Source organism: Streptomyces sp. BE20 (assembly GCF_036322525.1).
In the GTDB taxonomy this organism is placed as follows: Bacteria; Actinomycetota; Actinomycetes; order Streptomycetales; family Streptomycetaceae; genus Kitasatospora.
In genome coordinates, this window is the sequence record NZ_JAQYWW010000862.1 from 1 (window position 1) to 57,045 (window position 57,045).

The 57,045-nt window shown below is 74.8% G+C and carries 48 protein-coding genes and 1 pseudogene (1 of these 49 only partly in view); 22 read left to right on the plus strand and 27 right to left on the minus strand.

Annotation, left to right across the window (positions count from 1 at the left end):
• The 3 genes from PUR61_RS18575 to PUR61_RS18585 all read right to left on the minus strand — a co-directional run.
• On the minus strand, positions 1-144 hold a 144-nt coding region (locus tag PUR61_RS18575; protein WP_329880120.1), incomplete at its 3' end, for a transposase.
• Positions 145-197: 53 nt separating this feature from the next.
• The gene (locus tag PUR61_RS18580) at positions 198-365 is read right to left on the minus strand and encodes a hypothetical protein (protein ID WP_329880026.1); all 168 of its coding nucleotides are present in this window, start codon (positions 363-365) and stop codon (positions 198-200) included.
• 227 nt (positions 366-592) lie between these two features.
• Entirely contained in the window at positions 593-745 is a 153-nt protein-coding gene (locus PUR61_RS18585; protein ID WP_329880027.1) for a hypothetical protein, read from the minus strand.
• Between the two features lie 355 nt (positions 746-1,100).
• Between PUR61_RS18585 and PUR61_RS18590 the strand changes: the two genes are divergently transcribed.
• Positions 1,101-1,490: an STAS domain-containing protein gene (locus tag PUR61_RS18590; RefSeq protein ID WP_329880029.1), complete on the plus strand. Its 390-nt coding sequence runs from the start codon at positions 1,101-1,103 to the stop codon at positions 1,488-1,490.
• A gap of 128 nt (positions 1,491-1,618) precedes the next feature.
• Here PUR61_RS18590 and PUR61_RS18595 read toward each other — a convergent pair whose 3' ends face one another.
• The 3 genes from PUR61_RS18595 to PUR61_RS18605 all read right to left on the minus strand — a co-directional run bounded on the left by PUR61_RS18595 (position 1,619) and on the right by PUR61_RS18605 (position 4,248).
• A complete protein-coding gene (locus tag PUR61_RS18595) occupies positions 1,619-1,996 on the minus strand; it encodes a CBS domain-containing protein (protein ID WP_329880030.1) in 378 nt (125 codons plus the stop codon).
• A 134-nt stretch (positions 1,997-2,130) separates the two neighbouring features.
• Positions 2,131-3,678, minus strand: a complete 1,548-nt coding sequence (locus tag PUR61_RS18600) for a DEAD/DEAH box helicase (protein ID WP_329880031.1) — start codon at positions 3,676-3,678, stop codon at positions 2,131-2,133.
• A 366-nt stretch (positions 3,679-4,044) separates the two neighbouring features.
• Entirely contained in the window at positions 4,045-4,248 is a 204-nt protein-coding gene (locus PUR61_RS18605) for a cold-shock protein (RefSeq protein WP_030918248.1), read from the minus strand.
• A gap of 280 nt (positions 4,249-4,528) precedes the next feature.
• On the opposite strand from PUR61_RS18605, the gene PUR61_RS18610 reads away from it, so the two are divergent.
• The 5 genes and pseudogenes from PUR61_RS18610 to PUR61_RS18630 all read left to right on the plus strand — a co-directional run bounded on the left by PUR61_RS18610 (position 4,529) and on the right by PUR61_RS18630 (position 7,273).
• Entirely contained in the window at positions 4,529-4,756 is a 228-nt protein-coding gene (locus PUR61_RS18610; protein WP_329880038.1) for a hypothetical protein, read from the plus strand.
• A 173-nt stretch (positions 4,757-4,929) separates the two neighbouring features.
• Entirely contained in the window at positions 4,930-5,109 is a 180-nt protein-coding gene (locus tag PUR61_RS18615) for a hypothetical protein (protein ID WP_329880039.1), read from the plus strand.
• 78 nt (positions 5,110-5,187) lie between these two features.
• Positions 5,188-5,550, plus strand: a complete 363-nt coding sequence (locus PUR61_RS18620) for a hypothetical protein (RefSeq protein WP_329880041.1) — start codon at positions 5,188-5,190, stop codon at positions 5,548-5,550.
• Positions 5,551-5,887: 337 nt separating this feature from the next.
• Positions 5,888-6,205, plus strand: a pseudogene (locus tag PUR61_RS18625) (hypothetical protein); the annotation flags it as partial.
• A 93-nt stretch (positions 6,206-6,298) separates the two neighbouring features.
• The gene (locus PUR61_RS18630) at positions 6,299-7,273 is read left to right on the plus strand and encodes a cytochrome c oxidase assembly protein (RefSeq protein ID WP_329880121.1); all 975 of its coding nucleotides are present in this window, start codon (positions 6,299-6,301) and stop codon (positions 7,271-7,273) included.
• Positions 7,274-7,399: 126 nt separating this feature from the next.
• Here PUR61_RS18630 and PUR61_RS18635 read toward each other — a convergent pair whose 3' ends face one another.
• Positions 7,400-8,107 (minus strand): TetR/AcrR family transcriptional regulator, encoded by a 708-nt coding sequence (locus tag PUR61_RS18635; RefSeq protein ID WP_329880043.1) that lies wholly within the window; start codon positions 8,105-8,107, stop codon positions 7,400-7,402.
• Positions 8,108-8,247: 140 nt separating this feature from the next.
• Between PUR61_RS18635 and PUR61_RS18640 the strand changes: the two genes are divergently transcribed.
• On the plus strand, positions 8,248-9,720 hold the full coding sequence (locus tag PUR61_RS18640; RefSeq protein ID WP_329880045.1) for an MFS transporter: 1,473 nt from the start codon (positions 8,248-8,250) through the stop codon (positions 9,718-9,720).
• Positions 9,721-9,844: 124 nt separating this feature from the next.
• Here PUR61_RS18640 and PUR61_RS18645 read toward each other — a convergent pair whose 3' ends face one another.
• From PUR61_RS18645 to PUR61_RS18655, 3 genes are all read right to left on the minus strand, one after another.
• On the minus strand, positions 9,845-12,064 hold the full coding sequence (locus PUR61_RS18645) for an NADP-dependent isocitrate dehydrogenase (RefSeq protein WP_329880047.1): 2,220 nt from the start codon (positions 12,062-12,064) through the stop codon (positions 9,845-9,847).
• Between the two features lie 187 nt (positions 12,065-12,251).
• A complete protein-coding gene (locus tag PUR61_RS18650) occupies positions 12,252-12,632 on the minus strand; it encodes a DUF4180 domain-containing protein (RefSeq protein ID WP_329880049.1) in 381 nt (126 codons plus the stop codon).
• Positions 12,625-13,062: a helix-turn-helix domain-containing protein gene (locus PUR61_RS18655; protein WP_329880051.1), complete on the minus strand. Its 438-nt coding sequence runs from the start codon at positions 13,060-13,062 to the stop codon at positions 12,625-12,627. The genes PUR61_RS18650 and PUR61_RS18655 overlap by 8 nt, the downstream gene beginning before the upstream one ends.
• Positions 13,063-13,295: 233 nt before the next feature.
• Here PUR61_RS18655 and PUR61_RS18660 point away from each other — a divergent pair, with 233 nt between their 5' ends.
• The gene (locus tag PUR61_RS18660; protein WP_329880052.1) at positions 13,296-13,883 is read left to right on the plus strand and encodes an SAV_915 family protein; all 588 of its coding nucleotides are present in this window, start codon (positions 13,296-13,298) and stop codon (positions 13,881-13,883) included.
• 58 nt (positions 13,884-13,941) lie between these two features.
• Here the strand turns inward: PUR61_RS18660 and PUR61_RS18665 are convergent, their stop codons facing one another.
• Together PUR61_RS18665 and PUR61_RS18670 are read right to left on the minus strand one after the other, a co-directional pair.
• Positions 13,942-14,826, minus strand: a complete 885-nt coding sequence (locus PUR61_RS18665) for a DMT family transporter (RefSeq protein WP_329880053.1) — start codon at positions 14,824-14,826, stop codon at positions 13,942-13,944.
• Positions 14,827-15,236: 410 nt separating this feature from the next.
• Positions 15,237-16,862, minus strand: a complete 1,626-nt coding sequence (locus tag PUR61_RS18670; protein WP_329880054.1) for an FAD-dependent oxidoreductase — start codon at positions 16,860-16,862, stop codon at positions 15,237-15,239.
• Positions 16,863-17,179: 317 nt separating this feature from the next.
• Between PUR61_RS18670 and PUR61_RS18675 the strand changes: the two genes are divergently transcribed.
• The 7 genes from PUR61_RS18675 to PUR61_RS18705 all read left to right on the plus strand — a co-directional run bounded on the left by PUR61_RS18675 (position 17,180) and on the right by PUR61_RS18705 (position 22,551).
• Positions 17,180-18,346: a SchA/CurD-like domain-containing protein gene (locus PUR61_RS18675; protein ID WP_329880055.1), complete on the plus strand. Its 1,167-nt coding sequence runs from the start codon at positions 17,180-17,182 to the stop codon at positions 18,344-18,346.
• A gap of 63 nt (positions 18,347-18,409) precedes the next feature.
• Entirely contained in the window at positions 18,410-18,844 is a 435-nt protein-coding gene (locus tag PUR61_RS18680; protein WP_329880056.1) for a cupin domain-containing protein, read from the plus strand.
• Positions 18,841-20,100: a beta-ketoacyl-[acyl-carrier-protein] synthase family protein gene (locus PUR61_RS18685; RefSeq protein WP_329880057.1), complete on the plus strand. Its 1,260-nt coding sequence runs from the start codon at positions 18,841-18,843 to the stop codon at positions 20,098-20,100. The genes PUR61_RS18680 and PUR61_RS18685 overlap by 4 nt, the downstream gene beginning before the upstream one ends.
• A gap of 5 nt (positions 20,101-20,105) precedes the next feature.
• The gene (locus PUR61_RS18690; RefSeq protein WP_329880059.1) at positions 20,106-21,350 is read left to right on the plus strand and encodes a beta-ketoacyl synthase N-terminal-like domain-containing protein; all 1,245 of its coding nucleotides are present in this window, start codon (positions 20,106-20,108) and stop codon (positions 21,348-21,350) included.
• A gap of 130 nt (positions 21,351-21,480) precedes the next feature.
• A complete protein-coding gene (locus PUR61_RS18695) occupies positions 21,481-21,741 on the plus strand; it encodes an acyl carrier protein (protein ID WP_329880060.1) in 261 nt (86 codons plus the stop codon).
• 1 nt (position 21,742) lies between these two features.
• Positions 21,743-22,198 (plus strand): SRPBCC family protein, encoded by a 456-nt coding sequence (locus PUR61_RS18700; protein ID WP_329880061.1) that lies wholly within the window; start codon positions 21,743-21,745, stop codon positions 22,196-22,198.
• The gene (locus PUR61_RS18705; RefSeq protein WP_329880062.1) at positions 22,195-22,551 is read left to right on the plus strand and encodes a TcmI family type II polyketide cyclase; all 357 of its coding nucleotides are present in this window, start codon (positions 22,195-22,197) and stop codon (positions 22,549-22,551) included. The genes PUR61_RS18700 and PUR61_RS18705 overlap by 4 nt, the downstream gene beginning before the upstream one ends.
• 69 nt (positions 22,552-22,620) lie before the next feature.
• Here PUR61_RS18705 and PUR61_RS18710 read toward each other — a convergent pair whose 3' ends face one another.
• The 9 genes from PUR61_RS18710 to PUR61_RS18750 form a co-directional block, all read right to left on the minus strand.
• Positions 22,621-25,671, minus strand: a complete 3,051-nt coding sequence (locus tag PUR61_RS18710) for a condensation domain-containing protein (protein WP_329880063.1) — start codon at positions 25,669-25,671, stop codon at positions 22,621-22,623.
• A complete protein-coding gene (locus PUR61_RS18715; protein ID WP_329880064.1) occupies positions 25,668-27,605 on the minus strand; it encodes a non-ribosomal peptide synthetase in 1,938 nt (645 codons plus the stop codon). The genes PUR61_RS18710 and PUR61_RS18715 overlap by 4 nt, the downstream gene beginning before the upstream one ends.
• A 76-nt stretch (positions 27,606-27,681) precedes the next feature.
• Positions 27,682-29,550, minus strand: coding sequence for a non-ribosomal peptide synthetase (locus tag PUR61_RS18720; RefSeq protein WP_329880066.1), 1,869 nt, complete (start codon positions 29,548-29,550; stop codon positions 27,682-27,684).
• 41 nt (positions 29,551-29,591) lie between these two features.
• Positions 29,592-30,773 (minus strand): acyl-CoA dehydrogenase family protein, encoded by a 1,182-nt coding sequence (locus PUR61_RS18725; RefSeq protein ID WP_329880067.1) that lies wholly within the window; start codon positions 30,771-30,773, stop codon positions 29,592-29,594.
• A complete protein-coding gene (locus tag PUR61_RS18730; RefSeq protein ID WP_329880069.1) occupies positions 30,770-33,991 on the minus strand; it encodes a non-ribosomal peptide synthetase in 3,222 nt (1,073 codons plus the stop codon). The genes PUR61_RS18725 and PUR61_RS18730 overlap by 4 nt, the downstream gene beginning before the upstream one ends.
• A gap of 198 nt (positions 33,992-34,189) precedes the next feature.
• Positions 34,190-35,530, minus strand: coding sequence for a condensation domain-containing protein (locus PUR61_RS18735; protein ID WP_329880070.1), 1,341 nt, complete (start codon positions 35,528-35,530; stop codon positions 34,190-34,192).
• A 187-nt stretch (positions 35,531-35,717) separates the two neighbouring features.
• Positions 35,718-37,085, minus strand: a complete 1,368-nt coding sequence (locus PUR61_RS18740; protein WP_329880072.1) for an MFS transporter — start codon at positions 37,083-37,085, stop codon at positions 35,718-35,720.
• 393 nt (positions 37,086-37,478) lie between these two features.
• On the minus strand, positions 37,479-38,420 hold the full coding sequence (locus PUR61_RS18745) for a hypothetical protein (protein ID WP_329880074.1): 942 nt from the start codon (positions 38,418-38,420) through the stop codon (positions 37,479-37,481).
• Positions 38,421-38,596: 176 nt separating this feature from the next.
• Positions 38,597-39,055 (minus strand): PPOX class F420-dependent oxidoreductase, encoded by a 459-nt coding sequence (locus PUR61_RS18750; protein ID WP_329880076.1) that lies wholly within the window; start codon positions 39,053-39,055, stop codon positions 38,597-38,599.
• Positions 39,056-39,412: 357 nt separating this feature from the next.
• On the opposite strand from PUR61_RS18750, the gene PUR61_RS18755 reads away from it, so the two are divergent.
• Together PUR61_RS18755 and PUR61_RS18760 are read left to right on the plus strand one after the other, a co-directional pair.
• On the plus strand, positions 39,413-39,805 hold the full coding sequence (locus PUR61_RS18755; RefSeq protein ID WP_329880077.1) for a hypothetical protein: 393 nt from the start codon (positions 39,413-39,415) through the stop codon (positions 39,803-39,805).
• 129 nt (positions 39,806-39,934) lie between these two features.
• Positions 39,935-40,654 carry a class F sortase gene (locus PUR61_RS18760; RefSeq protein WP_329880078.1) on the plus strand — a complete coding sequence of 240 codons (720 nt, stop codon included), beginning with the start codon at positions 39,935-39,937 and terminating at the stop codon, positions 40,652-40,654.
• 113 nt (positions 40,655-40,767) lie between these two features.
• Here the strand turns inward: PUR61_RS18760 and PUR61_RS18765 are convergent, their stop codons facing one another.
• From PUR61_RS18765 to PUR61_RS18775, 3 genes are all read right to left on the minus strand, one after another.
• Positions 40,768-41,799, minus strand: a complete 1,032-nt coding sequence (locus PUR61_RS18765) for a methyltransferase (RefSeq protein ID WP_329880079.1) — start codon at positions 41,797-41,799, stop codon at positions 40,768-40,770.
• 199 nt (positions 41,800-41,998) lie between these two features.
• On the minus strand, positions 41,999-43,096 hold the full coding sequence (locus tag PUR61_RS18770) for a right-handed parallel beta-helix repeat-containing protein (protein WP_329880080.1): 1,098 nt from the start codon (positions 43,094-43,096) through the stop codon (positions 41,999-42,001).
• A 420-nt stretch (positions 43,097-43,516) separates the two neighbouring features.
• Entirely contained in the window at positions 43,517-44,824 is a 1,308-nt protein-coding gene (locus tag PUR61_RS18775; protein ID WP_329880081.1) for a cytochrome P450 family protein, read from the minus strand.
• A 189-nt stretch (positions 44,825-45,013) separates the two neighbouring features.
• On the opposite strand from PUR61_RS18775, the gene PUR61_RS18780 reads away from it, so the two are divergent.
• The 4 genes from PUR61_RS18780 to sph all read left to right on the plus strand — a co-directional run bounded on the left by PUR61_RS18780 (position 45,014) and on the right by sph (position 50,546).
• Complete coding sequence (locus tag PUR61_RS18780; protein WP_329880082.1) at positions 45,014-45,997, plus strand: deoxyribonuclease IV; 984 nt, start codon at positions 45,014-45,016, stop codon at positions 45,995-45,997.
• A gap of 79 nt (positions 45,998-46,076) precedes the next feature.
• The gene (locus PUR61_RS18785; protein ID WP_329880083.1) at positions 46,077-47,243 is read left to right on the plus strand and encodes an outer membrane protein assembly factor BamB family protein; all 1,167 of its coding nucleotides are present in this window, start codon (positions 46,077-46,079) and stop codon (positions 47,241-47,243) included.
• Between the two features lie 93 nt (positions 47,244-47,336).
• A complete protein-coding gene (locus PUR61_RS18790) occupies positions 47,337-49,433 on the plus strand; it encodes an MMPL family transporter (RefSeq protein WP_329880084.1) in 2,097 nt (698 codons plus the stop codon).
• 72 nt (positions 49,434-49,505) lie between these two features.
• On the plus strand, positions 49,506-50,546 hold the full coding sequence (gene sph, locus PUR61_RS18795; RefSeq protein ID WP_329880085.1) for a sphingomyelin phosphodiesterase: 1,041 nt from the start codon (positions 49,506-49,508) through the stop codon (positions 50,544-50,546).
• Between the two features lie 79 nt (positions 50,547-50,625).
• Here sph and PUR61_RS18800 read toward each other — a convergent pair whose 3' ends face one another.
• Together PUR61_RS18800 and PUR61_RS18805 are read right to left on the minus strand one after the other, a co-directional pair.
• Positions 50,626-50,865, minus strand: coding sequence for a hypothetical protein (locus PUR61_RS18800; protein WP_329880087.1), 240 nt, complete (start codon positions 50,863-50,865; stop codon positions 50,626-50,628).
• Positions 50,866-50,874: 9 nt separating this feature from the next.
• Positions 50,875-54,021 carry a DEAD/DEAH box helicase gene (locus tag PUR61_RS18805; protein WP_329880088.1) on the minus strand — a complete coding sequence of 1,049 codons (3,147 nt, stop codon included), beginning with the start codon at positions 54,019-54,021 and terminating at the stop codon, positions 50,875-50,877.
• Positions 54,022-54,416: 395 nt separating this feature from the next.
• Between PUR61_RS18805 and PUR61_RS18810 the strand changes: the two genes are divergently transcribed.
• Positions 54,417-55,511 carry a DUF5677 domain-containing protein gene (locus tag PUR61_RS18810; RefSeq protein ID WP_329880089.1) on the plus strand — a complete coding sequence of 365 codons (1,095 nt, stop codon included), beginning with the start codon at positions 54,417-54,419 and terminating at the stop codon, positions 55,509-55,511.
• A 95-nt stretch (positions 55,512-55,606) separates the two neighbouring features.
• On the opposite strand, the gene PUR61_RS18815 is transcribed toward PUR61_RS18810, so the two are convergent.
• Positions 55,607-57,045, minus strand: partial view of an ABC transporter ATP-binding protein gene (locus PUR61_RS18815; RefSeq protein ID WP_329880090.1) — the 3' portion only. Its footprint extends 637 nt past the window's final position; 1,439 of the gene's 2,076 nt are visible here — the last part of the coding sequence; its start codon lies beyond the right edge, outside the window; it ends in the stop codon at positions 55,607-55,609.

Here is a 57,045-nt window from a genome sequence, read left to right on the forward strand (position 1 = left end):
CCGGTGCACACCGGTCCGCACCCGGTGCAGGATCCCGTCGATCACCTGCCGATGGTCCCGCCACCGACCACAACGCCTGTTGCCGACCGGCAGGAACGGCCGCAGCCGTTCCCACTCGGCATCCGTCAGATCACCCCGCCCCATGCCCCGACCAACGAGCACGGTGGGCGATAGTCACATGATCGACCGGACAAGCCCTAGACGATCAGCGGGACCTGCGCCGTCGTGGTGTCCCGGGCGCGGACCTGGGTGCAATCCGTGCCGGCGTGGAGCTTGGCGCTCTTGCTCCGGGCGGAGTGCACGGTGATGGTCGCGCCGAGGAAGTCACCGCGCGGGACATCGGCGGCGAGCGGGCTTTCGAGCACGTAACTCCCCTATCGGTCTGGGCTTGTGAGCCTAGACCGGCCCTCTGACAACGGCCGCGACCGAGCTCCGACGATGGGTGTCCGCAGCTGCGGTGACCGCCTCGCCGTTCTGGATTGCGCCCAGCCGCTCAGCAGGCCGGCCGAGCTGAGACTCATGGACGGGTCGACGCCCTGCCCGATCCGGTCCTGCGGGACCGGTCGCTTCGCGAGGCCGCGCGAACGGGTAGTCAGTCGGGACGTTCCTCCCTGTGGCTGTGCTCAGGGGACTCCCCGGCCTCGGCGACCTCGTCGCCCTTGTTCCGCCGCAGCAGAGAGATAGGGCTGCGTTCGGTCAGGGCGTCCGCCCCGTCGAGGTCGGCAGGTGGGTCCGCGAGCCACATGACCGTCCTGTCGGCCGGGCTCGGCCCACGCTCGCACCCTCCAGGTCGGCACCGACGACGGCTACCGGGCGGCCACGCGCGCCGGGTACGAGGCGGCCGGGGACGGAGCACTGACGGCACTCCCGCGGGCCTCGCCGGCCCGGCACCGGCCCGTCGGGCCCGGACCGCTCGGACAGCGCATAACTGCTCTGACCGTGCTTGTGCCTGATTGGCCGGCCGGCCAATCAGGCAGCGGTCTGCCTGCGCTGAGCAGGTGGTTCGCGGCGTCCCTCGGCAGCTACGGTGGGGTTGCGCCCCCGCACGCGGGCCGTCAGGTCAGTCGCCCGCTTCGCGGGCGAACCCGTAAGGAGTACTGGTGGCCGTTCCCGCGGAGTTTGATCCCCCTGCCCTCGACGTCCGTCTGCGGGCGGGAGCGGGCGACCTGGTGCTCGACGCGGTGGGCGAGCTCGACCAGGACACCGGCCCGCTGCTGAACGCCGCCGTCAACAGCGCCCTCGACACGACTTCCGGCCTACGGGAGCTGGTGGTCGACATGTCCCGGGTCGCGTTCTGCGACTCCAGCGGTCTCAACGCCCTCATCCGGGCCTACCAGAAGGCCCGTGAAGCGGGCATGGAACTCCGCTTGCTGAGCCCGACCGCACCGGTCGCGGCCCTCCTGCGCCGCACCGGAGTCGACCGGGTGCTGCGCGTGAGCACCGACCCAGCGGCGACCGCTTCCGCGCAAGGGGACTACAGGATCGTGTGACACCCCGCCGCCTCGGCGCATCCACCGACCGGAGGCCGACGGAGGTGAGGGCACCGGCCGAAAACGCGGCGAAGCTCGCTGCGGACGGATACAGCGACTGTCAGTGTGCCTGCGCCGACAGGCCGGTTCTAGACACTGAGCAGGCCGATGGCGTGGCCGTCGTGGTCGACGACCGGCCACACGGCCAGGCCCCGGGCGCGCATGGCGGCCGCCGCAGTGGCCGCAGGCATGGCGGCGGTGGCGAACGGGGCCCGGTCGAGGACGATGTCGCGTACCGGGGTTCGTGCGGTGGTCCGGGAGTGGGCCTGGAACGGGGCAAGGTGCCGCCGGGTCAGGAGGCCCGCGCAGCGGCCGTCGTCGTCGCGGACCAGGAGGTGGTCGGCGCCGGAGCCGTGGAGGATGTGGATCGCCACGTCGAGCATGACGTCGTCGCTGATCTGGAGCTCGGGGTGGGTCATCAGGTCGCGGACCGTGGCGGCGGCGGGGCGGTCGAGGGTGAGGGTCATGGGCGGACTCCTTGGGGGTCGCTTCCGCCGAGGCCGGCGGTGGTCGTGGCACTGACGACGGTGGAACGGCCGGCGGGGTCCGCCGGGGCGGGCCCGGACCGCGGTGGCGGTCCGGGCCCACACGACGTCTGCTGCTAAGCGGCGAGGGCGACGCGTCGGGGTGCCCGGCGGCGGCCGGAGGAGCCCTGGCCGGCCCGGCTCGTGGTGGCAGCTGCGGTGTCGCTGCCGGCGCGGGTGGGGCGGCTGCGGCGGCTGCGGCTCGTGGAGGTACTGCGGCGGGGGCGTTCGACGACGGGGGCGGCGATCACGGTGGGGATGCCGGTGGGCGTGCGGGCCCCGGTGATGCGGGCGAGGTCCTCGTCGCCGGCGCTGACACGGGTGGTGACGGGGGTGATGGCGGCCGTGTTCATCATGCGGGCCATCTCGCGGCGCTGGTTCGGCAGCACGAGGGTGACGACGGTACCGGACTCGCCGGCCCGGGCGGTGCGTCCGCCCCGGTGGAGGTAGTCCTTGTGGTCGGCCGGCGGGTCCAGGTTGACGACGAGGTCGAGCCCGTCGACGTGGATGCCGCGGGCGGCGACGTTGGTCGCGATGAGCGCGGTGACCTGGCCGGTGCGGAACTGCTCCAGGGTGCGGGTGCGCTGAGGCTGGGACTTGCCGCCGTGCAGGGCCGCGGCCTTCACGCCGTTCGCGAGGAGGTCCTCCACCAGGCGGTCCGCACCGTGCTTGGTGTCGGTGAACATGATCACGCCGCCGTCACGGGAGGCGATGTGGGCGATCGTGGCGTTCTTGTCGAAGTTCTGCACGTGCAGCACGTGGTGCTCCATGGTGCTGACCGCCCCGGCGGACGGGTCCACCGAGTGGGTGACCGGATCCTTGAGGAAGCGGCGCACCAGGCGGTCGACGTTGCGGTCCAGGGTGGCGGAGAACAGCATCGTCTGGCAGCCCTCGGCGACCTGGTCGAGCAGTTCGGTGACCTGCGGCAGGAAGCCCATGTCGGCCATCTGATCGGCCTCGTCGAGGACCGTGATGCCGACCCCGTCGAGCTGGCAGTCGCCGCGCTGGATCAGGTCCTTGAGCCGGCCGGGGGTGGCGACCACGACCTCGGCCCCGTGGTTCAGGGCGTGGGCCTGGCGGCCGATCGACATCCCGCCGACCACGGTCGCCATGCGCAGTCGCACCGCGTGGGCGTACGGGGTGAGGGCGTCGGTGACCTGCTGGGCGAGTTCGCGGGTGGGGACCAGTACCAGGGCCAGCGGGCGGCGGGGTTCGGCCTTCTGGCCGGCGGTGCGGGCGAGCACGGCCAGACCGAACGCGATGGTCTTGCCGGAGCCGGTGCGGCCTCGTCCGAGGACGTCGCGGCCGGCGAGCGAGTTCGGGAGCGTGGCGGCCTGGATCGGGAACGGCGTGGTGACGCCCTGGCGGGTCAGCACCGACAGCAGCGCCTTCGGCATGTCCAGCTCGTCGAACGCTTCGACGGCGGGCAGCGCCGGGGTGGTGCTGACCGGCATCGCGAACTCACCCTGGGAAGAGGATCCCTGACGGGAGCTCCGGCCGCCGGCGGGCCGGTCGCCGTAGAAGGAGCCGCCGCCGGAGCGGGATCCGTAGGAGCTGCCGGAACGGGCGGAGGCCGAGGAGCGGGAGTTGGTGTTCTGGTACGGGGAGCGACTGGAGCGGTTCATGCGAAACCTTCCTGGGACGGCACGTCGCGAGGCGACTCCGCAGCGCGGGGCGCCGGCAGGAGATCGCCAGGGAACGGGCCGAAAGTATGGGGAGCGGGGCGTGGACGGTGAAACCGTGCGGCACGTCACCTGCGGTCGGCGCTCACCGACAGTGCGGGAGCGAAGATCCTCGAACCGTGGGATGTCACGGCAGGGCGGCGATCCGGACGCGGCGCTGTGCGTCTCGCGTGGGGACGGCCGCCGGTGGCGGAGCCAGGGGGCCTGAACGGGCCGGGGAATGCGCGTGGCGCAATGCCGAGGGGCCCGCACCGGGCATCATGTACGCGGTGCGGGCCCCTCGCTACCAGGCGGGTGCCGTGGCAGAAACTACAGCGGACGAATGTTCTCGGCCTGCGGGCCCTTCTGGCCCTGCGTGACGTCGAACTCGACCTTCTGGCCCTCGAGCAGCTCACGGAAGCCGTTGGCGTTGATGTTCGAGTAGTGGGCGAACACGTCAGGACCGCCACCCTCCTGCTCGATGAAGCCGAAGCCCTTTTCCGCGTTGAACCACTTCACAGTGCCATTAGCCATAAAGAAATCTCCTTCAAGGGGCTGTCCGGAAGCCGCACAGCGCGGGATCCGAGTCGCCGCGATGAGCACCCACCCGGGGAAGAGCCGGGAAACAAAAAGGCGCCTGCGATACATCAGCAGGCGCACACCAAGTTCATGGGAACCACTACTGCAACTAAGGAGACTCTAGCAGGCCCAGTCGCACCGCGGGCGGACATTTCACCCCCGGTTCTGTCAGACCCCCTCCCAAGGGGGCATCGGAAAGACCCGCTCCCGCGATTTTCGGCGCATACTGCGGGGAATGTCGAAATCTGCAGCAGTTCGCCGCGCCCTGCCCACCAGCCCCTTCAAGGCCCGGATCGAGGCGCCTCGCAAGCACTTCGCCGTCGGCGACCGCGTCACCCACGACACCTACGGCCTCGGCCGCGCCATCGGGGTCGAAGGCGACAGCGACATCGCGGTACTCGTCGACTTCGGATCGCGACGGGAGCGCATCACCCAGCCCTACGCCGCGATGTTCAAACTCTGACCCGGGACGCACGCGGTCCTCGGCTCGGGAGGGGACGCGCGGCGCGGACCCGGCCGCGCGTCCCCTCCCGAGCCGAACGGGCACCCGCCACTGCGCCTCTGGGGCGGCGCCGGCGATGGCCGGCTATGGGCTGGGCAGGCGGTGACTCGGCCCATGGCATCCGCAGCGCACTCATGCCGGCCCTGTCGGACATCCTCCACGCAGCGGGCTTCACCATCACCGCCCTCGGAACCGACCTGATCGTGACCGCCGGACCGGACGATCCCGGCGCCGCCCAGGGCCCCACGGCTGCTTCCGGCTGCCCCGCGCCGCGGCGCAGCCGACCCGCACGCCAGGTCGCCGCCGCGCACTAGCCGGCGCAGGGCCCGTGACTGCCATGGCCGCTGCCCCAGACACGTGGGCGCCGGAGGCCGTGTCCTATCCTGGGATTCATGTCGAACCCTGACGGGCTGCTCGTCGACATCGCCGCGATGGTCGAATCCGAGCACAGCAATCAGATGTCCTTGACCGTGGTGGTCCCAGGCGCGGTCATCACCGGACGGCTCGCGCCAGTGACCCTCTGGTGGGAGCGGGTGGCGGAGGTCCTCCAGGCCTCGGAGCACGTGAAGCCGTTCGCCGCCCTCTTCGTCCCGCCCCCGGGTGGCCTGCCTGCACGGCCCACCCATCTTCATCTCCACCGGGCGAGGATTCTGCAGGGCGACTTCGCGCTGCCGCACACCGGCGGCATGTACCGCATCGCGATCGAAGACATCAGCAGCTGGACGGTCGGGGACTTCAGCTACTCCGACATCTGACGGCCACGGCAGGCCGCACGGGCGCATTCCCGCCCTCGGAGTCCAGCACCACGTGGTGGCAGTGGGTCCTGCCGATGTCCGCGCCCGCCCCCGTTATGTTTTTCGCGGTCCTGTCAGAGGGCCGCCGGCCTCCGGGCCCGGCATGACTGCGGCAAAGGTCCTGGGCCGCTGGTGAGGGGCGGCCCAGAACTGTGTGACGCATTGTGGTCGGCGCAGGTCCTTCTGGAACCTCGGTGCCTCGCTGGTTCCGGCCGGCCGGTCCAGACCGGAAAAACGGGCGGACGGCGCCGGACGGGGACTGCTCGGTCTGCGGGAAAGGGTCTCCGTCCACGGCGGCGACCTCGACGCCCGCCGCCGCCTCGGCGGCGGCTACCGCGTCCGCGCCCGCATCCCTCTGGTCACCGACCGCTCGATCCAGGGGATCGCCGACGACACCCTCGCCCGCCTGGTCACCTTCCCCCAGGTGCTGGTCACCTCGCACCAGGCCTACTTCACCCGCACCGCGGTCGGCCAGATCATCGACGCCACCGTCCGCACCGTGGACGACTACGCCGCCGGGCGCCGCGGCGAGAACGTCCTCGCCCCGCGCGGCCGAACCGCTCGCGCGGAACCCTGCACGGGGGGCGGCGGAGGCACCGGAGTAAGGCCCGCCTAGGCTGTACGACGAAGCAAAACGGGCGAACCGGACCCACCCAGGGGCCGCGAGGATGGAAAGCAGGACCCGCCGATGGGCGACGGAATGCCAGGAATGCACCACCACGGCGGGATGACCGAACTCGGACCCTTCTCGCTCTCCAACGTGCTGACCTGGTCCCCCGACTGGGTGTTCCTGATCGGCAGCCTGGCGGCGCTGGCCCTGTACCTCACCGGCGTGGTCCGGCTGCACAGGCGCGGCGACCGCTGGCCGGTCGGGCGCACGGCGGCCTGGGCGGCGGGCACCGGGACGGTGATCCTGGTCACCTGCACCGGGTTGAACGACTACGGCATGGTGCTGTTCAGCGCGCACATGATGCAGCACATGGTGCTCTCCATGCTGTCGCCGATCCTGCTGCTGCTCGGGGCGCCGATCACGCTGGCGCTGCGTGCCCTGCGACCGGCCGGCAAGGGCAATCCGCGGGGGCCGCGCGAGCTGCTGGTGGCCCTGCTGCACAGCACCTACGTGAAGGTGATCTCGCACCCGGCGTTCACCATTCCGCTGTTCATCGCGAGCCTGTACGGGGTCTACTTCACCCCGCTGTTCGACTTCCTCATGGAGTACCGGCTCGGGCACATCTTCATGATGGTGCACTTCCTGGCCACCGGGCTGGCGTTCTTCTGGCCGATCATGGGCGTGGACCCCGGTCCGAACCGGTCGGGCCACGTGATGCGAATCATCGAGCTGTTCATGGGCATGCCGTTCCACGCCTTCTTCGGCGTGGCGGTGATGATGGGGAGCCAGCCGCTGGTGAAGACCTTCACCACCGAGGGCGCGCCGCCCGGGACGGACCTGCTGGCCGACCAGAAGCTGGCCGGCGGCATCACCTGGGCGTTCGGCGAGATCCCGACGGCGATCGTGCTGATCGCGCTGGTCTACCAGTGGATGCGCTCCGAGGAGCGCCTCTCCCGCCGCCGGGACCGCGCCGAGGACCGCAGCGGCGACGCCGAGCTGGCGGCGTACAACGCGTACCTGGCGTCGCTGGACAAGCGCAACCAGCGCCCCGCGCCGGCGGCCGACGCCGGCTGAGCCCGGCCCCACCGCTCCGGAACCCCCGCCCTCGGGCGGGGGTTCCGTCGTTTCCGGAGCCGGGCGGAGCCGGGCGGAGCCGGAGCCTTGGCCGACCGGGGGCGGACCGGGGGCGGCTCCGGGGGATCAGCCCACCGTGCCGGACTGCCGGGCCAGGCCGGCGACCAGGATGTCCAACCCGAACTCGAACCGCTCGTCCCCGACGTTGCGGGTGAGCGCGACCGCCATGGAGGTGATCATCGGGTAGCGGTCGGTCGGGACGGTGTCGAAGTAGCTCCGGATCCGCTCGGTGAACTCCTCGCTGTTCCCGCCGCCGCGGGTGGACGCCTCGAAGGCGGTCGCCGTCGTGTAGAGCCCGAGCAGGTCGACCCCGTAGGCGGCGGTCTGCTCGTCGAGGCCGCCGGCGCGCAGCATGCCGAGCATGGCCTCGGCGATGTCCATCGCGTGCGGGGTCACCGGGACGTTGGCGACGACGGCGGCCCTGGCCAGATCCCGGTGCGAGAGCAGCACCTGACGGGAGCGGCGCAGCAGCCGCTTCACCTGCTCCTGCCACGTGGCCGGGTCGGGTCGCTCCAGCTCGATCTCGGTGTAGGCGAGGTCGAGGACGAGCTCGACCAGCTCCTCCTTGCTGCCGACGTGGGCGTACAGGCTGGCGGCGCCCGTGCCGAGCTCCTGTCCGACCCGGCGCATGCTGAGCGCGTCCATGCCCTCGGCGTCGACGATCCTCAGTGCGGCCTCGACGATCCGCTCCCGGCTCAGCGGCTGCCGTCTGGGCGGAGCCTTCTCCTTCTGCCAGTGCTCGGACCAGCCGGAGCGCGGGGCGGCACTGGTCATGGGGGCTCCTTCGTGGTCGGTGACGGCTCCCAGATTACTTGACACGAACACCGTTCCATGGGAGAACACTGTTCGTTCAGCAAAACAGTGTTCGTCACGACGAACGACGTTCGCCCCGTGGAATCCGGAGAGCACCCCCCATGACCGACCAGATCGCCCCTCCCGACCCCTCGCCGACGGCGGCGGCCGAGAGCCCGCCGACCGGCTACCGGCTGCGCTGGGCCGGCCTCGCCGTCATCCTGGCCGCCGAGGTGATGGACCTCCTCGACACCACGATCGTCGGCGTCGCCTCGCCCTCCGTCCGGCAGGACCTCGGCGGCAGCGACGCCCAGATCCAGTGGATCTCCGCCTCCTACACGCTCGCCTTCGCCGTCCTGCTGATCACCGGAGCCCGGCTCGGCGACTTCTTCGGACGCAGGCGCCTCTTCACGCTCGGCGCGGCCGGCTTCACCCTCGCCTCGGTGCTCTGCGCGGCGGCACCCGGCGCCGGCGCCCTGATCGCCGCCCGGACCCTCCAGGGCCTGTTCGCCGCGCTGCTCATCCCGCAGGGCCTCGGACTGATCAAGTCGATGTTCCCGCCCAAGGAGATGGGGGCCGCGTTCGGCCTCTTCGGCCCCGTCCTCGGGCTCTCCTCCGTCCTCGGCCCCACCCTCGGCGGCTACCTCACCGACGCCGACTGGTTCGGCCTCGGCTGGCGGACCGTGTTCCTGATCAACCTGCCGCTCGGCCTGCTCACCGTCCTCATGGCCGGCCGGATCCTGCCCGCCGACCGCGTGACCGCTACCGCCCGCACCGGCCGGCTCGACCCGGTGGGCGTGCTGCTGCTCAGCCTCGCCGTGCTGCTGCTGGTCTACCCGCTGGTCCAGGGGCGCGAGCTCGACTGGCCGCTCTGGGCCTTCGTGGCGATGGCCGCGTCCCTGCCGGTGCTCCGGCTCTTCACCCTCCACCAGCGCCGTGTCCTGCGGCGCGGCGGCACCCCGCTGATCGAGCCCTCACTGTTCGGCAAGCGGGCCTTCGTCTCGGCGCTCGCCACCGGGCTGGTCTTCTTCGCCGCGCTCTCCGGCCTGCTGCTGGTCTTCACCCTCCACCTGCAGCTCGGCCTCGGCTGGACCCCGTTGCACGCCGGGCTCTCGATGATCCCGTTGTCGCTCGGCGTGGTCGCCGGCGCCGTCCTCTCCGGCGCGCTCCTGGCCCCGCGCCACGGCCGCCGGGTCCTGCACGGCGGCATGGTGGTCGCCGCCTGCGGTGCGCTCGGCCTCTGGTACGCGGTCGAGCACTGGGCCGCCGGCCTCACCAGCTGGGAGCTGCTCCCCGCGCTGGCCCTCACCGGTTTCGGTCTGGGCCTGATCATGGCGCCGTTCTTCGACATCGCCCTGGCCGGCGTCGAGGAGCCGGAGACCGGCTCGGCCTCCGGCGTCCTCAACGCCCAGCAGCAGCTCGGCGGCTCGGTGGGCGTCGCCCTGCTCGGCACCGCGTTCTTCGGCTGGGCCGGCACCGACGGCTTCCAGCACGCGGCCGGGCGGACGTACGGCCTCGCCGCCGCCCTGCTGGCGCTGGCCTTCCTGGTCGCCTTCCTGCTCCCCCGCCGGGCGCGCCCCGAGGGCGAGCACTGAGCGCGACGCGCACCGCCGCCGCACCGGCCGGTGGCGGCGCCCGGCCGGTGGCGGCGGGAACGCCGGGAGGCCCCGGGATCCGCTCCTGCGGATCCCGGGGCCTCCCGGTTCACTTCGCCTGCGGTCAGCCGAGGTTGGCCAGCGCGTCGTTGAAGGTCTTCGACGGACGCATCGCGGCCGCGGCCTTGGCCGGGTCCGGCTGGTAGTAGCCACCGAGCTCGACCGGCGTGCCCTGGACGGCGGCCAGCTCCTCGACGATGGCCTGCTCCTGCTCGCCCAGCGACTCGGCGAGGCCGGCGAAGGCCTGCGCCAGCTCGGCGTCCGCGGTCTGGCCGGCCAGCTCCTGGGCCCAGTACAGGGCCAGGTAGAAGTGGCTGCCGCGGTTGTCGATGCCGCCGAGGCGACGGCTCGGCGACTTGTCCTCGTTGAGGAAGGTGCCGGTCGCGCGGTCCAGGGTGTCGGCCAGCACCTGGGCGCGGGCGTTCTCCGTGGTGCGGGCCAGGTGCTCGAAGCTCGCGGCCAGCGCGAAGAACTCGCCCAGGCTGTCCCAGCGCAGGTAGTTCTCCTTGACCAGCTGCTGGACGTGCTTCGGGGCGGAGCCGCCGGCGCCGGTCTCGAACAGGCCGCCGCCGTTGATCAGCGGCACGACCGACAGCATCTTGGCGCTGGTGCCCAGCTCCAGGATCGGGAAGAGGTCGGTCAGGTAGTCGCGCAGCACGTTGCCGGTGACCGAGATGGTGTTCTCGCCGCGGCGGATGCGCTCCAGCGAGAACGTGGTGGCGTCGACCGGGGCCTTGATCTCGATCTGCAGGCCGGTGGTGTCGTGCTCCGGCAGGTAGGCCTTGACCTTCTCGATCAGGACGGCGTCGTGCGCACGGGTCTCGTCCAGCCAGAAGACGGCCGGGTCGCCCGAGACACGGGCGCGGGTGACGGCCAGCTTGACCCAGTCGCGGATCGGCAGGTCCTTGGTCTGGCAGGAGCGGAAGATGTCGCCCGGCTCGACGGCCTGCTCCAGGACGACGTTGCCCTCGGTGTCGACCAGGCGAACGGTGCCCGCGGCGGCGATCTCGAAGGTCTTGTCGTGGCTGCCGTACTCCTCGGCGGCCTGGGCCATCAGGCCGACGTTCGGGACGGAGCCGATGGTGGCCGGGTTCAGGGCGCCGTGGGCGCGGCAGTCGTCGAGGACGGCCTGGTAGACACCGGAGTAGCTGCTGTCGGGCAGCACGGCGAGGGTGTCGGCCTCCTGGCCGTCCGGGCCCCACATGTGGCCGGAGGTGCGGATCATGGCCGGCATCGAGGCGTCGACGATGACGTCGCTCGGGACGTGCAGGTTGGTGATGCCCTTGTCCGAGTCGACCATGGCCAGGGCCGGGCCGTCGGCCAGCTCGGCGTCGAACGAGGCCTTGATCTCGGCGCCGTTCTCCAGCGCGTCGAGGCCGGCGAGGATGCCGCCGAGGCCGTTGTTCGGGTTCAGGCCGGCGGCGACGAGCGCCGGGCCGTACGCGGCGAAGGTCTTCGGGAAGAAGGCGCGGACCACGTGGCCGAAGATGATCGGGTCGGAGACCTTCATCATGGTGGCCTTGAGGTGGACCGAGAACAGCACGCCCTCGGCCTTGGCCCGGGCGACCTGGGCGGCCAGGAACTCGTGCAGGGCGGCGACGTGCAGCACGGAGGCGTCGACGACCTCGCCGGCCTGGACCGGGACCGACTCGCGGAGCACCGTGGTGGTGCCGTCCGCGGCGAGCAGCTCGATGCGCAGCGAACCGGCCTCGGCGATCACGGTGGACTTCTCGGTGGAGCGGAAGTCGTTCTCGCCCATGGTGGCGACGTTGGTCTTGGAGTCGGCCGACCACGCGCCCATGCGGTGCGGGTGCGTCTTGGCGTAGTTCTTGACCGACGCGGGGGCCCGGCGGTCCGAGTTGCCCTCGCGCAGGACCGGGTTGACGGCGCTGCCCTTGACCTTGTCGTAGCGGGCGCGGACGTCCTTGTCCTCGTCGGTCTGCGGGTCGTCCGGGTAGTCCGGCAGCGCGTAGCCCTGCGCCTGCAGCTCGGCGACGGCCGCCTTCAGCTGCGGGATGGACGCCGAGATGTTCGGCAGCTTGATGATGTTGGCGCCCGGGGTCTTGGCGAGCGCGCCCAGCTCGGCGAGGGCGTCGCCGATCTGCTGGCCCTCCTCCAGACGCTCCGGGAAGCTCGCGATGATCCGCCCGGCGAGGGAGATGTCGCGCGTCTCCACCTTCACGCCCGCCGTCGAGGCATACGCCTGCACGACCGGCAGGAACGAGTACGTTGCCAGGGCCGGCGCCTCGTCGGTGTGCGTATAGATGATGGTCGAGTCAGTCATCGGTACTCCGCTTCGCGTCTCCAACGTCTTGACGTCAAGATATCTCGTGATCGCCCCTTCGCTCCACCTCCCCCCGGTTCGGATGTGCGGGGGGAGGCGTCCGGGGCACCGGGGCGACGGTCAGCTCCACGGTGGTCCCGGCGCGGGCGCGCGGCAAGCGGAGCGCCCGGAGGACCGCCGGAGGGGGCTACCGGAGGGCGCCGGAGCGGGCCGCCAGCCGCGTCTCGAACTCGGCCAGGTCGGCCGGGAACCAGAGCTGCCCGCCCCGGTTGGACTCCCGGACGAAGTCCCGCAGGGCGCCGCTGGCCAGGGTGTGCCGGGAGATGTCGCCGAGGACGGCGAGCCCGACCCGGTAGGTGGCGAACTTCTGCACGATCCCGCCGGCGATCCGGGTGCTCAGGGTGAAGAACTCGTCCGGGAAGCGCTCGGCCGGGACGAGCACCCAGGCGGCGTCGCGACCCAGGGCGTCACCGATGACGTCCATCGCCGCGGACTCGTCGCCGATGGCCGGGCCCTCGGCGGGCAGCCGCAGGACACCGGACGGGGCGGTGGGGCTGTGCTCAGACATGACGGTTCTCCGTGGTCATGGAGTGGATGACGGCGAGCAGCTCGGCCGTGTCGGCCGGATCGCCGAGGATGATCACCTTGAGGGTCGCGCGCTCCTCGTTGTGGAGGGACTCCACCCGCGTCGGGACGGTGTTCCCGCGCGGGCCCGAGACCAGTGCCACGAGGGTGTTCGACAGCCGGACGGCCTCCCGCACACCGACCCCGTCGATCTGGACGACGGTGGAGACCTCGACGTGCAGCGGACCGGGCTCCGGCGGCGCCGACGCCTCGGGGTCCGCGCCGGCGAAGGACTCGAAGTCGCGGCGGGCGATCCGGTACTGCTTCCCGATCCTGGTGGCCCGCAGCCGGCCGTCGCGGACGTAGCCGCGGACCGTCCGCACGTGCAGCCCCAGCAGCTCGGCCACCTGTTCCACCGAGTAGTACTCCGGCACCGGACACCCTTCGCACGACGACTCCTTACGGTCGAAAACTACCATGAGAACAGGTTGGATAGGGAAGGATAGGGAGTGCTGTCCGATGAGCGGTACAGCCGACCGTCAGAACTTCGTCAACGCAGCGCGGCATTCGGTCAACGCTGCGTCAGGACGGCGTCCGAGTGCCCGGCGCCGCCCTAGCGTCGAAGGAGCAGTTCCGGCAGGACCCTCCACCACTCGGGAGCACCCGCATGGCCCGCGTCGTCTGGCACGTCCCGGTCACCGTCACCGGCAGGACCACCGCTCTCCGCCTCTTCCGCCATCGGGACGGCCGCCGCTGCGCGGTCGGCTTCAGCTCCGCCGGCGCGCTGGCCGACCTGCTCGGCACCGGGCAGGCCGCCGTCGAGCTCGGCGAACCCGCCCTGCGCGCCCTGACCGCCCCGCTCGGCGTCGACGAGCTGGTCCTGGACCCGCGCCTGGTCGCGCAGCCCGTCGCGGGCGGCGCGGACCGCCCGGCTGCAGCACCGGTGAGCGCCCTCCACCTCGTGCCCGGCGCGCCCGGGCCCGAGGAGGCCCGGCCGCTGCAGGCCCTCGCCCGGGTGAGCTACGGCCCGGTCCCGCTCGACTTCGACCGGCTGGCCGCCGAGTTCCCGGCCGTCCAGAGCGGCCTCGCCCTGGCCGGTGACGCCGACCTCGAACTCCGGCTCGCCTGCACCGGGCCGGAGGAGTTACGGGCCGTCTCCATCGCCCTGCTGCGCGCCGGGGCCGCCCACGTCCGCATCGACCTCGTCCTGCGGGCGCTGATCCCGGGTCAGCCCGCGCTCCGGTCCGTGCCCTGACGGCCCGTGCACCCGCTGTCCGGAGGGGGCGCAGGCCGGGCGCAGGCGCCGGGAGGGCCTACACCCCCCGGCAGGTGAGGGCCGCGACGGCGGTCAGCAGCAGCGCCGAACCCGCCACCAGGGCCGGGGTGAGCGGCTCGCCGAAGCACACGACGCCGAGCACCGCGGCCGTCGCCGGTTCGAGCAGCACCAGGACGGCGGCCGTCACCCCCGGCACCACGGTCAGACCGGCGAAGTACCACCGGTAGGCGAACAGGGTGGGCACGGTGCCGAGGAAGAGCAGCGCACCGGCCGTCGCCAGCGGCTCCCCGGCGGACGGCAGGACCCCGCCCTCCGCCACCGCGAGCGGCAGCAGGCAGAGCAGCCCGGTGGTGAACGCACCGGTCGAGGCGCGCGCCGAACCGCCACCGCGCGCCCAGAGCGTCAGCCCGCTCTGCCCGGCCCCGGCCAGCACCGCGAGGGCCGCCCCGAGCAGCGGACGCGGACCGGCCGCCGGCGCGGCCACCAGCAGCGCCAGCCCGCCGAGCGCGAGGGCGAGCGCGACCGACGCCCGGGCCGTCAGGCGCTCACCGAGCAGCAGGTGGGCACCGAGGCTGGTGAGCACCGGACCGGCGCCGATGGTGATCAAGGTGCCGAGGCCGAGACCCGCGTACTGGACCGAACCGAAGTAGGCGCACTGGCTGACGGCCAGGGCGAGCCCGGTCAGGACGGCCGCGCGGCGCGGGGCACCGCAGGCCCGCCCCCCGGCCGTCCGCCGGAGGGCGGGCAGCAGCGCGAGGCAGCCGGCCGCGACGGCGAACCGCCAGGCACAGACGGCCACCGGGCCGAGCCCTCCGGTGCGCAGCAGCAGGGCGGCGACGGCTCCGCCCGCGCCCCAGGCCACGGCGGCGGCCGAGATGGACAGCAGGCCGTGCCGGACCGGCACGGCGACATGAGTGGTCATGCGTTCGTTCTCCACGACGGGGTGCCGGGCGGGGCCCGGCCGGATGAGGTCCACCGGTGGCGCGGGCGGCACTCATCGGCCCGGTGGCGGGGGCCGCCGGGCGGGGTGTGCGTGGAGGGGCCGCCCGCTAGCGGACGGGCGGCGGCAGGATCACGAAGCGCATGGGGCCACCCTAGCGCCGGCCGGTGGGCGGGCGGGCGGGCGGGCCGTGGCAAGATCGGACCGATCGGCCCGACGTGGGCCTCCGTCGGCTCGACCATCGGCTCGGGACGGCGGTACGGCGCGAAGAACGCCGTCGTCGTCGGGTCGACGCGGGCGGTCGCCGGGACCGCGTCACCCCTCGCGCCACGGGGCGGGCCCGCCGGTTCACCAACCCGGCGGGCCCGCCCCGTTCCCTCGCGGACCGCTGTCTACAGCGACAGCACCGCGCGCAGCGCCCGCTCCACCTCCGCCTCCGGGTCGTCGGCCGCCCCCTCGGCCCGCCAGGCCACGAACCCGTCGGGCCGCACCAGCACCGCACCGTCCGGGCGCACGCCGTGCGACGCGGCGAAGTCGCCGCCGGGCTCGGGCGCCAGGTCGTCCTCCGCCCCGTCACCGATCCGGTACGCGTCGAGCGGGACGGCCAGCCGGTCCGCGGCCCGCCGCGCCGCCACGTGCCAGGCCGCGCCCTCCGGGCCGGTCAGCAGCACCATCGCCTGCTCGTACAGGTCGAGAGTGGAGAGCCGGACCCCGGCGCGCAGCAGCCACTGGTGCGGCGCCCGGCTGCCGGGCTCACCGGCCGACTCGAACGCCTCCGGCACCACCGGACCGGCCGGATCGGTCCCGGTCACGGCGCCCGACCGGTACCGGTAGCCGAGCGCCACCGACAGCACACCGGCCTGCCGGCCGACGCCGGGCACCACCGCGTACCCCGGGTGGCTGTGCTCGGCCGACCGCGCCGACGCCCGCTCCCCGGTCACCTGGGCCACCGGCCGCCGCTCGCTCCCGTACGTCTCCAGCAGCCCCGGACCGGCCCAGCCGCACAGCGCCGCGGCCAGCTTCCAGGCCAGGTTGTGGGCGTCCTGGATGCCGGTGTTGGAGCCGAACGCCCCGGTCGGGGACATCTCGTGCGCCGAGTCCCCGGCCAGGAACACCCGCCCGGCGGAGTACCCGTCGGCCACCCGCTCGGCCGCGTGCCAGGGGGCCCTCCCCGTGATCTCGACATCGAGGTCCGGCATGCCGACCGCGGCCCGGATGTGCCGCACGCAGCGCTCGTCGGTGAACGCCTCCAGGGGCTCGCCGTGCTCCGGGTGCCAGGGCGCGTGGAACACCCACTCCTCGTGGTTGTCCACCGGCAGCAGGGCGCCGTCCGCCTCCGGAGCGGTCAGGTAGCAGGCGATGAAGTGACGGTCGCCCACCACCTCGGCCAGCCGCTTCGCCCGGAAGGTGATGCTGACGTTGTGGAACAGCTCGCCCTTGCCGCTCTGGCCGATCCCCAGGGCCTCCCGGACCGGGCTGCGCGGACCGTCCGCCGCGACCAGGTAGTCGGCCCGCACCCGGCGCTCCTCGCCGGTCTCCCGGCTGCGCAGCAGCGCCGTCACGCCCTCGTCGTCCTGCTCGAAGGAGAGCAGCTCGGTCGAGAACCGGATGTCCGCGCCCAGCTCCCGGGAGGACCGCAGCAGCACCGGTTCCAGGTCGTTCTGGCTGCACAGGCACCACGAGCTGGGGCTGAAGCGGGCGAGCCGCCCGCCCGGGTCGATCTCCCGGAACAGCCACTCCTGCTCCTCCCCGGTCAGCGAGGGGGCCTGAAGGATGCCGTGGTTCGGCGCGAGCACCGAGGCCGCCTCGCGGATCGCCGGCTCGATCCCGGCCACCCGGTACAGCTCCATCGTGCGGACGTTGTTGCCTCGGCCACGCGGGTGATGCGAGGTGTCGGCGTGCTTCTCGACCAGCAGGTGTCTGACACCCAGTCGGCCCAGGAAGAGCGAGGCGGACAGCCCGACCAGCGAGCCGCCGACGATCAGGACCGGCACCCGGTCGTCAACCTTCGGTTTCATCAATTGCTCCAGCCTGTAAGGAGGTTCGGGGCCCTGATGCGGGCTCGGAGCCGCCCTCGACGGGGCTCTCGGACACAGCGGCCCCGTTCTTCCATCCCCCGCGCCGGGGGGCTTCTGCCGCCGCTTCGCCCGGATGGCCCGCATATCTCGCGCCGCCCGTGCCCGCCGCGCACGATCGACCTCAGACCTGGCGCCGACCCCGACCGGCCGACCGCCACCGCACCGCCCTCCCCCCGCCGGAGGCCACCCGGCCCCTCCGGCCCGGCGCCGCCGCACGCGGCCCCCGACGCGTACGGCCCAGAAGCAGAAAGTGGATCATGACGACCCTGTCCGAACCCCCCGCGCGGCAGCACTCCGAATCCGAGACCCGCCTGCGGGTGGTGCTGATGCTGGAGATCCAGGACGGCGCCCAGCAGCGCTTCATGGACGTGTACGAGCAGCTCCGCCACCAGGTGGCCACCGTCCCCGGCCACGTCAGTGACCAGCTCTGCCAGTCCATCAACGACCCCCGCCAGTGGCTCATCACCAGCGAGTGGGAGGACCAGGAGACCTTCCTGGAGTGGGTGGACAGCCCGGCCCACCGGGAAATGGTCAAGCCGATGCACGGCTGCGTCAGCGACACCTTCCGCTCGCTGCGCTACACCATCCTCCGCGAGACCTCCGCCGCCGGCGTCACCGGCACCCGGGCCCCGCAGGAGGTGCCCGAGGGCCTGCCGCGCACCACCCCCTCCGGACAGGCCGGCCCGCCCAAGGCCGACCCCGGGCCCGACGGCGTGGTCCGGCACGCCCTGACCTTCACCGTCAAGCCCGGCAGCGAGCCGGAGGTCGCCCGGATCCTCTCCGGCTACACCTCGCCCCGCGCCGAGGTCGACGACACCACCCGGCTGCGCCGCACCTCGCTGTTCATGCACGGCAACCGGGTGGTCCGGGCGGTCGAGGTGGTCGGCAACCTCGGCGACGCGCTGCGGCACGTCGCCATGCAGCCCGAGGTACGGGCCGTCGAGGAGGCCATCAACCCGTACCTGGAGGAGGCCCGCCAGCTGGGCGACCCGCAGGCGGCCCGCGCCTTCTTCGCCCGGGCCGCACTGCCGGCCGAGCACCAGGCGATCGCCGGCTCCCCCGCCTCCGGCCGGCTGCACCGGCACGCGGTGCTCTACCCGGTCAAGCCCGGCCACGGCCAGGCCGTGGCCGACCTGCTCGCCGACTACGACAACCTGGCCACCGTCGACCCGACCGGGCCGGTGGTCACCAGCACCGTCTTCCACCGGGACGACGTCGTGGTCCGCCTGGTGGACCTGCGGGTCCCCGCCGAGGCGGACCCGGCGGCAGGACTCGGCGTCGCCGGCGAGCGCGAGGCCGCCCTCCTCGGCCGGCTGCTCGACCTCGGCCCGGAGGGCGACCTGCGGACCGTCGGCGGGCTCAGCGCCGTCCTCGCCGCCCGCGCCATGAACCCGGTCACCGACCGCACCTCCCAGCCCGCCTGACGCTCCGTCGCCTCCCCCGGCCGGGCCACCACCACCGATCCCGACATCCGTAAGGAAGAAACCATGTCCACGCAGTACCCACGGATCGTGCACGTCTCCGAGGCGCCGGAGAACCGCAGGCGCGGCGGCGACCTGCGCGCCATCCTCACCCCGACCACCTGCGGCGCCACCAGCGGGTTCATGGGGCTGGCCATCGTGCAGCCCGGCGAGCGGATCGGCGAGCACTACCACCCGTACTCCGAGGAGTTCGTCTTCGTCGTCGCCGGCGACCTGGAGGTGGACCTGGACGGCGAGACCCGGGTGCTCAAGCCCGAGCAGGGCCTGATGATCCCCATCGACATGCGCCACCGGTTCCGCAACGTCGGCGACACCGAGGCCCGGATGGTCTTCCACCTCGGCCCGCTGGCACCCCGCCCCGAACTCGGCCACGTCGACACCGAGGAGACGGAGCCGGTGGGCACCTCCGCCCCGCCGGAACACGCCAAGGTGGCCTCGTGAGCCGGCGACGGGTCGCCGTCACCGGAATCGGCGTGGTCGCGCCCGGCGGAGTCGGTGTCCCCGCGTTCTGGGAACTCCTCACCTCCGGGCGGACGGCGACCCGGGGCATCACGCTCTTCGACCCCACCGGGTTCCGCTCCCGGATCGCCGCCGAGTGCGACTTCGACCCGGCCGCCCACGGGCTCGGCCCCGACGAAGTCCAACGGGCCGACCGTTACGTCCAGTTCGCCATGGTGGCCACCGACGAGGCGCTCGCCGACTCCGGGCTGGACCTGGCCGCCGAGGACCCGTGGCGGATCGGCGTCTCGCTCGGCACCGCCGTCGGCGGCACCACCCGGCTGGAGCACGACTACGCCCTGGTCAGCGCCGGCGGCGCCCGCTGGGACGTCGACCACCGGCGGGCCGAACCGCAGCTGCACCGGGCCTTCGCGCCCTCGACGCTCGCCTCGGCGGTCGCCGAGCGGACCGGGGCGCGCGGCCCGGTGCAGACCGTCTCTACCGGCTGCACCTCCGGCCTCGACGCCATCGGGTACGCCTTCCAGAGCGTCGAGGAGGGCCGCGCCGACATCTGTCTCGCCGGCGCCTCCGACTCGCCGATCTCGCCGATCACCGTCGCCTGCTTCGACGCCATCAAGGCCACCAGCGAGCGCAACGACGACCCGGCGCACGCCTCCCGGCCGTTCGACGCCCACCGTGACGGCTTCGTGCTCGGCGAGGGAGGCGCCGTCCTCGTCCTGGAGGAACTGGAACACGCCCGGCGGCGCGGCGCCCGGATCTACGGCGAGATCGGCGGCTTCGCCACCTTCGGCAACGCCTACCACATGACCGGCCTCACCCAGGAGGGGCTGGAGATGTCCCGGTCGATCGACCACGCGCTCGCCCACGCCAGGGTCGACCGCGGCGACGTCGACTACGTCAACGCACACGGCTCGGGCACCAAGCAGAACGACCGGCACGAGACGGCGGCCGTCAAACGCTCGCTCGGCGAGCACGCCTACCGGACGCCGATGAGTTCGATCAAGTCGATGGTCGGGCACTCGCTCGGCGCGATCGGCGCGATCGAGGTGGTCGCCTGCACCCTCGCGCTCGACCGCGGCGTCGTCCCGCCGACCGCCAACTACGAGACACCCGACCCGGAGTGCGACCTCGACTACGTACCGCGCACCGCGCGGGAGATGCCGCTGCGCCACATCCTCTCGGTCGGCAGCGGGTTCGGTGGATTCCAGTCCGCCGTCGTGCTCACAAGAACGGGGTGAGATCCATGACGTCACGTCAGCAGAACCGCCGGGCGGTGATCACCGGCCTCGGCGTGGTGGCGCCGAACGGCGTGGGGGCCGACGCCTTCTGGAAGGCCATCAGGCAGGGCGTGAGCGTCCTCGACCGGATATCCCGTGAGGGCTGCGCGGACTTCCCCCTGCGCATCGCGGGCCAGGTGAGGGACTTCGACCCGGCCGCCACCATCGACAGCCGCTACCTGGTGCAGACCGACCGGTTCACGCACTACGCGATGGCCGCCGCCGACCAGGCGGTGGCGGACGCCGGATACGTCCCCGACCCCGACGACCCGTACGCGGTCGGCGTGGTCACCGCGGCCGGCTCCGGCGGCGGCGAGTTCGGCCAGGGCGAACTCCAGCAACTCTGGGGCAAGGGACCGCAGTTCGTCGGCCCCTACCAGTCCATCGCCTGGTTCTACGCCGCCAGCACCGGCCAGGTCTCCATCCGGGGCGGCTACAAGGGCCCGTGCGGGGTGGTCGCCAGCGACGAGGCCGGCGGCCTGGACGCCCTGGCCCACGCCGCCCGCGCCATCGAACGCGGCACCGACGCGGTGGTGGCCGGCGCCGCCGAGGCCCCGCTCGCGCCGTACTCGATGGTCTGCCAGCTCGGCTACCCCGAGGTCAGCCTCGCCGACCGGGCCGACCGGGCCTACCTGCCCTTCTCCCCCGCGGCCTGCGGCTTCGCCCCCGCCGAGGGCGGCGCGATGCTCTTCCTGGAGGACGAGCGGACCGCCCTCCGGCGCGGCGCCACCGTCCGGGCGTACCTGGCCGGGCACGGCGCCACCTTCACCGGTGCCTCCCGCTGGGAGGAGTCCCGGGAGGGCCTGGCCGCCGCCATCCGGATCGCCCTCGACCAGGCCAGGATCTCGCCGGAGGAGGTCGACGTGGTCTTCGCCGACGCCCTCGGCGTCCCCGCCGCCGACCGCGCCGAGGCGCTCGCCCTGGCCGACGCGCTCGGCCCGTACGCCGAACGCGTCCCGGTCACCGCCCCGAAGGCCGGCACCGGCCGGGCCTACTGCGGCGCGCCGGTGCTCGACACGGCCGCCGCCGTGCTCGCCATGGAGGACGGTGTCCTGCCGCCCACCCCGAACGTCACCGAGGTCGGACACGACCTGGCCCTGGTGACCGGGCGCGCCCGGCCGGCCGAGCTGCGCACCGCGCTGGTGCTCAGCCGCGGGCTGATGGGCTCCAACTCGGCCCTGGTGCTCCGGCGTGGCGACCGGGAGACGTGATCCACGCCCCGCCCGTGCCGTCGTTCCACCGCTCCACCGGTCGCCCGTCGCCCGCCGCCTGCCCCGCCGGCTCGACCGTCCGGCCGTCCGGCCGCTCAACCGCAACTCGCACGCTATGAAGGGACATCCCGTGAGCAACACCCTCAGCTATCCCGAACTCGCGACGCTCATCCAGGCCCGGGCCGGCGTCGCCGTCGACCCCCTCGACCTGGAGCGCCCCGGCGTCAGCTTCGACGACTTCGGCGTGGACTCCCTCGGCCTGCTCGGCGTGGTCGGCGAGCTGGAGAACCGGCACGGCGTGAAGGTCACCAACGGCGCGGAGTCGGCGAAGACCCCCACCGAGTTCCTCGACCTGGTCAACTCCGCCGTCACCGCGAAGGCGGGTGCCTGAGATGGCCGGACACACCGACAACGAGATCGTCATCGCGGCACCGCTCGACCTGGTCTGGGAGATCACCAACGACCTGGAGAACTGGCCCCAGCTGTTCAGCGAGTACGCCTCGGTCGAGGTGCTGGAGCGGGACGGCGACCGGGTCACCTTCCGGCTGACCATGCACCCCGACGACGACGGGAAGGTGTGGAGCTGGGTCTCCGAGCGCACCACCGACCGGTCCTCGCTCGCGGTCCGGGCCCGGCGGGTCGAACCCGGCCCGTTCGAGTTCATGGACATCCAGTGGGAGTACGCGGAGGTCCCGGCCGGCACCAGGATGCGCTGGGTGCAGGACTTCTCGATGAAGCCCACCGCGCCGGTCGACGACGACGGCATGGTCAACCACATCAACCGCAACTCGCGGATCCAGCTGCAGCTGATCCGCGAGAAGGTCGAGAAGAAGGCCGCGGAGCTGTGAGCACGACGTCCCCCCTCACCACGCAGACCCACCGCGCGCTGATCGTCGCCCGGATGAAGCCGGACGCGGCCCGGGGCATCGCCGACGTGTTCGCCGAGTCCGACCGGGGCGAGCTGCCCCAGCTGATCGGCGTCACCGGGCGGAGCCTCTTCCAGTTCGGCGACGTCTACCTCCACCTGATCGAGGCGGACCGGCCGCCCGGACCGGCCGTCGCCCAGGTCGTCGGGCATCCGGAGTTCCGGGCGGTCAGCGACGCGCTCACCGCGTACGTCCAGGCGTACGACCCGGCCACCTGGCGCGGGCCGAAGGACGCCATGGCGCACGAGTTCTACCGCTGGGAGCGCACCGGCTGAGGGCCGGTGCCGGTCCGTCGAGCGGACACCCCGTCGGCCTGCGGCCTGCGGGGTGTCCGCTCGTGCGGGTCAGCCGGCCGGCCCGGTCATCGCGGCGAGGACGGCGCGCCAGTCCTCCCCGGGCTCCGGGCGGAGCAGCTCGGCGAGCGCGTCGGCCCGGTAGCGCCACGGGCGGCGCAGCTCGGGGTCCGCGTCCTCCGTGGCGGTGACGGCGCCGGCCGAGCCGAGCAGGCGGACCAGCTCGGTGGCGAAGTCCGTCCAGGAGACGTGGCCGGTCACCGCGTTGACCACCCGGCCCGGTGCCCGGGTGAGGCCGCCCGCCAGGGCGCGGGCGAGGGCCGCCGAGTGCACCCAGCTCGCGCCGTACCAGTCGGCGCCGCCCTCCGGCGCGGATCGCGGCAGGGTGATCGGCCGGCCCGCCAGGGCGTCCTGGTAGAGCGCGCCGGTGGCGCCCCAGCGGAGCTGGTCGCGCAGCCGCCGGTTGGGCCCCCAGACCAGCGGCGAGCGGACCACCGTCCAGGGTCCCCGGCCGTCGGCGGACTCGCGGAGGATCCGCTCGCACTCCGCCTTGGCCCGCCCGTACGGGCTGACCGGCCCGGTGGCCGGGGCGCCCTCGGCGACCTCGCCCGGCGCGGGGCGCCCGTAGGCGTCGACGCTGCTGACGAAGACGAAGCCCGCCCCGCCGCGCCAACCGTCCACCAGGGCGCGCATCGCGGCGACGTCGACGGCGTGCTCGGTGAACGTGCACGCGGAGTGGATGACGGCGTCCACGCCCTCGACGGACCGGCGCAGGCTGTCGAGGTCGGCGAGGTCCCCCTCCGCGACCTCGACGCCGCTGCGGGCCACCAGGTGCGCCGACTCGGGGCGGACCAGGGCGCGGACCGGTCGGCCCTGGGCGACGAGCTCCTGGAGGACGGCCGCGCCGACACCGCCGGTGGCCCCCGTGAGCAGCACAGTGCCGGCCCTGGTGGCCGTGCTCCGGCCGGTCCCGGTCCGCACGCCCGCGGCGGCGGACGCGGTCGCGGTGGAGCGCCGTTCCGCGGCGCGGGTGGTGAGGAGGCCGGCCAGTGCCCGGGGCGTGCGCTGTTCGAGAACGTCCAGCCCGGTCAGCGGCAGACCCGTGCCGGTACGGAGCCGCTCCGCCAGCTGGACCGCCACCAGCGAGTGGCCGCCCAGCCCGAAGAAGTCCCCGTCCGGCGACGGGCGCCCGCCCAGCAGGTCCCCGAACGCCGCCAGCACCGCGTCGAGGTGGGCGGACGGGGCGGCGGCGGGCGCGCCGGGGAGGCGGGCCGGGTCGAGCGTGCCGTCGGGGTGGCGGGGCAGGGTGTCCATGAGGGTGACGGCGGCGGGGAGCCGGTCGGGCGGCAGTTGTCGGCGGAGGCCCGCGCGCAGGTCGGTGCCGCCCGGGACGGACGGGCCGCGGACCACCGCGTAGGCGAGCGCCGGACCGTCGTCCGGGGCGAGCACGGCGGCGTCGGCGACCCGGGGGTCGGCGAGCAGGGCGGCGACCGCGGGGTGCTCCGGTCCGACGGACCCGGTGGCGGGCGACGGCGGGGCGGCGAGGCGGCTGCCGGGGAGCTCGGAGAGCGGGCGGTCGGCGTCGGCGGCGACGGCCACGAGCAGCTCGGCGAAGGCGGCGTGCAGACGGCGGGCGGTGGGCTCGTCGAGGGCGGCCGGGTCGTGCTGGAGCAGGCAGCGCGGCTGCGGGCCGTCCTCGACCAGCAGGGTGAGGCCGAACTTCGCGAGACCGAGGTCGATGTCGACGGCCTCGGCGGCGAGACCGGGCAGGGTCAGCGGCTCCGACGGGCCGACCAGGTCGCAGCTGACGGCGAGCAGCGGGGTGCCGTCCGTGCCCCGGGCGGCGGGGCCGAGCCGCTCGACGACCAGGTCGAACGGGACGTCGTGGTGGACCTGCGCGTCGAGCAGGGCGGTCCGGACGGTGGCCAGGACTTCGGTGAAGACCGGGTCGCCGCCGGGGAGTTCGGCGCGGACCGGCAGGGTGTTGACCTGGAGGCCGACCAGTCGGCGCAGTTCCGGGCGGGCCCGGTGGCCGCCGGCGCAGCCGAGGACGAGGTCGGGCTCGCCGGTGGCGGTGCGCAGGGCGGCGAAGGCGGCGGCCAGGACGACGGCGAAGAGCGTGGCCCCGCGCCGGGCGCCGAGCCTGCGCAGGTCGTCGAGGGTGCCCGCGGCGAGCGGGGAGCCGTGCAGGGCGGCCCGCCGGTCGGGGGTGCCGGGCGGGACGGGGCGCAGCAGCGGCAGCGGCCGGGCGCCGGTGAGCCCGGCGGCCCGGTCGGCCGCCGCGGCGCCGAGCTCGTCGTCGCGGCCCCGCTCCCAGCGGGCGTAGTCGGCGTACGGGAGTCCCGGGTCGGGGAGGTCCTCCGGTCGGAGCCCGGCGGCGTCCGCGTACAGGGCCGCGAGGTCGGCGGCGAGGATCGGCAGGGACCCTCCGTCGACGGCAATGTGGTGGATCGTCAGGAGGACGGTGTGGTCGTCGGGGGCGTGCCGGAGGGCGAGTGCGCGGAGCACGGGGCCGGTGGCGAGGTCGAACGGGCGGGCCGCTTCGGCGTGCAGCAGCGCGGTGCCGTCGGGATCGGTGCTGCCGGGATCGGTGCTGCCGGGATCGGTGCCTTCCGGGGCGGCGAGCCGCACGGGGACCGGGATCGGGACGACCGGCCCGGTCTCCTGGTAGGGCCGCTCGTCGCGCTGTCCGTAGCGGGTACGGAGGATCGCATGGCGGGCGGTCAGGCCGGTGAGGGCCGTCGCGAGGGCGTCGAGGTCCAACGGACCGCGCAGCCTGGTGGCGAGCGGGACGTGGTAGCGCGCGCCGCCCTGGCCGAGCCGCTCCATCAGCCACATCCGCTGCTGGGCGTGGGAGAGCGGGGCCGCGCCGGTGGCGGAGGTCCGCGGGACCGGCCCGGCGCCGCGGGCGGGGCTCACGGCGCGACCGGGGCCGGCGGCGGAGCCCGAGGTCACGGGGGTGGCGGAGGGGCCGGGAACGGCGGCCGGGGGGCCGCCCGCCCGGTCGGCGGACCCGTCCGCGACCCGGCGGCGGGCGCGGCGGAGCAGGGCGGCCTGGTCGACGGGGGCGGCCTGACCTGCCTGGTCGGCGGGGGCGGTCATCGGGTGGGCTCCTGGTGGTGTGCGGCGGGCCGGGCGGCGTCGCCGTCCGCGGGTTCGGCGGGTTCGGCGGAGGCGTCCGGCGCGGCGGACTCGGCCGCGAGGAGGGCGCGTTCGATCAGCGCCGCCTGGCCCGCCACGGTGGGGTGGTCGAGGAAGTCGCCGAGCGGCAGGTCGACGCCGAGGTCCTCGCGGAGGTCGTCGACGACCCACATCGCGAGCAGCGAGTGGCCGCCCTCGGCGAAGAAGTCCGCTTCGGGAGCGGTCACTTCGTGCTCCAGGGCCCGCGACCAGGCCGCGGCGACGACCTGCTGGATCGGGGTGAGGACGGCGCCGGCGCCCGGCCCGGCGGCGGCCCCGGGCGCGGGCCGGTCGTCGGACGCCAGGGCCCGGCGGTCGACCTTCCCGCTGCCGGTGAGCGGGAGGGCGTCCAGCACGGTCCAGGCGGTGGGCACCAGGTGCGCCGGGAGGCGCTCGGCGAGCTGCCGGCGGAGCGCCTCGGGGACGGGGCGGGTGCCCTCGGCGGGGACGACGTACGCGGCCAGCGCGGCGTCCTCGTGCCCCACCCGGCGGACCACGACCGCCGTCTCGGCGACCTCGGGCAGGCTGCGCAGCGCGTGCTCGACCTCGCCGGGTTCGATCCGGAAGCCGCGGACCTTCACCTGGTCGTCCAGCCGGCCGTGGAACTCCAGCGTGCCGTCGGGGCGCCGCGCGGCGCGGTCGCCCGTGCGGTACACCCGGCCGAGGCCGGGGAGGTCCGCGAACCGCTCGGCGGTCAGCTCCGGTCGGCCGAGGTAGCCGAGGGCCAACCGGGCCCCGCCGATCCAGAGTTCGCCGCGGGTGCCGTCCGCGACGGGCCGCCGCTCCTCGTCGAGGACGAAGGTGCGGGCGCCGCCGAAGGGGCGGCCGATCGGGATCGGGCCCGTGCAGTCGGCCGGCCGGATGCGGTGCAGGGTGGTGAAGGTGGTGGCCTCGGTGGGCCCGTAGGCGTTGACCAGGTCGAGCCAGGGGAAGGCGCGCAGGACCGCGTCCGCGTGCTCGACGGAGAGCGCCTCGCCACCGACGATCAGGGTCCGCAGGACACCGAAGATCCGCGAGCGGCGGGCCGCCAGCTGGTGGAAGAGCGCGGTGGTGAGGAACGCCGTCGTGACGCCGAACCGCTCGATGTCGCGCGCGAGTTCCTCGGGGGTCGGCCGTTCGGCGGGCGAGACGGCGACGGCGGCCCCGCGGACCAGCGGGGCCCACAGCTCGAAGGTGGCGGCGTCGAAGGCGGCGGGCGAGTGGAGCAGGACGCGGTCGCCGGGGCCCAGCGCGATCCCGTCGGGGGCGGTCACCAGGTCGGTGACGGCGCTGTGCGGCACCTGGACGCCCTTCGGCTGCCCGGTGGAGCCGGAGGTGTAGTAGACGAGGGCGACGCCGGCCGGGTCCGGGTGCACCGGGTCGGCGCCCTCGGCGGTCTCGACCGTGCCGGCCGCGGCGCGACCGGACTCGGTGAGCGCCAGCGAGCGGTCCGCGGGGAGTCCGGCGTCGGCGAGCAGCGCCTTGTCCCCGAGGGTGAGCCGGACGCCGGCGTCGTCGAGCATGCCGGTGAGGCGAGGGCGCGGGTAGGCCGGGTCGAGCGGCACCACGTGGCCGCCGGCCCACCAGACGGCGAGCTGGGCCACGGCCTGGCGGGTCGCGCGGGCGCAGAGCAGGCCGACGGCGGTGCCGGGGCCGACCCCTCGGGCGGTCAGGTCGGCGGCCAGCCGGCCCGCGGTGGTGACGAGTTCGCGGTAGGTCAGGGCGGTGGAGCCGTCGGTGACGGCGAGGGCGCGGGGGCGCAGCGCCGCCTGCCCGGCGATGAGCGCCGGAACGGTGGCGGCTTCGGGCGCGCCGGCGGGCGCGGCCTCGGGCAGGGCGTCACCGGTGGCAGGGGTGTGCGCGGCGGTGGAGGTCATGGGGTGGTTCCCTTCCGGGCACCCCGGCGGCGTACCGGGGTGCCCTGCGGCGGCGGTCGGGAGGTGCGGCGGCCCGTCAGCCGGTGGCGGCGCTCGTGAGCCGCTCGTCGATCAGCCGGGCGATGGCCCGCAGGTCGGGCTGGCGCAGCAGCAGCGGGGCGCGCAGCCGCACTCCGTACGCGTCCTCCAGTGCGGTGAGCAGTCGGGCGGCGGTGACCGACGTCCCGCCCGAGTCGAGGAAGTTGTCCGCCGGTTCGAGGTCCGTGCGGCCGAGCAGCTCGTGGCAGAGCCGGAGCACGGTCCGCTCGGTGGCGGTGGCGGCCGTCTCGGGCGCGGGTCCGGCCGGGCGGCCGGCGTCCTCGGCCTTGAGCAGCGCGGCCCGGTCGATCTTCCCGTTGGCGTCCAGCGGGAAGGTGTCGACCAGCCGCAGGGTGCCCGGCACGGCCTGCTCGGGCAGCCAGGGCCGGACCGCGTCCAGCAGGTCGGCCGCCGCGGGTGCGGGTTCCTCCGGCGCGGGCTGGACGAAGGCGAGCAGGTGGGCACCGCCGGCCGTGCCCGGGCGGGCGACGACGGCGGCGCGGCGGACCCGGGGGTCGCGTTCGAGGGCAGCCTCGACCTCGGCCGGTTCGATCCGCACCCCGCTGACCTTGACCTGGTCGTCGAGCCGGCCGAGGAACTCGACCACGCCGTCGGGGCGCATCAGCACGCGGTCGCCGCTGCGGTAGACCCGGTCGGTGCCCTCGATCTCGTCGGGCGCCGAGACGAAGCGTCGGGCGGTGAGCTCGGCGTCGAGGTAGCCGATGGCCAGGCCCCGCCCGCCGATCCGCAGTTCGCCCGCGTGGCCGTGCGGCACCGGGCGGCCGTCCTCGTCGGTGACCAGGACGACGGCGCCGGGGATCGGGCGGCCGATCGGCGGCGCGCCCGCTCCGTGGTCCGCGCCGGGCGCCATGCTGTGGACCGTCGTGACGACGGTGGCCTCGGCGGGACCGTAGGCGTTGTGGACGGTCGCGGTGACGTCCGGCCCCGGGGCGCGCCGCAGCCGGTCCCCGCCGACGCAGAGGTGCCGCAGGGCCAGTCCGGCGGGCCAGGGGCGGTCGAGGACGGGCTCGGCCAGCGGGGTGGGCAGCACGCCGACGGTGATGCCGGCCGTGCGCCACCAGTCGGTGAGCGCGGTCGGGTCCCAGCGGACGGCGTCGGGGGCGACGACGAGCGCGGCGCCGGAGGTGAGGGTGGCCCAGAGCTCCATCAGGTGCGGGTCGAAGGCGACCCCGATGAGCAGGCTGTGCCGGTCGCCGGGGCCGAGGCCGGTCAGCTCGCGGTACCACTGCAGCATCGCGCCGAGCGCGGACTCGGTGACGGCGACGGCCTTGGGGGTGCCGGTGGAGCCCGAGGTGAGCACGGTGTACAGGGTGCCGGCGGGGATGCGGACGCCCGCCGCGCGGTCGGCGGCGAAGGCGGCGACCGCGCCGGCCGCGCCGGGGGCGGTCAGCGGCCGGTGGAGCCCGTCCCGGTGGGACGGCGGCAGCAGTGCCGGGTCACCGACCAGGCACGCGGGCCGCAGCTGTTCGGCGACGGCCTGGAGCCGGCGCTCGCCGGGACGCGGGCCGAGCGGCAGATGGACGGCGCCGAGTCTGGCGACGGCGACGGTGGCCGCGACCAGGGCCGCGGAGTGGTCCAGGCAGAGGCCGACCAGGTCGCCGGGGCGGACGCGGTCGGCCAGGACGGCGGCGAACTCCGACGCGAGCGCGTCGAGTTCCGCGTAGCTCAGGGTCTGCTCGCCGTCGATCAGCGCCGGGGCGTGCGGGGTCCGGTGGGCCCAGCTGGTGAAGAGGTCGAGCACCGCGCCGTCCTGGTGCGGACGCCCGTACGCGATGCTGGCCCCGGCCGGGGGGGTGTCGTGCCGGCGGATGTCGGACTGGCGGATGTCGGACCGGGGGTTCGTCATGGCTGCTCCTCCGTGGATCGATCGGGCGGTCGTCGTGGGTCTCACCCCAGGCCCATGGCCTTGGCGACGATCACCTTCTGGACCTCGGAGGTCCCCTCGATGATGGTCGTCATCCGGACGTAGCGGTAGAGGAACTCCAGGGGGTGGCCGCGCACCCAGCCGGTGGCGCCGTGCACCTGGAGCGAGCGGTCGACCGCCCGGACGGCCGTCTCGGAGGCGGTGAGCTTGGCGAGCGCGGCGTTCTCGGGGGCCTCGGTGCCGTCGTCGACCAGCCGGGCGCAGGCCAGGGTGAGCAGCTTGGACGCCTCGACCTCGGCCCGGGTGCTCACCAGGTGCTCCTGGATGTGCTGGTAGTCACCGATCCGCTGCCCGAAGGCCCGCCGCTCCCGGGCGTACTCGACGCCGAGCCGCAGTGCGTACTCGGCGATGCCGTTGCACAGCGCGGCGACCACCAGCCGGCCCCGGGACAGGCTGTCCATGGCGAGCGCGGTGGCGGCGCCGACACCGGCCTCGCCGCCGATCACCGACGCCATGGGGGCGTGCAGCCGGTCGAGCGTCAGCTCGAACAGCGGCTCGCCGGACATGCCCTCGTAGCGCTGGCCGATCCGCAGGCCCGGGTGGTCCATCGGCAGGACGAAGGCCGTCGCACCGGCGGTGGGCCCGGCGCCGCCGCCGAGGTCGGTGGCGGTGACCACGAGGGCGAGGTCGGCCCGGTCGGCGTTGCTGACGAAGGTCTTGCGGCCGTTCAGCAGCCAGCCGTCCCCGTCCCGGACGGCGGTCGTGGTGAGCCGGAACGCGTCGGACCCGGCCTGCGGTTCGGTCAGCGCCAGACAGCGGGTCCGCTCGCCGCGGACCAGCGGGACGAGGTGGCGCTCGATCTGCTCGGGCGTGCCGTGCCGCAGCAGCGGGCTGGGCCCGTCGGACCCGGCCAGCGCGTACGGGGCCAGCGCGCAGCCGCTGCGCCCGGCGGCGTGGTGGAGCAGCACGACGGCGGTGAACGGCATGTCCGCGCCGCCCAGCTCCTCCGGGTAGTCCCCGGCGTAGAAGCCGAGCGCGGCGGAGCGCTTGCGCACGTACGTCCGCAGGTCGGCCGGCGGCTGCTCGGCGGACTCGCCCAACTCGGCTGCCAGCGGTTCGAGTTCGCGGCGGACGAAGCTCTCGAAGGCGTCGACGAGTTCACGGTGGCCGGCTTCGAGGACGGCGGAGGGGGCGGAGAGGCTCACTGGTCGGCTCCGGTCAGGGCGCGGGCCTGGTCGGCCAGGACGGGGTGCTGGAAGAGCGTGCGCAGGGGCGGACGGGAGCCCAGGCGCGGTTCCAGCCAGGCGGCGAGCCGGGCCGCGAGCAGCGAGTGGCCGCCGACCTCGAAGAAGTGGGAGTCCGCGGTGAACCGGTCGTGGCCGAGCACCTCGCGCCAGGCCTCGGCCACCATGGCCTCGCCGGGGTCGGTGAAGGGCTGCGGTTCGGCCGCCGCCGCCTCGGCCGCGCCGGGCGCCTCGGCGGCGATCCGGGCCAGGGCGGCACGGTCGGGCTTGCCCCCGGGCAGCAGCGGCATGACGGCCAGGGCCGTCCAGGCCGAGGGGACCAGGCCGGCCGGGAGCCGGCGGGCCAGGGCGGCGTGCAGGGCCGTCTGGTCGGGCTGCTCGGCGCCCTCCAGGAAGCCGAGCAGGCGCGGGCCGGCGGTCGCGTCCTCGTGCAGCACGACGGCGCAGGAACGGCCTCCCAGTTCGGCGGAGGCGGCGGCCTCGATCTCCTCCAGTTCGATCCGGAAGCCGCGCAGCTTCACCTGGTTGTCGTGCCGGCCCAGGAAGCGGAGCCGGCCGTCCAGGCCCCGGAAACCGCGGTCGCCGGTGCGGTAGACCCGCTCGCCGCCGAGCGCGGGGACGGTGACGAACCGGGCCTCCGTGACCTCCGGCAGGCCGAGGTAGCCGTCGGCCAGCGCGTCTCCCCCGACGACGAGCTCGCCGACCGCACCGGGCGGCAGCGGGCGGAGGCCCTCGTCCAGGACGTGCACGCGCACGCCGGGCAGTTCGGTGCCGAGCGGGATCTCGGCGGCGTCCGCGGCGACACCGGCCGCCGCCGGGTCGGTCGCCGTCAGGTCGGCCGCCGCCGGGTCGGCCGCCGGACGGCCGGACTCCGCGAGGTCCTCGTCCGTGATCTCGTGCACGGTGGACGTGACGGTCGCCTCGGTGACGCCGTAGGCGTTCAGCACGGTCACCCCGGTGCCCGCGGTCAGCCCGCGCAGGGCCCGAGCGGGCAGCCGCTCACCGCCGAGGACGAGCAGACGCGGGGACCAGCGGCCGTCCGCCAGCGCCTCGCGCAGGTCGTCACGGACGGCCAGGGCGTAGCTGGTCGGCAGGTTGGCGACGGTGACCCCGCGGGCGGCCAGCACCGCGACCAGCTCGGGCCCGGTCGGGACCTCGCGCTGCGGCACCACGAGAGCGGCGCCCGCGACCAGCGAGGGCAGCACCTCCTCCAGCGCCACGTCGAAGGAGGGGCGGGCGAAGAGCAGCACCCGGTCCGCGGGCCCGAGCCCGTAGCGGGCGGCGACCGCGGCGGTGTAGCGGGCCAACGCCGTGCGGCCGACCAGGACCGGCTTGGGCACACCGGTCGAGCCGGAGGTGTGGATCACGTAGGCGGCGCCGTCGAGCACCGCGGCGGGCTCGGCCTTCGGGAACGGCGGGCCGTCCAGCAGGGCCGGGGCGACCGTGCCGGGCAGCGCGAGGGCGCTCTGCCGGGTCGCGAGGACCAGCGCCGGGCCGAGCCGTTCCAGCAGCAGGGCGAGCCGGGCCTGCGGGTCCTCGGCCGAGAGCGGGGCGTAGACCGCGCCGTACCGCAGGCAGGCGAGCAGCGCGACCACGCTGTCGACGCCGCGCGGCAGCACGGTGGCGACCGGCTGGCCGGGCGTCACACCGGCGGCGCGCAGACGCTCGACGAGGGCCCCGACGCGGCGGTCGAGGTCGCCGTAGCCGAGCCGCTCGGTGCCGGCGAGCAGGGCGAGGGCGCCCGGGTCGTGGGCGGCGGCCGGGTCGAGGTCGGCGAGCCGGTCGAGGCCCGCGGGCGGGGTGGGCGCGGCGGACCCGGTCCCGACGGTGGCCGCGGCGGACGCGGTGACGGGTGCGAGGTCGGCGAGCGGCGCGTCCGGCCGGTCGAGGTAGTCGCGGAGCAGCGCCACCAGCCGCTCGGTGAGCAGGACGGCCGTCTCCTCGGCGAACAGGTCGGCGTCGTAGTCCCAGACCAGGGTCATCCCGGCCGTACCGAGCTTCTCGCCGACCACTCGGCGGTCGTCGGGCAGCAGTACCAGGTCGAGGTCGAAGCGGGTGGTGCCGGTGTTGAACCCCTCGTACAGCGACACCTCCAGTCCGGGCGCCTGGACGTCGGGCAGCGGCGCGTCGTGCGCGCTGAACATCACGCTGAATAGCGGGTTGTCCGCGCCGCTGGTGTGCCGGCCCAGCGCGCGGGTCAGCTCCTGGACGGGCACGTCCTGGTGGGGCAGCGCGCGGAACAGGACGTCGGTCACCTCGTCCACGGTCTCCGTGCCGGGCGCGACCGGGTCGAGCCGCAGGCGCAGCGGGACGGTGTTGACGAACATCCCGACGGTGCCCTCGAAACCCGGCGGGCGGTTGCCCACGGCGGTGCCGACCATCAGCTCGCGGTGGCCGCTGTGCCGGCGCAGCAACTCGGCGAAGAGCGTCAGCAGGGTGGAGAACGGGGTGTGCCCGTCGCGCCGGCCGCGCTCGCGCAGCCGCTCGGCCAGATCGGCGCCGATCGACTGGCGCAGCTGGCCGCCGCGGTGCCGGCGCACGACGCCGGGCCGGGCCAGCCCGGGCAGCGCGAGGTCCACCGGCGCGTCGGCCAACTCGCTTTTCCAGTAGGCGAGTCCGCGCTCCCTGGCGGCGTCCTGGCTGGGACCGGCGGCCCGCACGTGGTCCTCGTACGAGGGTGCGGCGGGCAGGGCGGCGACCTCGCCGAGGACGTGGGCCCGGTAGACGGTGAAGAGGTCCCGGAGCAGGATCGCGAACGAGTGCCCGTCGTGGATGAGGTGGTGCTCGACGTGGATCAGCCGGTGGTGGTCGTCGGCCAGCCGGACGAGGTGCCAGCGCAGCAACGGGGCCTGCGCGGTGTCCAGCGGCTCCTCGGCCTCGGCGGCGAGCAGGGTCCGGAACGACGCCTCGGGGTCGGGTTCGACGGAGAAGTCGCTGGTGCGCAGGCGCGGTTCGGTCCGGGCGCCGACCCGCTGGAGCGGCAGCCCCTCGGGCCGGGCCACCAGTTCGAGCCGCAGGCCCGGGTGGTGGGCGAGCACGGCGGCCAGGCCGGCCCGGAGCGCGTCGGTGTCGAGCGGCCCCCAGAGATCGAGGGCGGCGGTGAAGTTGTACGCGCGACTGCCTGGCAGCATCTGCTCGTGCAGCCAGACGATCTCCTGCGACGAGGAGAGTGCGAACATGGACAACTCCCTTGCGGTAGCGATTGGGTGTGTGTTCAACGGGGCGGGCGGGCGCGGTGGGCCCGCCGCTGCCGGGCGGGCCGGGGATGGTGGCGCGCGCGGCGGGACGTGTGCGGGGTCGGAGGTCGGGTCCGGATTCGGGCCCGATTCGGTTGGGTCGTCCGGGTGGTGAGGGTCGGTGGGTCCGGTCCGGCGGCCTCAGACGGGCGGGCCGAGGTGACGGCGCAGCGTCGCGAGCAGTGCCTCGAACGCGGCCTCGGCGTCGGCGTCCCGGTAGCGGTCGCGGTCCCAGGCCAGCCGGACCAGCAGGTCCTCACCGTGCGAGGCGGAGACCGCCAGCGGGGCGGCGAGCGGACGACCGCCCACGTGGGTCTCCCGTCCGGCGGCGCCGCCGAGCACCAGCGGCGGCCGACGGTTCAGGTCCTCGAAGGTCAGCAGGCCGTCCAGGGTCCCGGACCAGCGCGCCCCGGCCGAACGGGCGGCGCGCACCACCTCGTCGTACGGCGTGTCCGCGTGGTCGAGGTCGTCCCACCACTCGGCGCCGAGCTCGTCGAGGCTCCGCGCCGGCCCGGGCGCGACCGGGTGGACGAGGGTGTTCAGGAAACAACCGAGGACGGGTTCCGCCCCCGGCGGCCGGCCGCCCCACGGGTAGCCGAGCGCGAGCACCCGCTCCCCGGCGGCGAGCCGGCGGGCCGCGGCGCCGACGGCGTCCAGCAGGGCCGGGAAGACACCGCCCCGGGCGGCCCCGGTCGCGGCGGGCAGCCGGTGGGTGACCACGCCGGTGGACCGGGCGGCCCCGCCGGCGGCGGCCTCCTCCCGGGGGACTTCCTCCAGTCCACCGAGCCGGGCGGCCCAGTGGGCGTGTGCGGTCTCGCTCGCGGCAGCCGCCTCGACGGCCAACTGGCCCTCCACCGCGGCCCGGTAGGCCGCGACGCCGTCCTCGTCCGGACTGTCCGGACTGTCCGGACGGGCCCGGCCGCCCGGCCCCTCCGGTGCGGACGCGTCGTCCTGTCCGTACGCCGCAGTGAGGTCCGCCGTGACCAGTCCGAGCGACTGCTCGTCGCAGGCGGCATGGTCCAGCGCGACGGCCAGCACCTCCTCGTCGTCGTCCGGCGCGGACGCGAGCAGCAGGCGCAGCACCGGTCCGTCGAGCGGCCAGTCCAGCAGCGCACGGCGCAGCGCCGCCGCGGCCGACCGGTCCGGGCCGCCCCGGCCGACGGCCGCCCGGGCCACCTCGACCGCCGGCGCGCCGAGCCGGAGGAGGGGGGTGCCCCGCACCGTCGTGAACGCGCCGCGCAGGGCGGGGTGGCGGGCGGCCAGCCGGACGGCCGCGCGGTGCAGGCGCGGCAGGTCGACGGTCCCGCGCGGGAAGGCGAAGAACAGCGGCACGATGTCGGTTCGGCCGCGGGGGTCGCGGCGGCGGGTGATCAGGAACCGCCGCTGGGCCCCGGTGAGCGGGAGCAGTTCCGCCGGGGCGGGGGCGGCGGCGAGGACGGACCGGTAGCGGGCGAGGTAGGCGGCCGTGATGCTGGAGTACACGGAGGGTCTCCGCTTTCGGTTCAGGGCGTTCGGACGCCCAGGGCTGGTGCGGGCGGCTGCGGGCGTCGGATCCCGTTCAGCCGTTCCGGGCCGGTCGGCCCGATGCGGCCCTGTCAGGACGTCGGAACGTCAGGAAGTCAGGAAGTCGGAAGGTCGGGGCGGAGGACGGTCGGCGGGCGGGCGGTGGTCAGTGCACCGTTCTCGCGTCCTCCGCAGCCTCCGGGTCGGTGCGCTCGGGGACGCCGGCCGACGCCGGTCCGGCGTCCGGTCCCGACCCCGCCTCCGGGTCCGGCACCGGCTCCGCCCACGGGCCGGAGGGCAGGTCCCGCATGCCGCGCAACGGTGAGAGCAGCAGCGGCACGGGCACCACCAGGGTGCCGACGGCACAGACCCAGAGCGCCGCCCGGGGCCCGGCCGTGTCCGCGACGGTGCCGCCGATCAGGGCACCCAGCGGCAGCGTCCCCCAGACCAGGAAGCGCATGGTGGCGTTCATCCGGCCGAGCAGCTCCGGCGGGCAGAGGCTCTGCCGGAAGCTCACCTGGGCGACGTTGTAGGCCACCGCGCCGAACAGCACCACGACGCCGCCGACCGCGAACAGCACCGCCCCCGCTCCCCCGTCGGCGAGCGGCCAGAGCAGCGCGAACGGCCCGGTCACCAAGGGGGCGAGCCAGATCAGCCGGCCCTGGCCGATCCGCCGGGCGAGCGGGCCCGCGCAGACCGCGCCGGCGAGGCCGCCCACGGCCGAGACCGAGAGCAGCACCCCGATCGCCGCCGGGGAGAGGTCCAGGACCCTGACCCAGAACACGGTCTGCACGGCCATCAGCACCGCGCTGAAGAGGTTGGACGCGGCCGTGGCGGTGGCGATCACCCGGAGCAGGGGATGCCCCACCACGAACCGGACGCCCTCGGCGACGTCCTCGCGCAGCGAGCGGCCGGGCTCGGTCCGGGGCTGCGGTTCGTGGGCCCGGATCCGGGAGAGCAGCACCGCCGAGGCGAGGTAGCCGAACGCGTCGGCGACGATCGCCAGCGGTGCGCCGAGCAGTTGGACCAGCCCGCCGCCCAGCCCCGGTCCGGCGATCTGTGCGGAGGAGCGGACGGTCTCGATCGCGCCGTTGCCCGCGATCAGCTGTTCACGCGGCAGCAGCACCGGCAGGTAGGACTGGTGGGCGACGTCGAAGAAGACCGTCGCCACTCCGGTGACCAGGGCCACGAGGTAGAGCTGGACCAGCGTGAGCGCGTCGAGCACGCCGGCCACCGGGATCGAGCCGACGGCCAGGCAGCGGAGCAGATCGGCGCGGACGAGGACGGGCAGCTTGCGCATCCGGTCCAGCCAGGCACCGGCGGGCAGGCCGACCAGGAGGAAGGCGGCGGTCTCGGCGGCCGTCAGCAGGCCGACCTGGAAGGGCGTGGCGTCGAGTTCCAGCACCGCGACCAGGGGCAGCGCGACCAGGGTCACCTGCGTGCCCGCCTGGGCCGCGACCGCTCCCGAGAGCAGGAGCCGGAAGTCGCGACGGGCCGACGGAGGGGTGCGGGGTGGATGGGGCTTGTCGTTCATCAGTACGACTCTCGGTTACCGATTCGCTACCGGGCAACCGTCTGGCTCGTTTCCGGCCTCCCTCCCGAACGACCGGATCCCGCCGCTCCCGCAGGCTTCCCTTAGCCCGTCCTTATGTCACGGATCCGGGCCCGCGACCCTCCTCCGGAACCGGGACCAGCGATGTCGTCCCCCTGTCGCCACCGGCGTCACGTGTCCACCGTTGCGTCCGATATCCGGACCATCCGTTTCACGCCAGCGGACGGTCAACCTCAACTTGGCCGGATCCGGTAAAGTGTTGACGTTCCGTCACCTGGCCGTGGCTCCACCGTGGTAACCGCAGACGAACGGCCCCCGGACCGCAGCGGGTCCGGGGGCCGGGGCCGACGGTGCCGGGGGCCGCCCGGCACCCGGTCAGGCCGGGTCGAGGACGGCGTCCGGGGTACGGCCGGCCTGGGCCTGCTCGATGCGCTTGACGAGCATCGCGGCGAGCCGACGGGTCGCGGCCCGGTCGACCGGGCCGCCCTCGGTGGTCACACTGGCGACCACCGTGCCGGACCGCAGGACGATGCTCACGCCGTCCCGGCCGCCCAGCTGCCCCTGGAACGCGCGGCTCTCGGTGCCCAGCACCCCGAGGTCGAGCGCGGTGTAGTGAGCGGCGTCGCCGTAGGCCGCGTACGCCTCCTTGAGGCGGTTCGCGGCCTCCGCCCTTCCGGCGAGGGTGTCGACGCCGAAGCGCGCGGTCACCTCTCCGGAGGCGAAGCGCGCCGTGCCGCTCAGCGGCTTGCCGGCGCACGGCGCGGTGGTGGTGCAGGTGGTGGCGTGGTCCGCGGTGTCCACCTTCCGCTTCTCCTCCTCCCACCCGGTCATCGCCTTCTGATCGGGCAGGAGCTGCAGGACGAGCTTGCCGTCGAGCAGCAGGGTGTCCGAGTCCGGCCCGGCGGTCGGCTGCGCACCGCCACCGGCGGTGGTGCCCGCGGTGTTCGCGCCCGAAGCGCCACCGGAAGCACCCCCGGAAGCGCCACCGGCGGGAGCACCACCGGACGCACCGCCGGAGCCGGCGCCCGTCGTGGCGCCCGCCGCCGTACCGGCCGACGCGGTCGCGCCGTCGGCCGCCGGAGTACCGCCCGGCTCGGTACCGCCCGCCGTCCCCGGGGCCGCGGTCCCGGTCGGGCCCGGGGAGGCGGCGCCGGAGGCCGCCGCCGCGCCCTCCGCGCTCCCCGGACTCGCCGAGGCGGCCACCGTGCTCCCGGCCGCGCGGCCGGAGGTCTTCCCCCCGGCCCCGCAGGCCGCCAGCGTCCCCAGCAGCACACCCACCGCCGCCGCGGCGGCCACCTTCCGACCGGCCGTCCCCATGTCCCGCCCCTTTCGTGTCCGTGGTCCCTCAAGATAGACGCGGGCCGGGCCTGCCGGTTCCCCGGGGCGTCCACCTCGACGAACGGCCGCGCGCGGCCGGGGCGCCCCCGGAGCGCTCCGCGGGCGAACGGTCACGACCGGCCCCGGCGGACCGGATCACGACGGATCACGGCGGGTCAGGACGGCTCGGCCGCCGCGCCGCCCGGGGCGCCCGGGGCGCCCTGCGGCAACGGCTCGACCCCCACCACCCGGCTGACCCGGGTGGGCTCGACCAGCACCACCACCCGCCGCTCGCCGGGGACCCGCCAGCCGTACTCCGTGCCGAGGTACGTCCGGGCCAGCCGGTCCATGTTCCGGTCGGCCTCCTCCCCCTCGACGAACCGCACCACCCGCCCCCGGATCTGCACCCGGTCGTACGGGTCGGCCGGGTCGGCGAGCGACAGACAGACCCGGGGGTCGCGCCGCAGGTTCCGCTCCTTCACCCGCCCGACGGAGGTGTTGAACAGCACGAGGTCTCCCTCCATCCCCACCCACATCGGGCTCACATGCGGCGAACCGTCGGCGTTGACCGTGCCGACGTACCAGATGTGTCCCGCCTCGATCCGCTCACGGACGTCCTTCGAGATCTCAGCCATGCGCCGAGTCTCCCCACCCCCGCCCCGGCTCACCCGTACCCGCGCCCCCGGGCACCGGCCGGCGCGGCACGGGCCGGACGACGGCCGGACGACGGCCGGACGGGATGCCGACGGAGCGTCGGAACGACCCGTTCCGACGACGGATACCCCGAGGGCACCCAATCACCCGGATCGCCCAGGGCACCCGGGTGAACACGCCCGGGAGTCCACCCGAAGGGCGCACCGGCCCGCCCGCCGCTGCCGTCCTCCGGTGGCAGTGGCCGCCACCGTGGATGACGGTGGATCAGGCGCGTACCTGCGAATCCCCTGGCCGACGACGTGTCGGCCATCGCAGCCCGCGCCGGAAGGATCATCATCATGCGTTCTGCACGCACGCTGCTCGCCGGGGCCGCCGTCGCCGCCGTCCTCACCGCCGGTGCCCCGCTCGCCTACGCGGACGGCGCGGCCGACCCGGGCAAGAACCTGACCTGGCAGGAGAAGCAGGAGAAGGGCGCCAGCGCCGAGGGTCAGAAGACCTGGGAAGAGAAGCAGAAGGGCTCCTCCGGCGAGGAGCACAAGGCCGAGGAGTACAAGGGCGGCGAGTACAAGGCCGACGAGAAGGCCCCGCACGGTGGCGTGCACACCGGTGGTGGCGGCCTGGCCCTCTCCGGTGGCGGCCTGGCCTCCGGCGCGGTCCTGCTGCTCGGTGGCCTCGGCGCGGGTGCGATCGCCCTGCGCCGCGGTCGCCGCGGCGCCGACGCAGCCATCTGATCCCGCGCCGTTCCCGCCGCTCCCCCGCCGTGACCGCCGCCCCGTGCGCCGGTCGCGGCGGGGGCCCGCGGGGCGGCGCTTCGCCGTGTCGGGCCCGCGGTTGCGGGCCCGAGGAGAGGAGCCGGCGCGATGGCCGGTCTGGTCCCTGGAACGTCCCGGCTGCTGCGCGCGGGGATGGGCGCGGCGGCGGTCGGTCTGCTGCTGATCTACAACTCGGTGGACACGGTGTCCTCCGACGAGTCGGAGTCGGGGCAGGCCGCGCCCGCGGCGGCCACCGCGCCCGTCTCGCCCGGCGCCGCGCCCACCGACTCCCCGGCCGCGGCGCCCGCCACGACGGCCGCGGCCGGGCCCGCCAAGGCGTCCGCGCCCGCGGCGCCCCCGCTGAAGCGGTCCAAGCCGACCCGGCTGAGGATCCCCCAGATCGGCGTGGACGCCCCCTTCACCGAACTCACCCTCGGCCCGGACAGCCAGCTCGGCGCCCCGCCGCCGGAGGACAAGAACCTGGTCGGCTGGTACCGGGACGGCGTCTCCCCCGGGGAGCGCGGCGCCTCGGTGGTCGCCGGGCACGTCGACACCACCAAGGGGCCCGCCGTCTTCCTGCTGCTCAGCCTGCTGATGCCGGGTCACAAGATCGAGGTCCAGCGGGCCGACGGCACGATCGCCGTCTTCTCGGTGGACTCGGTCGAGACCTTCGCCAAGGACGCCTTCCCCGACCAGAAGGTGTACGGGAAGACGCCGGACGCCCAGCTGCGGCTGATCACCTGTGGCGGCGTGTACGACAAGAAGCGCCGCGACTACCTGGACAACGTGGTGGTCTTCGCGCACCTGGAGTCCTCGCGCAAGGCCTGAGCCTTCGGGCCTGAGCCTTCGGCCCGGGTGCGGCGAGGACGGCGACCGCCGGCCCCCCTTCTCCGAGGAGGGGGGCCGGCGGTCGCCGTCGTCGCGCGGACCCGGGCCGGCGGTCAGCCGCGGACGGTGGCCTCGAAGGCGTGCAGGTAGGGGTTGACCGGGCGGACCTCCGCGACGGACAGGCCGGCCTCCTCCATCAGCCGGACCAGGCTCGCCTCGGAGTGCTTCGCACCGCCGACGTTGAGCATCAGCAGGAGGTCCATGGCGGTGGTGAACCGCATCGACGGGCTGTCGTCGACCAGGTTCTCGACCACCACGACGCGCGCACCCGGCGTGGCCGCCGCGACCACGTTGGCCAGCGTGCGGCGGGTGCTCTCGTCGTCCCACTCCAGGATGTTCTTGATGATGTAGAGGTCGGCGTGGACCGGAATGGCCTCCCGGCAGTCGCCCGGCACCAGCCGGGCCCGCCCGGCGAAGGCGCCGCCGTCCCGCAGCCGGGGGTCGGCGCCGACGACCACCTTGGGCAGGTCCAGCAGGGTCCCGTGCAGGGTCGGGTGCTTCTCCAGCAGGCTGGCCAGGACGTGGCCCTGGCCGCCGCCGATGTCGACCACCGAGTCGATCCCGGTGAGGTCGAGGTAGGCGGCGAAGTCGGCGGCCGACTGCCGGCTGGAGGTGGTCATCGCCTTGTCGAAGACCTTCGCGGAGTCCCCGGCGTCGCTGTGGAGGTAGTCGAAGAACTCCTTGCCGAACAGCTCGGGGAAGACGTTGCGGCCGGAGCGCACCGCCTCGTCGAGCTTCGGCCAGGCCTCCCAGGTCCACGGCTCGGTGCACCAGAGGGAGATGTAGCGGAGGCTGTTGGGGGCGTCCTCGCGCAGCAGGCGGGACATCTCGGTGTGCTCGAAGCGGTCGCCGCCCGCCTCCTCGAAGATGCCGTAGCAGGTGAGGGCGCGCAGCAGACGGCGCAGCTGCCCGGGTTCGGTGCCCAGCTCGGCGGCGAGGTCGGTGACGGTGGTGGGCGTGTCGCCGAGCGCGTCGGCGACGCCGAGCCGGGCGGCCGCGCGGACGGCGGCGGCGCAGGCGGCGCCGAAGACGAGCTCCCGCAGGCGCATGGCGGCCTGCGGGGTGGTGGCGGGTGCGGTGGTCATGTGCCGTCTCTCTGCTTTCTGCAGGGTTCTGCGGGTTGCTGCGGTCTCTGACGGGGGCGAACGAGGGTCTTCGGGATGCCCGCCGCGCCTCCGGGGCCGGAGGGGAACCGGGGCCGTAGGCGCGGCGGGTGGGGTCGGGCGGTGTGCGGGCCGGACCGGGCACGGGCGGTGCGCGGGCGGCGGGGCCGGTCCGGCCGGATCAGCAGTGGCCGGCCGGCTCGGAGACCGCGCAGTGGTTGCGGGCGAAGGCGTTGTCGGTGCCGGTGTCGCGGTCGGCGAGGTCCGCCGGGCCGTTGCCGACGACGAGGTTGTCGGCCACGGTGTTGCGGGCGTTGGCCACGCCGACCACGCTGTGGACGAGCACGATGCCGCCGGAGAACGGCGAGGCCCCGACGTTGTCGCGGACCTGGTTCTCCGTCACCGTGGTCTCCTCGGCGCCGGTCAGCACGATCCCGGCCCCCTGGATGTGGTCCAGGCGGGGGTTCGGCGGGCAGTAGCGGTTGTTCGCGACGACCCGGTTGCGGGTGACGGTGAGCGCGCCGGCCCGGGGCACCCCTTCGTCGCCGACGACGAAGACGCCGCCGCAGTTGCCGTGGATCTCGTTCTGCTCGACGCTCAGGTCGCGCAGGCGGCGGACGGTGACCCCGATCCGGTTGTCGGCGAGCAGGTTGCCGCTCACCACCGTGCCGTCGGCGGAGAGGGCGCCGCCCTCGCTGTCCACGGTGTTCGCGAGGAAGACACCGGACTGGCCGTTGCGGGTCGACTCGTTGGCGGTGATCACGCCCCGGGTGGACCTCTCCTGGCTGATGCCCTGCTGGCCGTTGTCGTGGACGTGGGTGGCGCGGACGGTCATGCCGTCGGTGCCGGTGGCGTTGATCCCGTTCTTGCGGAAGCCCGTGACGGCGAGCCCCTCGACGGTGACGCCCGTGAGCGGCCGGTCGTCGGCGCCGACCACGCAGAGGCCGTGCCCGGCGGTCGCACAGGCGGCAGCCGTCTCGGGGACTCCTGCCCGGGCGGTGTCGGCGGGCAGGATCACGCTCTCCGGGCCGGCGCCGCGCAGGGTGAGGCCGGGGGTGGCGATCCGGACGCTGCCCCGGTACTCGCCGGGGAGCAGCTGGACGGTGTCGCCGGGGAGGGCCGCGTCGACGGCCTGCTGAATCGATTCTCCGGGCCGGACCAGGTGCAACGGCCCGGCGGCCTGGGCCGGGGCGGCACCGAGGGCGGTGAGGACGGTGGTCAGGGCTGTCGTGGCGGCGGCGGTGGCCGCGGCGAGGTGGTGGACCCGTCGCGTGGGCATGAGTGGTGACCTGCTTTCTGGCGCGCTCGCGGGGGGACGCCGGCGCGGTGACGCGGTGTGGGCGGGGGATGACGGCCGGTGGGTGTCGGCCGAACCGACGCTAGGTGCGCGCCGGTGCCCCCGCCACCAGGGTTGGGCTGCCGGACTGACGGAGCGTCGGGCCGGGGCCGTGCCGGAGCGGGCGGCGGGCCGGAGCGGCGGCGGGCCGCCGCGGGGAGGCGACGGATACCCGGAGCGGACCGGGAACGGCGTCGCGCCCGGCCGCAGGGTGCGGTCGGGCGCGCGGGGCGAGCGGGCTGAGCGGGGCGGGCGGCAGGGGGCGGCGGGCCCGGGGTCGGAGGCACGCCGGTGAGGGGTGGAGCGGGGGAGAAGGCGGGGCGGGGCCGGAGCAGGGGCGGAGCGGGCCCGGCGGTCGAAGCGTCAGCCGGCGGGTGTCCCCAGGCGGACCGGCAGGGCCGCCAGGTGCCAGGCGACCGGGTTGGGGCCCCGTTCGACCGCGGTGGGGGCGACGGCGAGTGCCAGCTCCGGATACATCCGCAGCAGGGCGCCGAACGCGGCCACCGCCTCCTCGTGGGCGAGTACCGCGCCGATGCAGCGGTGGGCGCCGTGGCCGAATCCCAGGTGGACTTCGTGGTGCGGCGCGGCGGCCCGGCAGAGGTCGAGCCGCTCGGGTTCGGCGAAGACCCGGGGGTCGTGGTTGGCGCCGGCGAGAATCGGCATCACGGCCTCGCCCTTGCGGATCAGCGCGCCCGCCAGCCGGAGGTCCTCCGTGGCGTAGCGGGGCAGCGCACCGAGCGTCGGACCGCACCAGCGCATCAGCTCGTCGACGGCGGCGGGCAGCCCGGAGAGGTCGGCGCGGAGCCCGGCGAGCTGCTCGGGGTGGGCGAGCAGCGCGGCCGTCCCGTTGCCGATCAGCGTGGCGGTGGTCTCGTGGCCGGCCACGATCAGGTTGAGGATCAGCGAGACCGTCTCGACCGGGTCCAGGGCCGTACCCTCGGCGGCGGCCAGCTGCGAGACGAGGTCGTCGCCGGGCTCCGTCCGTCGACGGTCGATCAGCTCCCGGGCGGCGGCGACCATCGCACGCAGCGCCTCGTCCAGCCCCTCCCCGGCGCCCCGGCCGAGGTAGGAGCTCCAGGTGCGCCACTGCGGCCGGTCCGGCTCGGGGATGCCGAGCAGCTCGCAGATGACGGTGACCGGCAGCGGGTAGGCGAAACGGGCCACGAGGTCGACCGTGCCGTCGGCGTCCGCGTGCTCGCGCAGGGCGCGGGCGTGCTCCTCCGCGAGCCGCTCGATCCGGGGGCGGAACCGGCCGACGGTGCCGGCGGTGAACGAGGGGTGGACCAGCCCGCGCAGCCGGCGGTGCCGGGCGCCGTCCGCGTCGAACACCCCGGCGCGCAGGTACCTCTCGCACTCCGGGGGCAGGCCGCGGGCCCGCCAGACCTGCTCGGTGCGGTGGGCGGGCGTGGCACCGGGCACGTTCGCGACGTCGTTGACGAAGCGCGGGTCGCCCAGGACGGTGCGGACGTCCTCGTAGCGGGTGGCGATCCAGACCGGGTCGACACCCGGGACGGTGCCGCGGGCGAGCGGGGCCCGTTCGCGGATCCGGGAGAAGACCTCGAACGGGCGGCGCACCAGCTCCGCGTCGCGCAGGTCGACCGTCTCGAACGGCCCGGCGGCCCCGGCGGGCCCGGCGGACTCGGCAAACTCGGCGGGCTCGGTGACGGTCATGGGAGCCTCCCTCGGGCCTCGGTTCTCGCTGCTCCCACGGATAGTGGCGGGCCCTGCACCGGCCTGTCCGGCTTCCCGGCTCCGATTCACTCGATCGAGCAAGAACGAGGCAGTCCCCGGAGGGACCGTCCGCACACGACGACAGCCCGGCACCGGACCGCCCGCGGCCCGCGTGACATGCTCGGAGCCATGGACACCGCCACCACCACGACCGTCGCACCCGCCGAGCCCGCGGCGGGGGCCGTCCCCTCGTTCGGCGCCCGCCGCAACCCGGTCGGCGCCCATGTGCCGGTGGCCGCGCGAGGGCTGGCCGGGACGGGCCTGGCGTACGCCCGGCGGGTGGGCGCGGAGACGGTGCAGGTGTTCGTGGCCAACCCGCGCGGCTGGGCCACTCCCCCGGGCAACCCGGCCCAGGACGCCGAGTTCCGGGCCGCCTGCGCCGAACAGTCGATCCCGGCGTACGTGCACGCGCCGTACCTGATCAACTTCGGCTCGGACAATCCGGCGACCCGGGAACGCTCGGCCACCTCGCTGCGCCACTCGCTGCTGCGCGGGCACGCGATCGGCGCGCTGGGCGTGGTGCTGCACACCGGTTCCGCGGTCGGCTCGGCACCGGGCGGCGGCTCCCGGCGCGACGAGGCGATGGCGCAGGTCAGGGAGGACGTCCGCCCGCTGCTGGACGAACTGGACGCGCTCGGCGAGGACGCGCCCTGGCTGCTCCTGGAACCGACGGCGGGCCAGGGCAGTTCGCTCTGCGCGCGGATGGAGGACCTCGCCGCGTACGTGGACGCGCTGGACGGCCACCCCCGGGTCGGAGTGTGCCTGGACACCTGCCACGCCTTCGCCGCCGGTCACGACCTGGCGGTACCGGGCGGGGTCCGGGAGACGCTGGACGCCCTGGTCGAGGCAGCCGGCCCGGGCCGGCTGCGGCTGATCCACGCCAACGACTCGGAGGACGTGGTCGGTGCGCGCAAGGACCGGCACGCCAACATCGGGGCCGGCCGGATCGGCGCGGAGCCGTTCCGGGAGCTGTTCGAGCACCCGGCGACGGCGGGCGTCCCGCTGGTGGTGGAGACCCCGGACCGCAAGCACGGCGGCGACGGCACCGGCCACGCGCTGGACATCACCGCCCTGAAGGAGCTGCGGGCCCGGGCGGCCGTCCCGGCGGTCTGATCCACCGGGTGCCGCATACCCGGCGAAATCCGTGCGTGACGGGGGGAACCGCCCGGGGCCGCAGACGGTCGTCCTCGGTGTGAACGCAAACGAACAACGGATCGACCCGGTGCCCCGGCCGCTCGGCCGCCGGCGTCTCCTGCTCAGCGCCGCCGGGGGCGCCGCCGCGCTCGCCGTCGGCGGGGGAGCCGGCTGGTGGGCGCGCCGTGACGCCGACACCGGCCACCGGCTGTGGAGCCGGACGCACACGGGCGGCCGGATCGCCCTGCCCCCGTCCCCCCGGTCCTCGTTGTACCTCGCGGGCCTCGACGGGACGGTCGAGGCCCTCGACCTGCGGACCGGGGCCGCGCGCTGGAGCACCGCGATCGGCTTCCGCAAGCCCGCCGACCCCTCGTACGGCTGGCCCGTCGCCGCCGGTGACGGACTCGTCTGCGTGGCCACCGACTCCCAGGTACAGGCCCTGGACGCCGCGTCCGGGACCCTCCGGTGGACCGCGGAGGCACCGGAGGCACCGGAGGCACCGGAGGGTCCGGGGTCCGCCTCGGTCCGGGGCACCGCGGTGGACGGCGGCGTCTTCGCGACCTACGACGACCGGCTGCACGCCTACGACACCGCCACCGGCGCCCACCGCTGGAGCACCGCGACGGCGGGCGGGTTCGCACCCGTCGTCGCCGGTGACACGGTCTACCTCGCCGGGGACGAGGAGAGGATCACGGCGGTCGACGCGAGCAGCGGTGAGCGACGCTGGGAACAGCGCGCCGTCGGCGGGCCGGGCGGCGGGCCGGTGGTCCACCAGGGCGTCGTCCACCTCACCACCGCCGACCGGCAGGCGCCGTCCGTCCTCGCGCTGGACGCGGCGACCGGCCGGGTGCTCTGGCAGCGCGCGCGGTTCGGCCACTGGCTGCTCTCGCCCTCCTCGGTCGCCGACGGCACGGTCTGCCTGAGCCGGAGCGACCAGGTCACCGCACTGGACGCCGTCACCGGGGAGACCCGCTGGACCGCGCAGGTGCCCCCCGGCCTGGGCGCCGGCACGAGCAGCACGACCGTCGCCGACGGCATGGTCTACGTCGCGCTGAACGACGACCGGCTCCACGCGCTCGACCTCGCCACCGGGCGGTTCCGGTGGCGCGACGAGCCGTCCTCCTTCGGCACCCAGTACACCGACCTGTCACTCGCCGCCCACGACGGGGTCGTCTACCGCGGCAGCCGCACCGGCGTCTACGCGGCGGCGGCCTCGCCGACGTGACCCGCGGACGGACCGCGGCGTAACCCGGGCTGCCGAGGAGCGGAGGCGGTGGGAGGCTGGAACGACTGACGCCTCACAGGCTGGGAGTTTCCGATGAGCCCGTCCCGGAGACTGGCCACGCTGCCCTGCGGCCGCCGCAGCAAGTGGGTGGTGCTGGCCCTGTGGCTGGTCCTGCTGGTGGTGGCGGGCCCGCTGGCGGGCAAGCTCACGGACGCCGAGGACAACCAGGCCTCCAGCTGGCTGCCCGGCAACGCCGAGTCCACCCAGGTGCTCACCGAACAGCGCGCGTTCCAGCCGGTGGACACCGCCCAGGCCGTGGTGGTCTACGAGCGCCCCGGCGGGATCACCCCCGCCGACAAGGTCGAGGCGGCCCGGGACGCGGCGGCCTTCGCCTCGACCCCGCACGTGCTGGGCCAGGTGGTCGGGCCGGTGGAGTCGGCGGACGGTCAGGCCCTGCAGACCATCGTGCCGATCGACATCGGCACCGGCGGCTGGCAGGACCTCCGCCCCGCGGTGGACAGCCTGCGGGACACGGCCGCCGCGGACAGCCTCGGCATGACCACGCACGTCACCGGCCCGGCCGGGATCGGTGCGGACCAGGCCGAAGCCTTCGCCGGCATCGACAGCACGCTGCTCGCGGCCACCGTCAGCGTGGTGATCATCCTGCTGCTGCTCACCTACCGCAGCCCGGTCCTCTGGGTGCTGCCGCTGTTCTCGGCGGCCGGCGCGCTGGTGGTCTCGCAGGCGGTGATCTACCTGCTGGCCGAGCACAGCGGACTGACCGTCAACGCGCAGAGCGCCGGCATCCTGATCGTGCTGGTGCTCGGCGCCGGTACGGACTACGCGTTGCTGCTCACCGCCCGCTACCGGGAGGAGCTGCGCCGTCACGAGGACCGGCACGAGGCGATGGCGTTCGCCCTGCACCGGGCCGGGCCCGCGATCCTGGCGTCCTCCGCCACCGTGGTCGCCTCGATGCTCTGCCTGCTGATCGCCGAGATGAACTCCACCAGCGGCCTCGGTCCGGTCTGCGCGATCGGCGTGGTGGTGGCGCTGGCCGCGATGACGACCCTGCTGCCGGCGCTGCTGGTGATCGTCGGACGCTGGGTGTTCTGGCCGGTCAAGCCCGCGTTCGGGACGCCGGAACCGACCCGGACCGGCCGCTGGGCGCACGTGGGGGCGTGGATCGGGCAGCGTCCGCGCAAGGTGTGGATCGGCACCTCGCTGGCGCTGGCGGCCTGCTGCGTCGGCCTCGTCTCACTGAACGTCACCGGTCTGAGCACGGCCGGCACCTTCACCGGCAAGCCGGACTCGGTGGTCGGCCAGGAGGTGCTGGAGCAGCACTTCCCCGCCGGGACGGGTGCGCCGCTGACCGTCATCAGCAGGGCCGCGGAGGCCGAGGCGGTCCGCGCCGCGACACTGGCGACGGCCGGGGTGGCGTCCGCCTCGATGCCGAGGACGCACGAGGGGGAGGCGCTGTTCCAGGCCACGCTGGCCGACCCGCCGGACAGCCCCGCCGCCGAGAAGACCGTCGACCGGGTGCGGGACGCCGTCCACGCCGTGCCGGGCGCCGACGCCAAGGTGGGCGGCTCGACGGCGGTGATCCTGGACGCCGGACGGGCCGCGACCGCCGACAACCGGACGATCATCCCGCTCGTGCTGGGCGTGGTGCTGGTGATCCTGGCACTGCTGCTGCGAGCGCTGACGGCGCCGCTGGTGCTGGTCGCCACGGTGGTGCTGTCGTACGCGGCCGCACTCGGGATCAGCGCGTTCTTCTTCGAGCACGTCTTCCACTTCGAAGGGGTGGACCACGCGTTCCCGCTGTTCGTCTTCGTCTTCCTGGTGGCACTGGGGATCGACTACAACATCTTCCTGATGACCCGGGTGCGGGAGGAGTCCGCGCATCGCGGCACCCGGGCGGGGGCGGTGGCCGGGCTCGCGGCGACCGGTGGGGTGATCACCTCGGCCGGACTGATCCTGGCGAGCACCTTCGCGGTGCTGGGCACCCTGCCCGTCGTCGGGTTCGCCGAGATCGGGTTCGCGGTGGCGCTGGGGGTGCTGCTGGACACGCTGGTGGTGCGGTCGGTGCTGGTGACGGCGGTGACGATGGATCTGGACCGACACATGTGGTGGCCGAGCAAGTTGGCCAGGCAAGTTCCTCCACCCAAGGAGGAGTTGGCCAGACAGCTTTGAGTTACCGATGAGTTCATATGGTTATCGTTCACTGTCTTGCCGGGCGTGGCCCGTCCCGCATTGACTGCGGTCATGCCAATTCCCTCCACGCGCCGCCCGGGCGCGCGCCTCGCCGCGGCCTGCACGGCCGCCGCCGCCCTGCTCGCCCCGCTCGCCGCCGCACCGAGCGCCGGCGCGGCGACCACCGCCCCCGGATCCACCCCGGCCGCCACCACCGCCGGGGCCGCGGCGGTCCCCACCGTGCCGGCACTCAAGGTGCTGACGTACAACGTCTTCCTGATGAGCAAGAACCTCTACCCCAACTGGGGCCAGGACCACCGGGCCAAGGCCATCCCCGCCGCCGGCTTCTTCCAGGGCCAGGACGTGGTCGTCCTCCAGGAGGCCTTCGACAACGCCGCCTCCGACCAGCTGATCGCCCAGGCGTCGGCCGCGTACCCGTACCACACCCCCGTCGTCGGCCGCTCCACCAGCGGCTGGGACGCCACCTCCGGCAGCTACAGCTCCAGCACCCCGGAGGACGGCGGGGTCACGCTGCTCAGCAAGTGGCCCGTCCTCCGCAAGGAGCAGTACGTGTTCAAGGACGCGTGCGGGGCGGACTGGTGGTCGAACAAGGGCTTCGTCTACGCCGTGCTCGACGTCAACGGCCTGCGCACGCACGTGATCGGCACCCACCTCCAGTCCACCGACACCGGCTGCTCCGCCGGCGAGCCGGCGGCCGTCCGGGCGGCCCAGCTCAAGACGATGAAAGCCTTCGTCGACGCCAAGAACATCCCGGCCGCCGAGCCGGTCGTCCTCGCCGGCGACCTCAACATCGACTCGCACGGCACCGAGTACCCCTCGCTGCTCGCCAACGCGGGCGTCGCCCCCGCCGACACCCGCACCGGCTGGGCCGACTCCTTCGACACCGCCGACAACTCGATCGCCGCCTACCGCTACCCCGGTGAGCCCAACGAGGACCTCGACTACGTCCTCTACCGCGCCGACCACGCGCGCCCGGCGACCTACGGCAACACGGTGGTCCGGTTCCACAGCTCGCCCTGGACCGTGAGCAGTTGGGGCAAGAACTACACCTACACGGACCTCTCCGACCACTACCCGGTGACGGCCGGCTAGCGACCTCCGCCGCTACGGCGGGCCCGCTCCGGCGGCCCGCCGTACCGGCCCGCCGGGCGGCCGGGCGCTCGGCGCGTGCTCAACCCGCGCCGGTGAACCGCCGGTAGGCGACCGCCAGGGCGGCGTCCAGCGGCCGGCCGCGCACGGTGATCCCCGTCGGGCCCAACTCGTCCAGCGCGGTGACCGGTTCGCGGCCGTCGTCGACGGGGGGCGGCACCCTCCCCTGCCAGAAGGTGTCGAGGAGCTCGGCAAGCGGACGCTCCCCCGATGCGGCTCCCGATGCGGCTCCCGGTGCGGCTCCCGGTGCGGATTCGGACACGGCTGCGGATCACTCCCCGATCACGTCGGCGGACAGGGTGAGCAGCTCACGCAGCCGCTCGGTGGGCAGTTCGGCGAGCCACTGCTCGCCGTCACCGACCACGGCGTCGGCCAACGTCCGCTTGGCCGCGATCAGTTCGTCGATCCGCTCCTCGACCGTACCGACGCAGAGCAGCCGCCGGACCTGCACCACCCGACGCTGCCCGATCCGGTGCGCGCGGTCGGTGGCCTGGTCCTCGACCGCCGGGTTCCACCACCGGTCCAGGTGGATCACCTGGTTCGCGGCGGTCAGGTTGAGCCCGGTGCCGCCGGCCTTCAGCGAGAGCAGGAAGACCCGCGGCCCGCCCGGCGACTGGAACCGTTCGACCAGCTCGTCCCGGCTCGCGCGCGGCACCCCGCCGTGCAGGTACAGCACCTCCTCGCCCAACCGCCGCCGCAGGTAGGGCCGGAGCATGCCGCCGAACTCCGCGTACTGGGTGAAGACCAGCGCCCGGTCGCCCTCCGCCAGCGCCTCCTCCAGCACCTCCACCAGCCGTTCCACCTTGCCCGACCGGCCCTCCAGCGCCGTCCCGTCGTGCAGCAGCTGCGCCGGATGGTTGCACACCTGCTTGAGCCGGCCGATCGCCGCCAGCACCGCGCCCTTGCGCTCCACCCCGCGCAGCCCGCCCAACCGCTCCAGCAGGTCGGCGACCACCGCCCGGTAGAGGCCCGCCTGCTCGGCGGTCAGACCGCACCGGACGGTGAACTCCTGCTTGGCGGGCAGGTCCTGGACGATCGACGGGTCGCTCTTGCGGCGGCGCAGCAGGAACGGTCCGGTGAGCCGCCGCAGCCGCGCCGCGGCGTCGGCGCTGCCCGCCTGCTCCACCGGGATCGCGAACCGCTCCTTGAACCCCTCCGCGGTACCGAACAGCCCCGGGTTGGCGAAGTCCAGTACCGCGTGCAGGTCGGCCAGCCGGTTCTCCACCGGCGTGCCGGTCAGCGCGATCCGCGGGCCCGAGCGGAGCGACCGGAGCGCGCGGGACTGCCGCGCGGACCGGTTCTTGATGTGCTGCGCCTCGTCCGCGACGATCCTCCGCCACGGGATCCGGCGCAGCTCGGCGGTGTCCCGCTGGACCAGCCCGTACGTGGTGATCACCAGATCGGCGTGGTCGGCGGCCGGCCCGGGCTCGGCCCGGTCGGCGCCGTGGTGGACGTGCACCCGCAGGCCCGGGGTGAACCGGGCGGCCTCCCGCTGCCAGGTGCCGACCATCGTCATCGGGCAGACCAGCAGGACCGGCCCGGTGTCGCCGCGTTCCTTCTCCAGGGCCAGCAGCGCCAGGGTCTGCACGGTCTTGCCGAGACCCATGTCGTCGGCCAGCACGGCGCCGAGGCCCAGCCGGCCCAGCGCGTCCAGCCAGGCCAGTCCCCGCCGCTGGTACGGACGGAGCGTCCCGGTGAACCCGGCCGGCAGCACCGGCACCCGGTCGGCCCCGCCCGGCCGCCCGGCCAGCAGCTCGCCGATCGGCCCGGTGGCGTGGACGGCCGTCACCGGCAGGCCGTCGACCACGGCGCCGTCGTCCACGGCCAGCCGCAACAGCTCGGCCGCCGCCATGACCCCGCTACCCCGCTCGGCCAGGAACCGCACGGCGGCGGCGAGTTGGGCCGCGTCGACCTCCACCCAGCGACCGCGCAGCCGGACCAGGCCCTGCTGGGCGGCCGCGAGCTCGGCCAGCTCCTCCTCGGTGAGTCCCAGTTCGCCGATGGCGAGCTGCCACTGGAAGGCCAGCACGGCGTCCCGGTCGACCTGGGCCGTCCGCTTGACCGCGCCCGGCCCGTCGCCGGGCGCACCCGCGGTGAGCACCAGGCCGAGCCGGGGCCGCCGCTGCCACCAGGCCGGGAGCAGCACGCCGAACCCGGCGAGGGTGAGCGCGGGCGCGCCGTCCCGCAGGAAGCGCAGCGCGCCCTCCCGGTCGAGGTCCGCCCCGGCCGGAAGCGGCCCCGTCAGCACGGCGCGCAACGGCGGGTGGACCCGGGCGGCCCGCTCCAGCTCGGCGAGGAACGCCTCGGCCGGGTCGGGGACCAGCCGGGCCAGCGCCTCGTAGGCCGGGTCCGGATACCCCGGCCGCAGCGCGGCGGCCGGCACCACCAGCGACGGCCGCTCCACCGCCTGGACCATCAGGTCGAGCCGCCAGGCGTCGGCGACCGCCCCGCCGTCGGGGTCGTCCGGATCGGGACCGAGCGGTTCGGCGAGGCGGAACCCGAGCCGGACCGGAGCGTCCGCCGGCCGGGCCGCCTGCCAGCCGGCCAGCCGTTCGGGCAGGCCCTCGGGCGGCGGTCCGCCCAGGCGGCCGTCGGGTGAGTGGAGCGCGGCGAGGAACGGTTCGGCGGGCGGGCCGAGATCCGCCAGGGCGGCGCGGGCCTCCTGGTCGACGAGCGTGCCCAGCACCTCGGCGAGCAGGGCGGCGGCCGTCGGGGCTGACGTGGTCGGGGTGGTCACGGCGGTCGGGGTGGGTCCGGCGGGCCCGGACGTGGTCGGGGCGGCGCCGCCGGCCCGGTGGTCCTCCGCCCGGCAGACCGGCGGGCACCCGGCGACCAGCGCCGTCACCTCACGGCGGGCCGGGGCGTCCAGGGCGGGTCGCCAGCGCGCGTACCACTCCCCCGCCTCCTCGGCCGGCGCAGGCACCAGCCGCCCCCGCCCGACCAGCCGCCAGGCGAGGTCGTGGACGGCCGCCAGCCAGCGCACCGACGCGCCGTACGCCAGCTCGGCCGACGTACCGTCCGGGAGCCGGACGGTCGCACCCGGCCAGTGCGGATCGTGCAGGGCGCCGAGCAACTGGGCCGCCTGCGCCGGATCGAACAGCAGCGTCGGCACCCGCCAGGGCGCCAGCCCGATCCCCCGGGGCGCGGCGCCGACCGGCAGGTCCGGCGACGGCACCGGGCGCCCGGCGAGCGAGGGCAGCAGCAGTCCGGTCCACCGCTCCGACGCCTGCTCCGCCAGCCACCCCACCCCCGGTCCGACCCCACCCAGCAGCCGGACCACCTCGTCCGCCGCGCACGCGAACGGATGCCCGCCCCGGCCACGCTCCACGGGGCCGCGATCGCCCCGGTACGCCGCCGCGTCCTCCACCCACACCGCGAGCCGGCCGTCGGCCCGCCAGAGTGCGTGCAGGGCGTACATCGGCGGACGGAGCCTCTCGGAGGGGACGGCGGGGGTACGGGACCGTACGGGAACGACGGACCTCCCACCCTAGCCCGCCCCTCCGACAACACCCCCGAACGGCAAGCGGGGCGGCAAGCGGGGCGGTGCCCGCGGGCCGGGCGCCCGTCGGCGGAGCCGGCCCGGCCTCCACCCGGATGCGTCACCACGCCGCACCACGCCGCACCGCGCCGGAAAGGACGCCCGGGAACGGTTCACCCGGCAGCGTCATCTGCGAAAGGATGCCGTCGTGCACAACGCGTCGAGCCGGTCGGAGAGCCCCGAACCGGATCAGATTCCTCTACGGCATCGGGACCACGGTCGCTGAAGCGCCGTCGATCCCGCCATGCCCGATCACCCGAGAGAGCTACGCTCACGTGACTGCTCCTGGAAACACCCGCACCGCCGGCACCTCGTCGGCCGGACCCGCCCCGGCGGACCCCGCCGAGGAGGACGAGGCCGTCTCCTTCGCCCGCCGCTTCCTCGCCCGCGGTCCGGAGAGGCTGCTCGCCGAGGACCGCACGGATCGCCGGCTCCGCCGGACCGTCCGGCGGCACTGGGGACCGGCGTTGGACGCCTACCGTCTCGTCCTCGCGGCGGTCCTCGATCTGCAGGGCGACCTCCACGCGAAGTGCTCCGCCGAGGCGGCCGCCCGGCAGGACGCCGGGTTCGAGGCGCTCTCCCGGTTGCAGGCGCGGGCCGTCCAACTGGCCAGGGACGTGCACGACGACCTCGACGGCGGATTCGTCGACACGGCCTTCGCCCGCTGGCGGGGCCTGCACGAAGTGTCCGTGATCGCGCAGGTCCTGGCCGAGTTCGGCCGGGTCCCCGCCTACACCGACCTGTCCGAACGCTTCCTCCTGCACGACATCGTCCACAACGCCGGCGACGCGCGGCTCTACCAGGAGCACTACGAGAAGCTCGGCTGGGAGTCGCTCTCCACCGACACCATCGCCAGGATCGAGGCGACCCGCGACGAGCTCGTGCACCAGTTCGGCGAGCACTACGCCTTTCCCTACGGCTGGGCGATCGGGCTGCCGGGGATGGAGGCGGGCGTCAACCAGAACGCCCTGTACCGGCTGGCCGAGATCCACCCCCTGCACCCCCTCCACCGCTGGTCCGGGCACTTCGTCCAGTCCGACGCCAGGAGCGCCGCGTTCACCGTGGTCGACCTGGCCGAGGGCGTGCGGCCGGTGGCCAGGACCACGACGTCCGGACTGGACGGGCCGGCCTGCTGGGCCATGGACTCCCTGTTCCGGTGCACCGCGGTGTTCGCCCTCTACGCGCCGCCGGCACCTTCGCCGGACCTGCTCTGCGTGGGCAACACCGGTCGGCTGGACGGGATCGAGATCCTCATCGACCACGCGGCGCAGCTGTTCGACGCCGCCGACGTCGCCGAGCGCCGCGCCACGGCACGGAACCTCGCCAAGCAGCGGACGAGACCGCACGAGCCGGCCGACGCATTCGGATAGGGCGCGTCCCGGCCGCGTCCCGGACTGCGAGGCCGGGCAGTGTTCCGAACCGCGTCGGGGGCCGGCCGGGGTGACCGGCCGGCCCCCGACGCGGATCAGGAGGCGGCGGAGCGCTGGGCCGGGACGGACCGGTCCCGCTGGAGGTCGAGGAGTTCACGGAACAGCCCGCCGGGCCGGGCGGCGAGTTCGTCCCAGGTCCCGGTCTGGACGACGAGGCCCTGGTCCATGACGACGACGCGGTCGGCGAGGCGGGCGTTGGCGATGTTGTGGGTCACCAGAAGGATGATCCGACCGGGTGCGAAGCCGCGCAGGGCGTGCAGGATGCGGTGTTCGGCGCGCGGGTCGAGGTCGGAGGTCGGCTCGTCGAGGATCAGCAGACCGGGGTTGAGGGTGGTGCGGTAGAAGGCGCGCGCCACGGCCGCACGCTGCCAGCCGCCGCCGGACAGCTCGGCGCCGCCCATCCAGCCCTGGGCGAGCAGGGTGTGCCAACCGGACCGCAGCCGGGCGACGGTCTCGTCGAAGCCGGTGTGCCCGGCGGCCCGCCGGACCTCCGCCAGGGTGGTGTCGCCGACCGGCCGGGGACGGCCGGCCAGGTCCGGGTCCTCGGTGCCCTCGGCGTCACCGACGTGTCCGAGGTGGATGTTCTCGGTGGCGTTCAGCGGCCAGCGGGCGAACTCCTGCGGGACGCGCGCCACCCGGCGCCACAGGCCGTCGGCGTCGAGCTCCTCGATCGGCACGCCGTCCCAGGTGATCCGGCCGCCCTGCGGGAGGTAGAGACCGGAGATCAGCTTGAGGAGCGTGGACTTGCCGCTGCCGTTCTGGCCGATCACCGCGACGATCTCGTCGCGACGCAGCGTCAGGCTGACGCCCCGCAGCGCCGGATCCTGCTGCTCGCCGGGGTAGGCGTAGCTGAGGTCGGTGACGGCGACCGTGGCCGGCGCACCGGGGACGACGGTGCCCCGCCGGATGCGGTGGCCACCGGCCTCGTCGAGGAAACGGAAGTAGTCGTCCAGGTAGAGGCCCATCCGGTAGAGGCGGGCACCGTTGCCGACCACACCCTGGATGCCGCTGCCGGCGGTGCGCAGCGCGAAGGTGGCGGAGCCGGCGGCGGCCAGCCCGATCCGGTCGGAGGCGACCAGGTAGAGCAGGGTGCCCCAGACCAGCGCGGCGCCCGCGCCGGTGCCGAACGCCGCGTACAGGGAGACCCGGGTGGCCCGGCGGACGGCCCGGTCGGTGGCCACGGCGATCCGGTCCTCGGTCTGCCGGTACTTGTCGAGCATGAACGGCGTGACCTGGTCCGACCTCACCTGGTCGGCACGGCCCTTGTCGATGAGGAACCAGCGGTAGACCCGCAGCGCCGCCCGCTCCTCGTTGGTGCCGACGGAGGCGAGGTAGTGGATGCGGGCGGTCCGCACGGCGGCGACCCCGGTCGGCACCGAACCGAGCAAAAGGAACGGGACCAGCCAAGGGTGGAGGGTGGCGAGGACGCCGGCCGCGGCGAGCAGGCTCACGGCGGAGGCGATCACGTCCTGGG

Bases quoted from the DNA above. Each gene is read 5' to 3' on its own strand.
- PUR61_RS18585 (WP_329880027.1), bottom strand. From the start codon at position 745: ATGTGGCTCGCGGACCCACCTGCCGACCTCGACGGGGCGGACGCCCTG.
- PUR61_RS18595 (WP_329880030.1), bottom strand. From the start codon at position 1,996: ATGACCCTCACCCTCGACCGCCCCGCCGCCGCCACGGTCCGCGACCTG.
- PUR61_RS18600 (WP_329880031.1), bottom strand. From the start codon at position 3,678: ATGAACCGCTCCAGTCGCTCCCCGTACCAGAACACCAACTCCCGCTCC.
- PUR61_RS18605 (WP_030918248.1), bottom strand. From the start codon at position 4,248: ATGGCTAATGGCACTGTGAAGTGGTTCAACGCGGAAAAGGGCTTCGGC.
- PUR61_RS18610 (WP_329880038.1), top strand. From the start codon at position 4,529: ATGTCGAAATCTGCAGCAGTTCGCCGCGCCCTGCCCACCAGCCCCTTC.
- PUR61_RS18615 (WP_329880039.1), top strand. From the start codon at position 4,930: ATGCCGGCCCTGTCGGACATCCTCCACGCAGCGGGCTTCACCATCACC.
- PUR61_RS18620 (WP_329880041.1), top strand. From the start codon at position 5,188: ATGTCGAACCCTGACGGGCTGCTCGTCGACATCGCCGCGATGGTCGAA.
- PUR61_RS18630 (WP_329880121.1), top strand. From the start codon at position 6,299: ATGCACCACCACGGCGGGATGACCGAACTCGGACCCTTCTCGCTCTCC.
- PUR61_RS18635 (WP_329880043.1), bottom strand. From the start codon at position 8,107: ATGACCAGTGCCGCCCCGCGCTCCGGCTGGTCCGAGCACTGGCAGAAG.
- PUR61_RS18640 (WP_329880045.1), top strand. From the start codon at position 8,248: ATGACCGACCAGATCGCCCCTCCCGACCCCTCGCCGACGGCGGCGGCC.
- PUR61_RS18645 (WP_329880047.1), bottom strand. From the start codon at position 12,064: ATGACTGACTCGACCATCATCTATACGCACACCGACGAGGCGCCGGCC.
- PUR61_RS18650 (WP_329880049.1), bottom strand. From the start codon at position 12,632: ATGTCTGAGCACAGCCCCACCGCCCCGTCCGGTGTCCTGCGGCTGCCC.
- PUR61_RS18660 (WP_329880052.1), top strand. From the start codon at position 13,296: ATGGCCCGCGTCGTCTGGCACGTCCCGGTCACCGTCACCGGCAGGACC.
- PUR61_RS18665 (WP_329880053.1), bottom strand. From the start codon at position 14,826: ATGACCACTCATGTCGCCGTGCCGGTCCGGCACGGCCTGCTGTCCATC.
- PUR61_RS18670 (WP_329880054.1), bottom strand. From the start codon at position 16,862: ATGAAACCGAAGGTTGACGACCGGGTGCCGGTCCTGATCGTCGGCGGC.
- PUR61_RS18675 (WP_329880055.1), top strand. From the start codon at position 17,180: ATGACGACCCTGTCCGAACCCCCCGCGCGGCAGCACTCCGAATCCGAG.
- PUR61_RS18680 (WP_329880056.1), top strand. From the start codon at position 18,410: ATGTCCACGCAGTACCCACGGATCGTGCACGTCTCCGAGGCGCCGGAG.
- PUR61_RS18690 (WP_329880059.1), top strand. From the start codon at position 20,106: ATGACGTCACGTCAGCAGAACCGCCGGGCGGTGATCACCGGCCTCGGC.
- PUR61_RS18700 (WP_329880061.1), top strand. From the start codon at position 21,743: ATGGCCGGACACACCGACAACGAGATCGTCATCGCGGCACCGCTCGAC.
- PUR61_RS18710 (WP_329880063.1), bottom strand. From the start codon at position 25,671: ATGACCGCCCCCGCCGACCAGGCAGGTCAGGCCGCCCCCGTCGACCAG.
- PUR61_RS18715 (WP_329880064.1), bottom strand. From the start codon at position 27,605: ATGACCTCCACCGCCGCGCACACCCCTGCCACCGGTGACGCCCTGCCC.
- PUR61_RS18720 (WP_329880066.1), bottom strand. From the start codon at position 29,550: ATGACGAACCCCCGGTCCGACATCCGCCAGTCCGACATCCGCCGGCAC.
- PUR61_RS18730 (WP_329880069.1), bottom strand. From the start codon at position 33,991: ATGTTCGCACTCTCCTCGTCGCAGGAGATCGTCTGGCTGCACGAGCAG.
- PUR61_RS18740 (WP_329880072.1), bottom strand. From the start codon at position 37,085: ATGAACGACAAGCCCCATCCACCCCGCACCCCTCCGTCGGCCCGTCGC.
- PUR61_RS18745 (WP_329880074.1), bottom strand. From the start codon at position 38,420: ATGGGGACGGCCGGTCGGAAGGTGGCCGCCGCGGCGGCGGTGGGTGTG.
- PUR61_RS18750 (WP_329880076.1), bottom strand. From the start codon at position 39,055: ATGGCTGAGATCTCGAAGGACGTCCGTGAGCGGATCGAGGCGGGACAC.
- PUR61_RS18755 (WP_329880077.1), top strand. From the start codon at position 39,413: ATGCGTTCTGCACGCACGCTGCTCGCCGGGGCCGCCGTCGCCGCCGTC.
- PUR61_RS18760 (WP_329880078.1), top strand. From the start codon at position 39,935: ATGGCCGGTCTGGTCCCTGGAACGTCCCGGCTGCTGCGCGCGGGGATG.
- PUR61_RS18765 (WP_329880079.1), bottom strand. From the start codon at position 41,799: ATGACCACCGCACCCGCCACCACCCCGCAGGCCGCCATGCGCCTGCGG.
- PUR61_RS18770 (WP_329880080.1), bottom strand. From the start codon at position 43,096: ATGCCCACGCGACGGGTCCACCACCTCGCCGCGGCCACCGCCGCCGCC.
- PUR61_RS18775 (WP_329880081.1), bottom strand. From the start codon at position 44,824: ATGACCGTCACCGAGCCCGCCGAGTTTGCCGAGTCCGCCGGGCCCGCC.
- PUR61_RS18780 (WP_329880082.1), top strand. From the start codon at position 45,014: ATGGACACCGCCACCACCACGACCGTCGCACCCGCCGAGCCCGCGGCG.
- PUR61_RS18790 (WP_329880084.1), top strand. From the start codon at position 47,337: ATGAGCCCGTCCCGGAGACTGGCCACGCTGCCCTGCGGCCGCCGCAGC.
- sph (WP_329880085.1), top strand. From the start codon at position 49,506: ATGCCAATTCCCTCCACGCGCCGCCCGGGCGCGCGCCTCGCCGCGGCC.
- PUR61_RS18805 (WP_329880088.1), bottom strand. From the start codon at position 54,021: ATGTACGCCCTGCACGCACTCTGGCGGGCCGACGGCCGGCTCGCGGTG.